General features: G+C 46.3%; 58 protein-coding genes, 1 pseudogene and 1 riboswitch (2 of these 60 running past the window's edge). Of the genes and pseudogenes, 43 read left to right on the top strand and 16 right to left on the bottom strand.

Annotated features, from left to right (window positions below):
* The 9 genes from DFR28_RS15800 to DFR28_RS15840 form a co-directional block, all read left to right on the top strand.
* A protein-coding gene (locus tag DFR28_RS15800) for an inverse autotransporter beta domain-containing protein (protein ID WP_113955353.1) crosses the window boundary here: on the top strand, positions 1-3,612 show its 3' end. The gene continues 8,004 nt to the left of window position 1, outside the view; the window shows 3,612 of its 11,616 coding nt (coding positions 8,005-11,616); its start codon lies off the left edge, out of view; the stop codon is at positions 3,610-3,612.
* A gap of 109 nt (positions 3,613-3,721) precedes the next feature.
* A complete protein-coding gene (locus DFR28_RS15805) occupies positions 3,722-4,240 on the top strand; it encodes a phage tail protein (RefSeq protein ID WP_113955354.1) in 519 nt (172 codons plus the stop codon).
* 11 nt (positions 4,241-4,251) lie between these two features.
* Positions 4,252-4,773, top strand: coding sequence for a phage tail protein (locus tag DFR28_RS15810; protein ID WP_113955355.1), 522 nt, complete (start codon positions 4,252-4,254; stop codon positions 4,771-4,773).
* Between the two features lie 12 nt (positions 4,774-4,785).
* Positions 4,786-5,307: a phage tail protein gene (locus DFR28_RS15815; protein WP_113955356.1), complete on the top strand. Its 522-nt coding sequence runs from the start codon at positions 4,786-4,788 to the stop codon at positions 5,305-5,307.
* 18 nt (positions 5,308-5,325) lie between these two features.
* Positions 5,326-5,757 (top strand): DUF6916 family protein, encoded by a 432-nt coding sequence (locus DFR28_RS15820; RefSeq protein ID WP_113955357.1) that lies wholly within the window; start codon positions 5,326-5,328, stop codon positions 5,755-5,757.
* Between the two features lie 88 nt (positions 5,758-5,845).
* Positions 5,846-6,694 (top strand): hypothetical protein, encoded by an 849-nt coding sequence (locus DFR28_RS15825; RefSeq protein WP_113955358.1) that lies wholly within the window; start codon positions 5,846-5,848, stop codon positions 6,692-6,694.
* A gap of 239 nt (positions 6,695-6,933) precedes the next feature.
* Positions 6,934-7,845 carry a lipase family protein gene (locus DFR28_RS15830; RefSeq protein ID WP_170132134.1) on the top strand — a complete coding sequence of 304 codons (912 nt, stop codon included), beginning with the start codon at positions 6,934-6,936 and terminating at the stop codon, positions 7,843-7,845.
* Entirely contained in the window at positions 7,842-8,336 is a 495-nt protein-coding gene (locus tag DFR28_RS15835) for a GNAT family N-acetyltransferase (RefSeq protein ID WP_113955360.1), read from the top strand. Before DFR28_RS15830 ends, DFR28_RS15835 begins: the two co-directional genes overlap by 4 nt.
* Positions 8,337-8,492: 156 nt before the next feature.
* A complete protein-coding gene (locus DFR28_RS15840; protein WP_113955361.1) occupies positions 8,493-8,996 on the top strand; it encodes a TIGR00645 family protein in 504 nt (167 codons plus the stop codon).
* Here DFR28_RS15840 and DFR28_RS15845 read toward each other — a convergent pair.
* Positions 8,989-9,897, bottom strand: a complete 909-nt coding sequence (locus DFR28_RS15845; RefSeq protein WP_113955362.1) for a LysR family transcriptional regulator — start codon at positions 9,895-9,897, stop codon at positions 8,989-8,991. The two genes, DFR28_RS15840 and DFR28_RS15845, sit on opposite strands and share 8 nt — an antisense overlap.
* Before the next feature lie 132 nt (positions 9,898-10,029).
* Between DFR28_RS15845 and DFR28_RS15850 the strand changes: the two genes are divergently transcribed.
* Both DFR28_RS15850 and DFR28_RS15855 read left to right on the top strand, forming a co-directional pair.
* Positions 10,030-11,079, top strand: a complete 1,050-nt coding sequence (locus tag DFR28_RS15850; protein ID WP_113955363.1) for a zinc-binding alcohol dehydrogenase family protein — start codon at positions 10,030-10,032, stop codon at positions 11,077-11,079.
* Between the two features lie 76 nt (positions 11,080-11,155).
* Positions 11,156-11,449, top strand: coding sequence for a putative quinol monooxygenase (locus DFR28_RS15855; protein ID WP_113955364.1), 294 nt, complete (start codon positions 11,156-11,158; stop codon positions 11,447-11,449).
* Positions 11,450-11,495: 46 nt separating this feature from the next.
* Here DFR28_RS15855 and DFR28_RS15860 read toward each other — a convergent pair whose 3' ends face one another.
* Positions 11,496-12,185, bottom strand: coding sequence for a VIT1/CCC1 transporter family protein (locus DFR28_RS15860; protein ID WP_113955365.1), 690 nt, complete (start codon positions 12,183-12,185; stop codon positions 11,496-11,498).
* 327 nt (positions 12,186-12,512) lie between these two features.
* Between DFR28_RS15860 and DFR28_RS15865 the strand changes: the two genes are divergently transcribed.
* Positions 12,513-13,355: a TraB/GumN family protein gene (locus DFR28_RS15865; RefSeq protein ID WP_147251032.1), complete on the top strand. Its 843-nt coding sequence runs from the start codon at positions 12,513-12,515 to the stop codon at positions 13,353-13,355.
* A 71-nt stretch (positions 13,356-13,426) separates the two neighbouring features.
* Here DFR28_RS15865 and DFR28_RS15870 read toward each other — a convergent pair whose 3' ends face one another.
* Complete coding sequence (locus DFR28_RS15870) at positions 13,427-13,732, bottom strand: YkgJ family cysteine cluster protein (RefSeq protein WP_113955367.1); 306 nt, start codon at positions 13,730-13,732, stop codon at positions 13,427-13,429.
* A 150-nt stretch (positions 13,733-13,882) separates the two neighbouring features.
* The gene (locus tag DFR28_RS15875; protein ID WP_113955368.1) at positions 13,883-15,169 is read right to left on the bottom strand and encodes an MFS transporter; all 1,287 of its coding nucleotides are present in this window, start codon (positions 15,167-15,169) and stop codon (positions 13,883-13,885) included.
* A gap of 223 nt (positions 15,170-15,392) precedes the next feature.
* Between DFR28_RS15875 and DFR28_RS15880 the strand changes: the two genes are divergently transcribed.
* The 3 genes from DFR28_RS15880 (at position 15,393) to DFR28_RS15890 (ending at position 18,050) form a co-directional block, all read left to right on the top strand.
* Positions 15,393-15,899, top strand: a complete 507-nt coding sequence (locus DFR28_RS15880) for an SRPBCC family protein (RefSeq protein ID WP_113955369.1) — start codon at positions 15,393-15,395, stop codon at positions 15,897-15,899.
* A gap of 122 nt (positions 15,900-16,021) precedes the next feature.
* Positions 16,022-17,080 carry a helix-turn-helix domain-containing protein gene (locus DFR28_RS15885; protein ID WP_113955370.1) on the top strand — a complete coding sequence of 353 codons (1,059 nt, stop codon included), beginning with the start codon at positions 16,022-16,024 and terminating at the stop codon, positions 17,078-17,080.
* Positions 17,081-17,219: 139 nt separating this feature from the next.
* Positions 17,220-18,050: a sterol desaturase family protein gene (locus tag DFR28_RS15890; protein WP_170132135.1), complete on the top strand. Its 831-nt coding sequence runs from the start codon at positions 17,220-17,222 to the stop codon at positions 18,048-18,050.
* 14 nt (positions 18,051-18,064) lie between these two features.
* On the opposite strand, the gene DFR28_RS15895 is transcribed toward DFR28_RS15890, so the two are convergent.
* From DFR28_RS15895 to DFR28_RS15905, 3 genes are all read right to left on the bottom strand, one after another.
* A complete protein-coding gene (locus DFR28_RS15895) occupies positions 18,065-19,123 on the bottom strand; it encodes a 3-deoxy-7-phosphoheptulonate synthase (RefSeq protein ID WP_113955372.1) in 1,059 nt (352 codons plus the stop codon).
* Positions 19,124-19,230: 107 nt separating this feature from the next.
* Complete coding sequence (locus DFR28_RS15900) at positions 19,231-20,886, bottom strand: alpha/beta fold hydrolase (protein ID WP_113955373.1); 1,656 nt, start codon at positions 20,884-20,886, stop codon at positions 19,231-19,233.
* A 271-nt stretch (positions 20,887-21,157) separates the two neighbouring features.
* A complete protein-coding gene (locus DFR28_RS15905) occupies positions 21,158-21,430 on the bottom strand; it encodes an acyl-CoA-binding protein (protein ID WP_113955543.1) in 273 nt (90 codons plus the stop codon).
* Positions 21,431-21,632: 202 nt separating this feature from the next.
* Here DFR28_RS15905 and DFR28_RS15910 point away from each other — a divergent pair, with 202 nt between their 5' ends.
* Entirely contained in the window at positions 21,633-23,879 is a 2,247-nt protein-coding gene (locus tag DFR28_RS15910; protein WP_113955374.1) for a prolyl oligopeptidase family serine peptidase, read from the top strand.
* Between the two features lie 26 nt (positions 23,880-23,905).
* On the opposite strand, the gene DFR28_RS15915 is transcribed toward DFR28_RS15910, so the two are convergent.
* From DFR28_RS15915 to DFR28_RS15935, 5 genes are all read right to left on the bottom strand, one after another.
* Complete coding sequence (locus DFR28_RS15915; RefSeq protein ID WP_113955375.1) at positions 23,906-25,318, bottom strand: SDR family NAD(P)-dependent oxidoreductase; 1,413 nt, start codon at positions 25,316-25,318, stop codon at positions 23,906-23,908.
* Between the two features lie 137 nt (positions 25,319-25,455).
* Entirely contained in the window at positions 25,456-25,824 is a 369-nt protein-coding gene (locus DFR28_RS15920; RefSeq protein WP_113955376.1) for a protein tyrosine phosphatase family protein, read from the bottom strand.
* A gap of 39 nt (positions 25,825-25,863) precedes the next feature.
* The gene (locus DFR28_RS15925) at positions 25,864-26,547 is read right to left on the bottom strand and encodes a hypothetical protein (RefSeq protein WP_147251033.1); all 684 of its coding nucleotides are present in this window, start codon (positions 26,545-26,547) and stop codon (positions 25,864-25,866) included.
* Between the two features lie 97 nt (positions 26,548-26,644).
* On the bottom strand, positions 26,645-27,250 hold the full coding sequence (locus DFR28_RS15930) for a trimeric intracellular cation channel family protein (protein WP_113955378.1): 606 nt from the start codon (positions 27,248-27,250) through the stop codon (positions 26,645-26,647).
* Between the two features lie 17 nt (positions 27,251-27,267).
* A complete protein-coding gene (locus DFR28_RS15935) occupies positions 27,268-28,140 on the bottom strand; it encodes a hypothetical protein (protein ID WP_113955379.1) in 873 nt (290 codons plus the stop codon).
* A gap of 561 nt (positions 28,141-28,701) precedes the next feature.
* Between DFR28_RS15935 and DFR28_RS15940 the strand changes: the two genes are divergently transcribed.
* The 8 genes from DFR28_RS15940 to DFR28_RS15975 all read left to right on the top strand — a co-directional run bounded on the left by DFR28_RS15940 (position 28,702) and on the right by DFR28_RS15975 (position 36,413).
* A complete protein-coding gene (locus DFR28_RS15940; protein ID WP_170132136.1) occupies positions 28,702-29,748 on the top strand; it encodes a helix-turn-helix domain-containing protein in 1,047 nt (348 codons plus the stop codon).
* A 99-nt stretch (positions 29,749-29,847) separates the two neighbouring features.
* Positions 29,848-30,513 carry a c-type cytochrome gene (locus DFR28_RS15945; protein ID WP_147251035.1) on the top strand — a complete coding sequence of 222 codons (666 nt, stop codon included), beginning with the start codon at positions 29,848-29,850 and terminating at the stop codon, positions 30,511-30,513.
* Positions 30,510-31,730, top strand: coding sequence for a cytochrome-c peroxidase (locus tag DFR28_RS15950; RefSeq protein WP_113955382.1), 1,221 nt, complete (start codon positions 30,510-30,512; stop codon positions 31,728-31,730). Before DFR28_RS15945 ends, DFR28_RS15950 begins: the two co-directional genes overlap by 4 nt.
* Positions 31,727-33,244 (top strand): parallel beta-helix domain-containing protein, encoded by a 1,518-nt coding sequence (locus DFR28_RS15955; protein ID WP_113955383.1) that lies wholly within the window; start codon positions 31,727-31,729, stop codon positions 33,242-33,244. The genes DFR28_RS15950 and DFR28_RS15955 overlap by 4 nt, the downstream gene beginning before the upstream one ends.
* A gap of 32 nt (positions 33,245-33,276) precedes the next feature.
* Positions 33,277-33,840, top strand: coding sequence for a DUF924 family protein (locus tag DFR28_RS15960; RefSeq protein WP_113955384.1), 564 nt, complete (start codon positions 33,277-33,279; stop codon positions 33,838-33,840).
* Between the two features lie 95 nt (positions 33,841-33,935).
* Positions 33,936-34,376 (top strand): GNAT family N-acetyltransferase, encoded by a 441-nt coding sequence (locus DFR28_RS15965; RefSeq protein WP_170132137.1) that lies wholly within the window; start codon positions 33,936-33,938, stop codon positions 34,374-34,376.
* 251 nt (positions 34,377-34,627) lie between these two features.
* Entirely contained in the window at positions 34,628-35,011 is a 384-nt protein-coding gene (locus DFR28_RS15970) for a RidA family protein (RefSeq protein WP_113955386.1), read from the top strand.
* A 124-nt stretch (positions 35,012-35,135) separates the two neighbouring features.
* Positions 35,136-36,413, top strand: a complete 1,278-nt coding sequence (locus DFR28_RS15975; protein ID WP_113955387.1) for a hypothetical protein — start codon at positions 35,136-35,138, stop codon at positions 36,411-36,413.
* A 53-nt stretch (positions 36,414-36,466) separates the two neighbouring features.
* Here the strand turns inward: DFR28_RS15975 and DFR28_RS15980 are convergent, their stop codons facing one another.
* Positions 36,467-37,201 (bottom strand): helix-turn-helix transcriptional regulator, encoded by a 735-nt coding sequence (locus DFR28_RS15980; RefSeq protein WP_113955388.1) that lies wholly within the window; start codon positions 37,199-37,201, stop codon positions 36,467-36,469.
* A gap of 136 nt (positions 37,202-37,337) precedes the next feature.
* Here DFR28_RS15980 and DFR28_RS15985 point away from each other — a divergent pair, with 136 nt between their 5' ends.
* From DFR28_RS15985 to DFR28_RS16030, 9 genes and pseudogenes are all read left to right on the top strand, one after another.
* A complete protein-coding gene (locus DFR28_RS15985; RefSeq protein WP_113955389.1) occupies positions 37,338-37,946 on the top strand; it encodes a glutathione S-transferase family protein in 609 nt (202 codons plus the stop codon).
* Positions 37,947-38,043: 97 nt separating this feature from the next.
* Positions 38,044-38,211, top strand: a riboswitch (cobalamin riboswitch).
* Positions 38,212-38,369: 158 nt separating this feature from the next.
* Entirely contained in the window at positions 38,370-41,231 is a 2,862-nt protein-coding gene (locus DFR28_RS15990) for a ribonucleoside-diphosphate reductase subunit alpha (RefSeq protein WP_113955390.1), read from the top strand.
* 45 nt (positions 41,232-41,276) lie between these two features.
* Positions 41,277-42,452 (top strand): ribonucleotide-diphosphate reductase subunit beta, encoded by a 1,176-nt coding sequence (locus DFR28_RS15995; protein ID WP_425455483.1) that lies wholly within the window; start codon positions 41,277-41,279, stop codon positions 42,450-42,452.
* Between the two features lie 391 nt (positions 42,453-42,843).
* A pseudogene (locus DFR28_RS20100) lies at positions 42,844-43,095 on the top strand (CPCC family cysteine-rich protein); the annotation flags it as partial.
* A gap of 742 nt (positions 43,096-43,837) precedes the next feature.
* Positions 43,838-44,515, top strand: a complete 678-nt coding sequence (locus tag DFR28_RS16010) for a hypothetical protein (protein WP_113955394.1) — start codon at positions 43,838-43,840, stop codon at positions 44,513-44,515.
* A gap of 127 nt (positions 44,516-44,642) precedes the next feature.
* Positions 44,643-45,167, top strand: coding sequence for a hypothetical protein (locus tag DFR28_RS16015; RefSeq protein WP_113955395.1), 525 nt, complete (start codon positions 44,643-44,645; stop codon positions 45,165-45,167).
* Positions 45,168-45,264: 97 nt separating this feature from the next.
* A complete protein-coding gene (locus DFR28_RS16020) occupies positions 45,265-46,506 on the top strand; it encodes a S41 family peptidase (RefSeq protein WP_113955396.1) in 1,242 nt (413 codons plus the stop codon).
* 117 nt (positions 46,507-46,623) lie between these two features.
* On the top strand, positions 46,624-47,355 hold the full coding sequence (locus DFR28_RS16025) for an SDR family oxidoreductase (protein ID WP_113955544.1): 732 nt from the start codon (positions 46,624-46,626) through the stop codon (positions 47,353-47,355).
* Positions 47,356-47,574: 219 nt separating this feature from the next.
* The gene (locus DFR28_RS16030; protein ID WP_113955397.1) at positions 47,575-48,402 is read left to right on the top strand and encodes an NmrA family NAD(P)-binding protein; all 828 of its coding nucleotides are present in this window, start codon (positions 47,575-47,577) and stop codon (positions 48,400-48,402) included.
* An 86-nt stretch (positions 48,403-48,488) separates the two neighbouring features.
* On the opposite strand, the gene DFR28_RS16035 is transcribed toward DFR28_RS16030, so the two are convergent.
* The gene (locus tag DFR28_RS16035) at positions 48,489-49,457 is read right to left on the bottom strand and encodes an AraC family transcriptional regulator (RefSeq protein ID WP_113955398.1); all 969 of its coding nucleotides are present in this window, start codon (positions 49,455-49,457) and stop codon (positions 48,489-48,491) included.
* Between the two features lie 152 nt (positions 49,458-49,609).
* Between DFR28_RS16035 and DFR28_RS16040 the strand changes: the two genes are divergently transcribed.
* Both DFR28_RS16040 and DFR28_RS16045 read left to right on the top strand, forming a co-directional pair.
* A complete protein-coding gene (locus DFR28_RS16040) occupies positions 49,610-50,005 on the top strand; it encodes a DUF4345 domain-containing protein (protein WP_113955399.1) in 396 nt (131 codons plus the stop codon).
* Between the two features lie 66 nt (positions 50,006-50,071).
* Positions 50,072-50,608, top strand: coding sequence for a flavodoxin domain-containing protein (locus DFR28_RS16045; RefSeq protein WP_113955400.1), 537 nt, complete (start codon positions 50,072-50,074; stop codon positions 50,606-50,608).
* Positions 50,609-50,682: 74 nt separating this feature from the next.
* Here the strand turns inward: DFR28_RS16045 and DFR28_RS19740 are convergent, their stop codons facing one another.
* Entirely contained in the window at positions 50,683-50,820 is a 138-nt protein-coding gene (locus DFR28_RS19740) for a hypothetical protein (protein ID WP_170132138.1), read from the bottom strand.
* A 368-nt stretch (positions 50,821-51,188) separates the two neighbouring features.
* Here DFR28_RS19740 and DFR28_RS16055 point away from each other — a divergent pair, with 368 nt between their 5' ends.
* The 3 genes from DFR28_RS16055 to DFR28_RS16065 all read left to right on the top strand — a co-directional run bounded on the left by DFR28_RS16055 (position 51,189) and on the right by DFR28_RS16065 (position 53,854).
* The gene (locus DFR28_RS16055) at positions 51,189-51,608 is read left to right on the top strand and encodes a hypothetical protein (RefSeq protein ID WP_113955402.1); all 420 of its coding nucleotides are present in this window, start codon (positions 51,189-51,191) and stop codon (positions 51,606-51,608) included.
* Positions 51,609-51,832: 224 nt separating this feature from the next.
* Entirely contained in the window at positions 51,833-52,729 is an 897-nt protein-coding gene (locus tag DFR28_RS16060) for a PhzF family phenazine biosynthesis protein (protein ID WP_113955403.1), read from the top strand.
* Positions 52,730-52,966: 237 nt separating this feature from the next.
* A complete protein-coding gene (locus DFR28_RS16065; RefSeq protein WP_113955404.1) occupies positions 52,967-53,854 on the top strand; it encodes an AraC family transcriptional regulator in 888 nt (295 codons plus the stop codon).
* Between the two features lie 71 nt (positions 53,855-53,925).
* Here the strand turns inward: DFR28_RS16065 and DFR28_RS16070 are convergent, their stop codons facing one another.
* Positions 53,926-54,315 carry a hypothetical protein gene (locus DFR28_RS16070; protein WP_113955405.1) on the bottom strand — a complete coding sequence of 130 codons (390 nt, stop codon included), beginning with the start codon at positions 54,313-54,315 and terminating at the stop codon, positions 53,926-53,928.
* An 88-nt stretch (positions 54,316-54,403) separates the two neighbouring features.
* Between DFR28_RS16070 and DFR28_RS16075 the strand changes: the two genes are divergently transcribed.
* The 5 genes from DFR28_RS16075 to DFR28_RS16100 form a co-directional block, all read left to right on the top strand.
* Complete coding sequence (locus DFR28_RS16075; RefSeq protein ID WP_211317027.1) at positions 54,404-54,844, top strand: MarR family winged helix-turn-helix transcriptional regulator; 441 nt, start codon at positions 54,404-54,406, stop codon at positions 54,842-54,844.
* Positions 54,845-55,277: 433 nt separating this feature from the next.
* Positions 55,278-55,844: a hypothetical protein gene (locus DFR28_RS16085; RefSeq protein ID WP_113955408.1), complete on the top strand. Its 567-nt coding sequence runs from the start codon at positions 55,278-55,280 to the stop codon at positions 55,842-55,844.
* Positions 55,845-55,906: 62 nt separating this feature from the next.
* Entirely contained in the window at positions 55,907-56,428 is a 522-nt protein-coding gene (locus tag DFR28_RS16090; protein ID WP_113955409.1) for a YcxB family protein, read from the top strand.
* 123 nt (positions 56,429-56,551) lie between these two features.
* Positions 56,552-57,424 (top strand): ankyrin repeat domain-containing protein, encoded by an 873-nt coding sequence (locus DFR28_RS16095; RefSeq protein WP_147251036.1) that lies wholly within the window; start codon positions 56,552-56,554, stop codon positions 57,422-57,424.
* A gap of 224 nt (positions 57,425-57,648) precedes the next feature.
* Positions 57,649-57,671: the 5' end (the start) of a LysE family translocator gene (locus tag DFR28_RS16100; protein WP_113955411.1), read on the top strand. 616 nt of this gene lie beyond the right edge of the window; the window shows 23 of its 639 coding nt (coding positions 1-23); the start codon lies at positions 57,649-57,651; the stop codon falls past the right edge of the window.

Below are 57,671 nucleotides of genomic sequence, written 5' to 3' on the forward strand. Positions count from 1 at the left end.
GATGCCATTGTCTTGATCGACACCACCAACAATAGCTCGGCGGATGTTATCGATCAAATGAGTGTTCCACATATCAGCGCAGGCTTAAGCAACTCACTTGAACTTGCAGATGGTCAAATACTAATCACTCTGATTGGTGGGCAAGTCATTGATCTGGGAATATTTGGCTTGTCGGGAGGTGTTCCATCGAACTTCGAAATTAATGTGAGTGGTTCATCTGTGATTACTGGCTCGGCGACCTTGGATAGTTTGGCGCCGGTTCTAACCACTAGTGTCGGTGACACCGTGGTGTTGAACGGATCTTCAACTTTACAAGACGTGGTTCTAACCAACACTGGCACTGGCACCGCTGTATCGGGTGATTTCAGCAGCAACGAAACCGTCACCATCAACACTAGTACAGTAGATGGAGTTAGTTTCACACCGAGTGGTGGCACAACTACCGTTAATTTGAATAACCTTGCCTCAACGTCAACGGTAAGTCTTAATGGCTCTGGTGGAGGCGCTATCACCTTAAACACCACTGGTACCAATACAATAGAAACGGTCGCTGACCAAATTCTAAACTTGGATACTGTGACACTTGGTGCTGGTGGCGTTAACTTTGCTTCATTAACATCAACAGCGGCTGTTAGCGCTGGTGATGCAGTACGATTAGCCGCGATTTCGGGCGGTAATTTTTCCGGCGGTAATCTAACCGTGGCTGGCACGCTCGCCGGTAATGGTTTGTCGGTAGTTGAGACTAGCGCTAATACCTCGTTCAATTCCATTGATATAGATAATGTCAGTGCAGCTGGGATTTCGATAGATTCTATTGGCGGCGATGGTGGCAATACTGGAGATTTCACTGTGCTCGGTCTAACCGACATTAGTGGTACCGGCGCAGGCCAAGCGGCGATCGCTATCGCCAATCATAGTGGCGCAACCACTTTCGCAGATATCAATATCAATAATCGCGGTGGTGCTGGTATTGCTATTAATGGTGCAAATGATGGTACGCAAGATATCGAACTTGGTAACGTGACGATCAATAATCAAAACAGCAGCGTAACCACCGGCTTGGAGATCGCGGATATCAACGCGGCGGGCAGCACGGTAGACATCACCAGCGTTGCAATTAACAACAATGGTGCCAACAGCTCAGCTATTGCTCTGTCGAACAATGATGGCGCGACCATCAACATCAATGGCGGCAACGTGCAAAATGCCGCTGCCGCGGCGGTCAGTATTTCAAACAGTAGCGGCAGTGCAACCTACGCTGGCACCATCAACAACAGTGCGGGCCGCTCACTTCATGTATTCACTAATGAAGGCGGCGGCGTGGTGAATATCACCGGTGCCATTACGGATACCGGCGCCGGCATTGTTTTGGAAAACAACGATGTGGGCGGGGACGCAACGATCAATATCTCCGGCGGCATGAACTTGAGTACTGGTACTGACAATGCGTTCACTGCTGTCAATGGTGGTGATGTTACTGTCACCGGCAGCAATACGATCTCGACCACCTCTGGTAGCGCGCTGGCAATAGTGAATGCTGATGTGACTGCCGAATTTGATTCAGTGACGGCGAGCGCGTTAAACGGTAACGCCGGAATTCGGATTACCAACTCGGGCAATGGCACTATCAATGTCAATGGCGGCTCGATTACCAATATCGGCGCTGGAAACGCGATTGATATTTCGGGGGGCAGCGGGAGTCTGACTTTTGCTACCGACATCAATTCGTCCGGCGCAACAGGGCATGCCGTCGAAGTTACAACGCATACTGGTGGTAACGTGGTTTTCTCCGGCAATCTGACGGATAACGGGGCAACCGGCGGCAGTCTGCGGCTGCAAAATAACTTGGGTTCGACCATCACGTTCTCGGGTGGTACAAAGCAAATCAACACCGGCACCAGTGATGCGTTCGTTGTGGCGAATAATTCGGCGGTCAATTTTACTAATGGCGGCCTGGATATCGATACCACCACAGGGAATGGTTTTGCGGTCACCGGCAGTGGCACCGTGACAGTCGAAGGAGCAGGTAATACCGTTACCACGACAACTGGTACGGCTGTCAACATTTCTGGTGGCACCTCGATTGGCACAGTGGCCGGCGGTCCACCAGCGTTGAGTACCGGCAGCGGCATATTCAGCGGCGGCTTCGGCGTGACATTCGAAAGCATCAACGTAAATGGCGCAACTCAAGGCATTAATTTGAACAATGCGGGCTCAGGTGGATTCCAAATCACCGGCACCGGTACGACTGCTGGCTCCGGCGGCACTATTCAAAACACTGCTCAGGACGGTATCGACATCACCAATACCGATAACATCTCCTTGGCAAACGTGAATTTGCTGAATAACGCGCAAACCTCATCCGGCACTACTGGCAGCGTATTCGGTGCCGCCGGTGCGACCGATGGCTACTTTGCGGCACTCGATTTGTTGAACGTGGACAACATCGTGCTGCGCAATATGAGTATTAATGGCGGTGAAACTGGCGCAGGCGTGAATAACAATAACGGCGAAGTTGGCATCAGCGGCCGTAATGTGTCTGACTTGTTTGCCACCAACGTGACGGTGGAAAACTTCGGCAACGCCGGGAATGAAGACAATGTGCAGTTCCAACAACTAACCGGCACCGTTGGCCTAAGCAACTTTACCAGCCGTGATACCGGTGGTGGCTTGTTCTCGGTCAACAATACCTCAGGTAATTTGGCGCTCACGGTCGACAATGGCGCCTTCGAGGAGACGGTCAATGGGGTTGGTCGTGGAGGCTTGGAGATAAGCGTTGCTGGTGCCGGAACCACGGTAGTGAATGTTGACAATAGTACCTTCGGTAATGGCAATACCTCGCTTACTGACGGTGGCATTCAAGGTACCGCATTGTCGCTTAATGTAGGTGGCACTCAAGATGCGACCCTGAATGTTAATAGCAGCAGCTTTAATGGTGCTAACGTTGGCATCAGCGGCACACTGGATTTGGGCACCTCGCCCGAGCTAGCCATGAATATTGGTAACACTAGCGGTAATACGATTAATCGCACTCGTTCAAATGCGATTAATATTTTTACCAACGGTAATTTATCGCCGGGTCAGGGCAGCGTCCGTGCCAATATCCAGAGCAACAGAATTGGCACGGCGGGATTAAATATGTCTGGCTCCCTATTTGGCAGTGGTATCAGTGCGCGCAATGAAGGCGGCGGTGAAATGAGCCTGCGGATCAATAACAATACTATTCAGGAAGTTGGTGACTCAGCGGCGGGGCCGGCCGCTGGCTTCGAAGGCATTTTTATTGCTGAAAGTGTAACGGCCGGCACCACCAATGCCACGATTACCAATAATGTAATCCAAAATATACACGACGACCGAGGCATTCTAGTAGCTCTGCTCAATGGCGGCACTAGCTGCACCAATATCTCGGGTAACACTTTTGCTGGCACGATTCGCGAAGATGCACCATTTAGTGGCACGACGTCAGTAATTCGAATACGGCAGGATGCTGGCACACACAATGTGGTGCAGGGCAGTGCCGCCGCCTTGGCTACTGCCAATGGCTTGGTCGCGGGCAATATTACTGAGTCGGGTAGCTTTAATTACTCAACACCAACGTGTGTAGTGCCTTAACCAGCTAAACGTAAAGTTAAAAGCGAATGTTTAAAAGACTCCTGGGTGATCTCAGGAGTCTTAGTCAGAGAATCTACTACTAATTTACTTCAATCAGGAGGATGTACTTATGTCAGAACCATTTCTTGCCGAGGTTCGAATCGTAGGATTCAATTTCGCGCCGCGTGGCTGGGCGTTCTGTGATGGGCAAATTCTGCCGATTAACCAGAATCAGTCGCTGTATTCCCTGTTGGGAACTACCTATGGCGGCGATGGTCGGACCAGCTTCGCGTTGCCTGATTTACGTGGCCGTGCACCAATGCATGTGGGTAGTTCAGACGGTGGTGAGGAACACCCAGAAGGACAAAAGTCCGGTGAAGAGACCCACACGCTATCAGCTGCCGAAATGCCACAGCACACACATGCGCAAAAGGCCTCAGCAACTAATGCCGATACCTCGACACCGACAGGCCACCTACTAGCACGTGAGGTTAGTAACCCATACAGCGCGGCTACCACGTCAAAGGAACCGTTCGCGGCTGGCACCATTGCCAATACCGGCGGTGGCCAAGCACATAATAATATGCAGCCTTATCTTGCATTGAATTTTTGTATCGCACTGCGGGGTTTATTCCCGTCACGCAATTAGGAGAAGGAGTTATGTCAGAACCATTTGTAGGAGAAGTAAGAATGTTTGCCGGCAACTTTGCGCCGCGTGGCTGGGCCTTTTGTGACGGTCAGTTATTAGCCGTTTCGCAAAATGATGCCCTGTTTAGTTTACTGGGCACCATTTATGGTGGCGACGGTCGAACCACTTTCGGCTTACCGGACTTGCGCGGTCGAGTTCCGATTCACGCCGGTCATGGCCCAGGTTTAAGTGCGCGCCGCCTTGGAGCCAAAGCGGGGTCAGAAACCGTAACCCTGACCGTAAACCAACTACCGTCCCACACGCATAATATGGAAGGCGTTGCCGCCAACGCTACTTTACCAAACCCTCAAGACAACCATCTAGGCACCAGTACTGTCATCCAGCCTTTTGCTCCTACCGAGTCACTGGATGAAAATATGGCAACCACAGCCGTTGCAAAGGTTGGTGGCAGTCGCTTGCACGCTAACGAACAGCCGTACTTGTGTGTGCATTTCATTATCGCGTTGTTTGGAATCTATCCATCGCGCCAATAAGGGAGAATTAATATGTCAGAACCATTTATTGCAGAAATTCGAATTTTTGCCGGCAAGTTTGCCCCTCGTGGCTGGGCCTTATGTAATGGACAATTATTACCAGTGTCGCAGAATACAGCACTGTTCTCACTGATCGGCACCACCTACGGTGGCGACGGGCGAACCACCACTGCTCTGCCTGATATGCAAGGCCGATTGCCCATGCATCCAGGCCATGGTCCAGGCCTTAGTGCTAGGCGGCTTGGTCAGCATGGTGGCGTGGAAAAGGTCACGTTGACCGAAGCGGAGATGCCAAATCACTCGCACAGCATGCGTGCATCCGGTGAAAATGGCGAACAGGGTACCTTTACAGCCAATACCAAGTTAGCGCGCTCCCGTAGCGGCGCGCTGTATCAAACCAATACAACTACCAATTTAGTTGATATGGCGCCGCTGCCAAACACCGGTGGCTCACAGGCTCACAATAACTTACAACCTTTCCTAGCAATGAATTTCATTATAGCGCTGGTTGGTTTGTATCCGTCACGCAGCTAAGAAAAGGAGATAAAAAGCATGAATAGTACTCTTAATAGAAGGCGTTCGTTTCTGCAATGTGTCACACTGGGTGGGGTAGCGATTGCGTCACCACTTACTTCAACCGCAGCGCTGAATTCGCTTGCCGACGGTCTGCAACGAACGGAGTTTCCGTTGCCAGACTTTGATAATTTGATTGGCGAGGTAGTGCAAATCAGCTGCGTAGACAGTGGTGTTTGTCATGCGACAGTGAGTGAAGTCGCAAACATTGAGTTTGAGTCAGACACTGTGCAGCGGCCTAAGTATTTGCGTCAAACGGCTAAGGTGGTACGTTTTGATGTCGACGGCACCATGGAATTTAGCAATACGTTGTATCACGTTAGTCATCCTATGCTAGGCAAGCTCGAACTGCTCTTGTCACCGGTACCTGATGCAGATGGTGCAATTGGCTTGGAGGCCGTGTTTAATTAATTACTCGACTTAATCGCCGCTGCGTACCGGTTTGACATATCAATACCAGGTACTAATCTTAAAATTTTTGTAGAAATGAGCTATTTAAATGAAAAAAGTTATCAAACTTGTAATCCAATCGACTGTGGCGCTATTGGCAGTGCCTTCGATGAACGTGTTCGCAGCCGAGCATTATGCGTATGTAATTGATTCCAGTTACACAGTCCAATTGGTGTCGATGAAGGGCGTTGCGGAGGCACAGTCTAAGCCAGACTTTGCGCTCAATGTGAGCTCTGGTGGGGATGGGAGCGTGTGGATTGTATCCACTGACTCGGGTAAAGCTGATCGCGGCGGTAATCTATTGAAAGTACGGCCCAATGGGAGTACTGAGTGGAAAACAGTGAAGATCGAAGGCGGTGTTGAGGTGTCTGATGTCAGTGGCGACTACGCTGGCAATGCCTATGTGGTAGACGGTGCAACTCAAGAAATTCTACATGTGACCGCAGCGGGAAAAATTCTGAGTCAAGGCAACGCTAAAGGGCCGTTTTTTGACGTGAGTGCATCCTTTAGCGAAATTGGGCCTGCTGAGAATTTGATTGCGGCTATTGGCTCCGAACCAGATGCAGGTATTGGTAACCCCGTGTACTTTTTCAAATCCTCCAAAACGGGTTGGAAGCCACGAGGGGTTGGTGCTAAAGATGTAACCGGCTATTGGATAGTGACAGCGAGTGGACAGGTAAAGACCGCGGCCCCTGACAATCCAATAATGGTAAAATCACCCGAAAATACCGCAAGCAGTATAAGTGTCTCTAAGTCTGGGCTAGTGTGGATACTGAGCCAAGAGCCAAACATCAATAAAGGTGGTGCGTACTTAAAAGTATGGGATGGCAAAGGCGCGGATTCCTCGAACTGGATAAAAGTCCCCAAGATTGGAGCGTATGCGGTGTCAGCGCGCTAGATTGCCCAATTTTGTACCGAATTAGTAGCGCATAGCCGTAGGCTTTTTCGAAAAATTGATTGGCTGACAATGCCCTTGCCGGCAACCGAGCTGGTAATAGATATTTTGGCGCCTGCTGCATGCACTAACGGCTTGCATGATGGTATAGTTGTATTGGGGCAGGACAATTAGGGGGCTAAAATGCGCATTGCGCAAGAATCAACCGATCATGTTCGGTTAACATGTCATGGACGACAATCATGATTAAACCACTTTGCCTTACCATGTTGGTGGCCTATTTTTTGACTGCGTGTGCAACTGCTGGGCGTGACTCCGTGCCACTGTCGCAGGCCGAAGAAGTGGGCTTTTCTCAGCAAGAAATTATCGATTTTGGTCAAATGGTGAATCTAACTTATGATCAATTTCACCGGTATTCGAGTGACTTTAGCCCGCCCGCACCTGACACGTTTGTAGCTGGTTATCGAGCCACGCAAAACTTGCATTCTCAAGATAAGCCGAGCGACAGTAAGCGTGAATTTTATGGATATCTTGCGCGATCCAATGCCGACCCTCAGCATCTGATAATTGCAGTCCGTGGTACCAGCGATGCAGCGGAATGGCTAGATGATGTTAAATTCGACAAAGTTCCTTTTTCGCATAACGCAAAGCATGGTCGAGTTGAATTGGGTTTTAAACAGGTGTTCGACAGGTTTGCTATTTCTGATTTTGGCAGTCGCCACGATGTCAGCCTAGATGAATACTTGGCGGCACTTGAGGACGTGTCAATGATTACCGTGGTCGGGCACAGCCTCGGCTCGTCGTTGGCGACGCTGATGGCATTTGATTTCAGCGTTAAAGGCTATGCTGATGAAATCAGAATACTCACGTTCGCCTCACCTCGTACCGGCGATCATCACTTCTCGGCAGCTTTTGTTGCGCAAGTCCCTAACAGCTTGCGTGTGGTGAACGAGCCGGACTTGGTACCAAGAGTCCCACCACGTCTATTTAAATTTCGCCATGTGTGGCACGAATTGAAGATCGACTCTCGGCTTCATTCACGAGTAAAAAGGAGTGTTACATGCTTTCATAGCCTGTCTACCTATTTGTATGTACTGACAAGGAGCCAACATGCCTCACAATTTGAACCAACCGCAGAATGCTTAGCCTTATGAATCCAACATTACTCGATCAATATGATCTCACCTTTCGACCCGCGACCGACAAAGACCGGTCGTTTCTGCGCCGACTGTATGGTTCCACGCGAGAAGTTGAAATGAGTATGGTGCCATGGACCAGTGAGCAAATTAGCGAATTTCTGGATATGCAATTCGAGGCCCAACATAAGTTCTACCACGACCAATTTGCGGAAGCTGAGTTCAGTATCATTATGCAATCTAGCCGTCGCATTGGTCGGCTATATCTTGACGTTCGGAAGGACGAAATACGCATTATCGACATCGCTTTAGTGCCGCAATCTCGAGGTCGCGGTTTCGGGGTCGCGCTGCTCAGCCACATTCTCGATAAGGCACGTCGTTTGACGCTGCCGGTGACCATTCACGTCGAAAAAAATAATCCTGCTATGTCGTTGTATAAACGTCTGGGTTTCGTCTTGGTGGAAGATCAGGGAGTGTACGATTTGATGCGTTGGAATGTTGATAATTAAATGGGGCTAAATCGCGGCCTATAATTAATTTGCGTGCTAAACATGGCTCGTTCAACCGTGCGGTTAACAAATCAATTGCTTAGCGACTCCCGTCTGTAGTCATTTAGCGGTATGATAAGTTCCCCCTGAAATTCGCCTTAAGTAAACCTTATTTCCATGGAACAATTCTTTGAACGAATGATGTACCGCTCACGCTGGGTACTGGCACCGATCTACTTTGGCCTAAGCTTGGCGATCCTCGCTTTGGGTATTAAATTCTTTTTGGAACTATTTCACTTGTTGGTGGATATCGTTGTGTTATCTGAAGCCGACATGATTTTAGTGGTGTTGAGTTTGGTTGACATTGCTATGGTCGGCGGCTTACTGATTATGGTAATGATGAGCGGCTATGAGAATTTTGTCTCGCAAATTGATTTAGGCAAAGACGAAGAGAAGCTCAGTTGGTTAGGCAAAATGGATGCCTCGTCATTGAAAGCCAAAATAGCCGCCAGCATTGTGGCCATTTCATCTATTCACTTACTAAAAAAGTTCATGGCTGCCGAGACCGTCGATAATGACAAGTTGCTATGGTACGTGGTTATGCACATTACGTTTGTTGCATCAGCATTTGCGATGGGCCTGTTAGATGTGTTGTATTCGCGGGTTAATCAGCCTAAATAGCTAGTCGTTGGGCAAATTTGGCGCGTAGCATATCTCGTAACAGCAGTACCGCCGGTGTGATTTGACGGCGTGTTGGGCTTAGTAGATTCAATGAGATTCGACGAGATTGATGATCCGGTAATACGCGTACTAGTCGACCGGATTTAAGGTCTTCAGACACATCGAGTCGTGATTTAAACGCAATCCCGCGTCCAGCCACAGCCCAACGGCGCACGACATCGCCGTCATTCGCACATCGGTCACTTCGTACCTGTATTTTAAGCGCACCAGTATCGTCTTGGTGATTTGATACTAACTCCCAAATTCGATTTGGGCGGCTGTTTAGTTGTAACAACAAACAGTTATGCTTGCTTAAGTCGCTGGGTTTGGTCGGGAGACCATGTTTGGCTAAGTAGGTTGGTGAGGCGCACAGTATTCGATTGATCGTTGCCAGCTCAAATGCCACCATTGACGAGTCTTCCTGATTGCCATAGCGGATTGCTAGGTCAACGCGATCTAAATAAAAGTCAGAGAGTGAGTCACCCAAAAAGAGGTGGATCGACAAATCTGGATGAGCCAACATAATCTCGTCGACCCAGTCGAGCAGCATATTGCGGCCTAAGTCGGAGGGCGCGGAAATTCTAAGCTCGCCAGCTACCTTACCTTTCAATGAGTGAATTGACGCTTGCCCAGCATTGAGGCTAGCAAGTGCCTCCCGGCAGTACACCAAAAAGCGTTCACCTTCGCCAGTGATGCGAAGCTGTCGCGTGGAGCGAATGAATAAGGCCACACCAAGTTGCTTCTCAAGTCGTTTAATCGCCGCACTGGCGGCTGCAGCACTGATATCGAGTTGCTGAGCGGCACGGGTGATGTTGCCACTATCGGCGATACGGACAAATAGCGTTAAATCATTGACGTTCATTATCAAAAATATTTTGAATATGTTTCGCCTATTATGCCGTTTATGTGCTTGCTGTGCTTGTTAATAATAAGACCAAGCAAATAAACCAAGTCTAGCCAATAACCGGCCTAGGCAAATTATTGAGGAGAAGTTATGAAAGCAATTGCCTATCAAACCCAACAGCCCATTGAACATAACGATGCTTTAATGGATATCGAATTGGATAAGCCCGTGGCCACTGGCCGCGATATTTTAGTGAACGTGCGAGCCGTATCGGTCAACCCCGTCGACACCAAAATCCGTGCCTCGGCGTCTGCCGCTGAAGGTGAATACAAGGTCCTCGGTTGGGATGCTGTTGGCGAGGTCGTCGCGATTGGTGAAGCGGTTGAGCTTTTCAGTGTTGGAGACCAGGTGTGGTATGCCGGTGATCTAACACGGTCTGGGTCTAATGCTGAGTTTCAATTGGTCGATGAGCGCATTGTTGGTCTAAAACCAACGACACTCTCCAATGTTGAAGCGGCCGCAATGCCACTTACGGCGATCACCGCGTGGGAATTACTGTTCGACCGTATCGGTTTCGTACCGATGCTCGCAGATGATGCCACTGCCGACATAGCGGTGTCGGGCGCGCCTAAACCGAGTTTGTTGATTATTGGCGCGGCCGGCGGTGTTGGCTCAATTCTCACTCAACTGGCCACGCAGCTAACCGATGCTACTGTAATTGGCACGGCATCGCGCCCCGAGAGCCAAGCGTGGGTTCGCGAACTGGGAGCGCATTTTGTGATTAATCATCATCTGCCATTGGCTGAGCAGCTTAAGGAGCACGGCATTGAACAGGTGTCTCACGTAATTAGCCTTAATCAAACCGATCAGCATTTTGCCCAATTGGTTGAGGTGCTCGCTCCGCAAGGCAAACTCGCACTGATTGATGACCCTAAAGCGCCTATTGATATTATGCAGCTAAAAGCAAAGTCATTGTCATTGCACTGGGAATTGATGTTTACTCGTTCGATGTTCAATACTTGGGACATGGTCAAACAACACCAGCTGCTCAGTCACGTTGCGCAATTGGTTGACCAAGGGCGTTTGAAAACCACGCTTGGCGAGAATTATGGAACCATCAATGCGGCGAATTTGAAGCGTGCACATGCTCATATTGAGAGTAATTCGGCAGTCGGTAAAGTTGTTCTCGAGGGATTTTAGTAGCCTCGTGACGCGTTTCCATCAGTCATATTGAGAAGAACATTAAGTCCTAACTGAGAATTTTTTTGAGTAAACTATGAATAATGAACTAACTATCGTCGCGCGTATTGTCGCAAAACCAGCACAAACTGATTTGGTGAAGTCGGCTCTAGTGCATCTTATTGAGCCAACGCGCAAAGAACAAGGTTGTATTCGATACGATTTGCATCAAGATAACGAAGAGCCCTCGGTGTTTGTATTTTACGAGAGCTGGGAATCGCGAGAGCTATGGCAAGAACATATGAATAATGATCATCTCAAAGCGTATATCGAAGCCACCGATGGTGCGGTAGACAGCTTTACCCTAAATGAGATGTCGAAAATTGCTTGAAGAAAGGCAAAAGCTGTTTTAGCAGAGTTGCCTGACTTCGGTAGTGTTAGGCAACAACGCCGAATAGATTGCCAACCACGGCGGTTAGCGCCATAGCCAATGCTCCCCAAAAAGTGACTCGGGCAGCCCCCTTTAGTACTGAGGCACCACCAACTTTGGCGGCCAGTGCGCCCAGCATTGCCAAAAATAGTAGTGATGAGCTAGCGACTAATGAAATCAAAGTTGAGCCGGGCGTGAGCCATGCAACGATCAATGGTAAGGCGGCACCAAGGGTAAACATACTGGCTGATGACAGTGCCGCTTGCAGAGGCCGCGCGCTTTGGCTATCCGCCAAGCCGATATCATCACGAATGTGAGCGCCCAAGGCATCATGCTCCATAAGCTGCTCGGCAACCTGTCTAGCTAAGTCGGCGTCGAGCCCTCTGTCCTGATAAATGTCAGCCAGTTCAATTTTTTCTGATTCATAGTTGTCCTTTAGCGACCGCTTTTCGATGGCTATATCGGCTTTCTCGGTGTCCGCCTGCGAGCTGACCGAAACATATTCGCCGGCGGCCATCGACATGGCGCCCGCGACCAAACCGGCAATTCCCGCCAGCAAAATGCTCTGTTGAGATGCACTTGCGGCGGCTACACCGATAATCAGGCTTGCAGTGGAAACGATACCGTCGTTGGCGCCTAATACGGCTGCTCGCAGCCAGCCAATGCGATGTGAGCGGTGAATTTCTTGGTGGCTCATAAATTACCTGGTCTGGTGATATGATTAAGGTGCTGAATCAAGCGTTTGTTTGCCATGGTCACGTCTATCAAAAGTTGCAACAGCATTTAGGATAAATCAAAATCAGCATCAAATTTACAGTTTGTGCCCTGCTCTAAATTTCAGTATCAAAATACGGTCAAAGAGTACCGCAAATAGATTAATGCGGTTTGAGATGTCGAGGAGTAACGCGGTCTCGGTTAAATCGCGTAATTGCGGGTTGCTGATGGATATTAAGCTGCGAACCTGTAATAGTGATTTATTTCAACAGTGGTTTTTCAAAAGGAGCTGAAAGTGATGCTATTAAGCATGAGACGCTGGCTACATGTGCCAACTGCGGCGCTATTATTTGGCTGTGTATGTGTGTCTATAAGTTTAAGCTCGACTGCATTTTCACAAAGTTCCATACCACCGGTTGATAAGCAGTTTGCACAATTGGCAGCATCACATCGGATTCTTTTGTTTGGCGAATTACATGGCACGCAAGAGATGCCGGCGTATTTCGCAGCGCTAGTTAGTCAGTTAGCGCGGCGCGATCAAGTTATTAAGGTCGGTATTGAGCATCCGCTTGATCAGGCCGGAGACTTAAATGGATATTTACAATCGGCAGGGAGCTCCAAAGACCAACAATTGCTACTGGGTAATGGGTATTGGAATGCGACACATCAAGACGGTAGAACCAGTTACGCGATGTTCACGCTGGTCGAACAATTAAGAGTATTAAAATCTGAAGGTTATGACGTTGAACTATTTGCATTTGATGACCAGCAAGCTGAGAATCGCGATAAAGCGCTCGCCGCAAATATTTCGCGGGTTTATCAGAACAATCCAGAAGCCTTGCATTTAGTTATTACTGGCAACATCCACAGTCGGTTTAAAAGAGGTGCGCCGTGGAATCCTGACTTTCTACCGATGGGCTTCTTTTTACGCGAATCAGTGGGGGCATCTCTAGTGACGTCGGTGGAGTTTAGTCACGATGGTGGCAATGCATGGTTATGTACCCCTGAGTGTAAGGTAACTGAATTGGCTAAACCTAAAACCCCGACTGAGCGTTTTACATTGCGCAAAAAAGCACCGTCCTATCACCATGATTTTGCGCTGAATGTAGGAACCATTGAGGTGAGTTTACCCACGCTGGAGCGCCGCGATTGATAGAGATTTAAATGACGCTTCTAAATGACCCTTCAAGAGCTAGTTAATCGGTCGCTATGATCTACGAGCCGCTAGCTGATTGGCGTGATGCCGCCGAGAGAACGTTCAGTGTGGCATTCGTGTGAACCCAATTCAAATTCTCGACAAATCCACGGACGATTCTCATAGATCGAACACATTAAGCTTTCGCGGTTTAATGCTGAGCACCAGCCGTCATCTAAGCGCAACATGGTCTCACCGCCCCATTCATCAATCGCAATGTGTTCCTCAGGAACGCCGGTGTCGGTAATAATCATTACTTCTAAGCGGCAGCAGCAAGCCCGACAACTGCTACAGGTGACTGCAGTTTTGGCCATCTCACCAGTATCAATTGTCATGTTCATCGCAAATTAGAATAATTGCGCACTGTAGCGTAAATTGAGATTTATCGATATTCATTTAGCCGTGAGTGTTGTAGCGCTTACTCGTGCTGGCACTCACACAACGGTCAGTCACAATTATGTATTTAATATGTATGTTAGCAAGCACTACTGAGCGCGCGCGAATCGACCGACTGCGCGTTCGCGGATTGGCAGGTGTATGATCGCCGCGAGTACCCCGAGTAAGATATTGATCAACCAAACAAGATCGTAGCGAGCCGCATCTCCGTAAGTTGAGAATCCTAGGTATTGACCACAAAATGAGCTAACGACCTGGAATGCGTCGGACTGTTCGTAGAGAAACCCACCTAAATAAACCCCTGTAAAGCTACCTAGTTGGTGCGATAGAAACACCACGCCATATAGAAGCGCCATATAGCGTGTGCCAAACATGACGGCGACTAAGCCAGAGGTTGGAGGAATGGTGGCGAGCCACAGTAGACCAATGCCGATGCTGAAAAATACAATCGAATAAATCGACGCTGGCAATATAATGAATATTGCTATGACCAAGGCGCGCAACAAGTAGATCCACGCCAGCATAGATTGTTTGGGGACACGGCCAGACCAGACTCCCGACATGTAGGAACCAATCATATTAGCCACGCCAATCAGCGCTAAACTCCATGCCCCAACTTTGGCACTAAAACCTAGGTCGCTGAGATAGGCTGGCATGTGTACGGTGATGAATGCCAAATGAAAACCACAAACATAAAAGCCAATGACCAGTAAGACGTAGTGCTTGTGTTGAAACGCTTCCTTGAGGGCTTCTAAGGTCGACTGGTCAAGTGCCTTGTCGTGCACCTCGTTGGCACCAGAGTAAGGCGCCAATGGAATTGCCATAATGACCATTAAGAGCGTCATGGCTGACAGAATTTGCAATGACGAAAACCAGCCAAAGGCATCAATTAAGGTTTGCGAAAACGGCACGATCAAAAACTGACCCATTGATCCAGCGGCTGTTGCAATGCCGGCTACCCATGGCTTTCGATCATCGGGCACGGCGCGCATCAATGCCGGAATGACGATGCCGAATGAGGTACCGGCAATGCCTGCGCCAACTAGAATGCCGGCCGAGGAATTTAGCAATAACGGTGTGTCGGCATAGGCCATCGAGAACAAACCAACCGCATACACCAAGACAGCACCAAGGATAATTCGTAGATTACCGTAGCGATCAGCTAAACCTCCGGCGAATACCGCGACCACGCCCCAACTTAAATTCTGAATGGCCAGGGCGATCGCGATAGTGTCTCGACCCCAGTTGTGAAATTCCGAAATTGGTTTTACGAATAAGCCAAACGAAGAGCGAAAACCAAACGACATCATCAGTAGCATGCAGCCGCTGAGAATCAGTATTTTGGTGGCGGGGGCAAGTTTGCTGGGCTGTGGCATACGCTGAGGGAAAATTACAGACTAAGTAGACTGACGATAATCGAAATCAATTCTCGCCACCAGACGCTATGGCTAATATTTTTTGTGAATAGTGAACTGAGTGGAACTCGCTAATTTTTGCAGATTAATCTAAAATTTTGCAAAGGCATTTTGAGTCAGCAACTTGTGTGTACGAGGTGCTCGATTGACGTTGCGTCAACAGTAGAGACTGGGAGCTAAGCAAATGAAACAAGTTTTGTTAATTATGGTGTGCGTGTTTTCGGTGTCATTGCATGCAAAAGTCGTGTCCTCAACACCAAGCCACTATGTGTTGCAACATCAGGCTCAGTCTACGCTAAGCCCGGACCAGCTGTGGCTGCGTTTGAGCCAACCGAGTCAATGGTGGCATCCGGATCACACCTACTCCGGCGATGCGTCTAATTTGTCGTTAGACCTTGAGGCTGGCGGATTATGGCGTGAAGACTGGAATGGGCACTCAGTGTTGCATGGCATGGTCGTCAATTTTCAGGCTCCTGAACTGCTACGTCTTGAAGCGCCATTTGGACCATTGCAGGGTATGGCGGTCAAAACAATTTGGACGATCACTATTAAGCCCCACCATAATGGTTCATTGGTAATCTTCGATGAGATTAGCAACGGTAGCGATGCGAGTGGTTTAGACGAACTGGCTAAAGCGGTGGACTATGTCAAAGGCGAAGCTATCTCTCGTTTAGTAGCACCATCTGATTGACAGTTTTATGTGTGGTGTGTCGTTTTACGTGGTGCAGATGATTAACTTACCACGTTAACAATGCGATGATAGTTGGCCATCGTGACCTACACTATGTAGTCTAACCAACGGCAATTTATTACATGCTACTGCTGGAAGCGTTTTTTAAGTTTAGTGCTATGGGCCTGTTATTGGCTTTGGCGGCACTAATTTGTCGTGATGGTTTGCACGTTCGTGTGTTCCGATTTGCGATACCGTTGTTGTTGGCAATTTGCTTTATGTTGCTGGCCACAGGCTCGCCGGAGCTGCAAGTCGGTATGCCATGGAAGATACCGCTTCGCCTGTTCGATATGTTCACCACGCTGTTCATTTGGTGGCTAGGTCGCGCGTTATTTGATGATGATTTTCAGCTGTCGGTGCTGGACGCCGTGGTGGCAAGTATCTATTTGGTTCTTGGCACCTCTAATCGACTTCATGCGCTAGGGTTTGATGTGTTCTGGCTGCCGGAAATTGATTTCGCGCTAGCGATTTTGACAGTCAGTTTGATGAGCCATTTGGTGTATCGGGCGTTGGTTGGCAGGCAGGAGGATTTGCTTGAAGGGCGACGGCAAATACGCGTTTGGTTCGCCTTGACGGTGGCGTTGGTATTGGTGCTGTCGGTGGTAACTGAGCGTGTGGCTAACTTGTTACAACTGGACTCTCGGCAAGCTATTTGGATTACCTACGTGTTTACTTTGCCGATACTGTTATGGGCGGTGCTTTGGTTGACGCGTTTGCATCCGAGTGCGTTGGCGTTTCAGACCCCATCAACGGCACAGCTCGACACGATTCACATTGACCCACGCGATGTCGACGCGCATGCCAAGCTAGTACGTATTATGGAGTCTGAACGAGGCTTTGCAGAGCAGGGTTTGACGATTGGCGGCCTTGCCAAACGAGTTGGCTTGGCGGAGCACCAATTGCGTTCATTGATCAATCGGTCAATGGGGTATCAGAACTTTTCATCATTTGTGAATCACTATCGAATACTGGATGTTCAGCAGGCAATGGCAAACCCAATTTATCATCGTACACCAATTTTAACGCTTGCGATGGATGCCGGATATTCTTCTTTGGCGCCCTTTAATCGTGCTTTCAAGAAGCAGCTTGGTATCACTCCAACCGAGTTCAGAGCCAAATTAATGGACGATTTGTCTAAGTAGTCTGTTCATTTTTGAAAGAACACGCTCATTTTCAGAATCGATCATGCTTTTTCAGAAGCGCGCAGTCAGATACGCCAAATCCATTTATGCTGGTTTCGTTCTAGTCACAGTCATTGATGGTTTTTCAGCAGGAGTAAACATGGAATTTATTGTTGGAGTGTTCGACCACTTTATAGGCAACTTTGGAGATAGTTTTCGTACTGAAGCTACGCGCTATTGGCTCGGTGCGGGAGGCATCTTTTTACTGACGTGGGTTGTGTTCGCCGGTCTATTAAAGAATCGACGCATTCGTAAACCATTGCCGAGCAAGCTGCGCAATAAACAAATGTGGCGTGAAATTCGAACCTCGACGCTGACGGTCATCGTGTTCACATTCTGTTTTAGTATTACTAATCAACTGATGATTTACTTCTTTGGTGGATCGATTTTCCAGATATACAGTGATGTGTCGGACTATGGCTGGGCTTATTTGGTGTTTTCAGTGGTGTTGTGGAGCATTGGTTTGGACACCTATTTCTATTGGACGCATCGGTTTATGCATCATCCGAAGTTCTATAAGTTCTTTCACTTAACGCACCACCGCTCACACAACCCAACGCCGTTTACTGCCTACTCATTCGCGCCGTCTGAAGCGGTGTTGGTATACATCTTTGCGCCGGTGTTCTTCATTTTAGTGCCAATGCATAAAACTGCTTTTATCTGTGCCATGTTGATTCAGATATTTCGCAATGCAATTGCTCATTGTGGCTATGAAATTTTCCCTCGCGGTTGGGCGCGACATCCAATCTTAGGGATTTTTACTACGGTCACGCACCACGACTTACACCATGAGAAGGGGAACGGTAACTATGCGTTTTATTTCACGTTTTGGGATCGTATTATGGGTACTGAGCATCCTGAGTATCTAGCGCGTTTTGATCGCGCGACTGAAGCAAAGGAACCGATGTTGAATCAGGTGCCGGCCAAATAATTTAGTAAATTAGTCTACCTGGCTTGGCATTGACGGCGAGCTTGAACCGCCTTAGCTAAGGTGGCTAGTAAGTCTTCGGTGTCGTCAAATCCTATGCATGCATCGGTAATACTCTGCCCATATACCAACGATGAACGGTCCGCAATTGCTTGTTTGCCTTCCACCAAATGGCTCTCGATCATGCAGCTGACAATATCGTGATTGCCAGCACTAAGCTGCTCAGCAATGCTTTGCCCAACCTTCAATTGATTGCGATGCTGCTTTTCGCTATTGGCATGACTCATATCAATCATGATGCCGGTATCGATTGAGCGCTTGTCTAATATTTTTATTGCATCGGCGACACTTTTTGCATCGTAATTAGGTTGAATACCACCACGTAAAATAATGTGACCGTCTTCATTGCCGGCGGTGGTAAAAAGGGCAGTGGTGCCCTCCTCTGTTGGACTCAAGAATATATGCGGCGCGCGCGCGGCAATAACGGCATCGGCGGCAATATCCACATCGCCTTTTGTGCCGTTTTTAAAACCGATTGGGCAGGATAAGCCGGATGCTAGTTCACGATGTATTTGGCTTTCCGTGGTCCGCGCTCCAATTGCGCCCCAGCTGACTAAGTCTGCATAGTATTGGCCGGTGACTGCATCTAGAAATTCACAACCAGCGGGCACACCGAGTTGATTGATGTCGAGCAACAGTTTACGCGCGACGTCTAAGCCTTTATCAACGTTAAAACTTTGGTTCAGATCGGGGTCGTTTATTAGTCCCTTCCATCCGATAGTAGTGCGCGGTTTTTCGAAATACACACGCATGACGACCTCTAGGTCGGCTGCATGTAATTGGCGGAGTTCGGCCAAACGCTTGGCATATTCAAGTGCTGACTTGGGGTCATGTACTGAACATGGGCCAGCAATCACCAACAGTCGGTCGTCGCGTTTATGCAGAATATTGCTAATTGCATTGCGAGTCGAATTGACCAACGACTCGGCGGTCCCAGACAATGGGTATTTAAGCAGCAGCGCGCTGGGCGGTTGAATTGGATCAATTGCGCGAATGCGCTGGTTGGCGGTGGTCATAATGAAGGCTGCGTGGAGTAAATTGCGTCAAGTTTGAGAGTGAGTGTAGCAAGCTTCAAATAGGAATGCAGTTGATGACTCGCTCGGCTCTCTGCGCAACCGTCTTGCTACTGAATAATTTCCTCAAATAGGGCGTAGTAAAGGTGTTCGCTGTAGCCTTCGCGAATGTGTAATGTGGCGTGCTTGAACTTATCGCAAATTGCTCGGGCACCGGCTTCGGTAATGCGTTTGTCTTCGGTGCCGTACCATATCTCAATGGGTTTTTTAAACTGCTCAGTGTCTAGATGCAATGGGGTCATGCAAAATATCATTTCATTTAAAATGCCGTCGAGGCTTTGTCGAGCGCCTTCTTTAAATACATCGGTCAGCAATTTCACGATACCGTGCCGTTCGAACATTTCGCGTTCGGCAGTTCCAACGCTGGTCTCGAGCATGGCTGGGTAATGCGCATCTAAATTCAGCGTCACGCTTTTTAGCCAGAGCTGATAAATTTCCTTAGCAAACTCAGGCGAGAGCCGTACATAACGTGCGGCCGGAGCGAGGATTTCGGTTAGGTTCTTGGTGTCTTCGTAGTCATTCAAAAATACCGGTGATGCCAGAATTATTTTATTCAGACGTTGATCGGCTTGTGCGGCAAAGCTCATGGTTAACTGGCAAGCGATAACGCTTCCGAGCAGGTCATATTGCTGTAAGCCAAGTAGATCAATAAATTCATTTAGTTGGGCATTCCATTGTGCTGGATGACCTTCAATGAAGCGTGTTTTACCTATTCCAGGTCGATCCGGAATGATCATTCGACGGCCTAATCGCTGACAAATCTCATGTGCATTGGGCGGCGCAGCGAGCCGCGAACCAAAGCCACTATGAAACACTAACAAAGGTCGGCCATCAGCGGGGCCGTATTCGCAATAAGTAATGGCATGACCATCACTAAGGCGTATTTCACGATCGTTTTGATCGTTTAGCTCGGCACTGGCGGTGGTAATGTCGGATTCAAAGTATGAATCCAGAACCTGTGACTCATGCGTCAGAATTAAGCTTATTAGCGTGCCTTGTGAATTTGTATTGGTTTTTCTGAATAGTGATTTCAGGTGTGATTTTATCGTGTTGTCGCTGACAAACACTGCGTCTGCGATCTGTCGAATACTGTTGCCATGTACAAGTCTCAACAACACATCTTGTTCTTTTTCGGTCAAGCCGTAGCTGGCAACTAGGTCTGGATTGAGTCGCTGACTGGCGTGAGATTTATCCAGCACCATCAGAATATGAAATAAGGTGGGGCTGCTATGGTCTTTTACTTGGCTGCGAATCGAGCGCAGATAAATATGGTCACCGTTCGGATCATAATACGGCAGTGCAAGCAGAGCGTTTTGTTTATTGGCCGAATCAGAAATTGGTGTTTGTTGAATTAGCCGTTTGAGGTCGGCCTTGATTGACTCGGGCGCGTTAGGCTCACATAAGTAGTCGAGCAGTGCGCTGGCGTTACGGTTGTGATAGACCAGATTAAACTCGTCATCCAAGATAATCATCTGAAAACGGCTCTTGTCCAGCAGGGTATTAAACGCGTTTAGTGCAACGTTGCCTTGATTGATTTTCGACAATATTTGATCGCCGGCGGCGAGTTCCATTAGGTTGTCGGGATCATCCAACGTATCGGCTTCGTCCAAGTACTGCTGCATGATGTCGACAATGTAGTCGTCATGCCAGCGCTCGGGCTTGCCAATAATTCGGTAGATCAGACTACTGAAGCTGGAGTTGCTCATAGGGTTAAACCGGTTAGATTACGAGTCGAGTTCGTATCAAACAACGCAGGTCCTGTACGTTACATTGCGTGCGTTCTATTTGAGAGCGTGCCGAGTCACCAGCGAACCTGCTTAGTGATCATATTCCTTCGATCCGAGCAACGCAAATGGTGGCATCGTCTAGACTAGCGTTTGATGCTGTCGAGTTTGCCGAGATAACTTACTGTGCTAGTTCACGCGTTGTGGCTATTCAATTGCTAGGCGGCCAAACCAAGGGTTATGCAGTCTTGGCTTAAGTAATATCAGATTTAATTTCGGCAACCTTGTTTATGTACAGTTGCATAGCCTGAGTTGAATCAGTGCCTTTGAGCTTGGCCCATGCTTGGTACTTGGCTTTGCCCACCACATCTAGCATGCCTGGTTTCTTGCCGTGGACATCGCCTTCGGTAGCCTGCTTATAGAGACCATACATTTCGAGCTTAAGTTGATTTGATGGAGTGAAATTTCCGCGCGCAGTCTTGACCAACTCCACGGTGTCTTCAAAGGCTTGTGTTAAATCTTGCATATTATTATCAACATTGGGGTAATTAATTAGCGACCAAAATGCCACGCTTAGCATCTTAGATAAAGTCAGGCATGCAATCAGTATAGCGTAGCAAGTCTCGAGGCTGCGTATTTGGCGGTCGTCGATCTATCTTAATCGATGCTATTTGCTAGTATGGTGCTGATTGCCGCTACCCTCATAAAACATTACTAATAGAAACGCTATGAATAACGTTACTCATCAGACCCGCGCAACGTCTCAGAACTCAGCCGCTGCCGAGACCCCAGCACGGGCTCAGAATCTATCTATTAACATTATCGGTACGTTTCTCGCTGGCGTCTCGTTATGGCTTATTAGCGATAACGCGTTTAGTGGAGTAGTTAACAGCACTGATATCGAAAATTTAACAAACGAAAGCGTAGTCAGCGAGGTCAACCAAGATCCGTACCAATGGCTGGAACAGATAGAAGGTGATAAGTCACTAGCGTGGGTAACAGCGGCTAACGCCAAAACCGAAGCTAGGCTGGGCAATGATCCTTTGTACGCCGATTTGTATAGTGAGGCACTTGATGCTCTTACGCGCAAAGATAAGCTGCCAGAACTTACGCAACGCGGCGACTGGCTTTATTCATTAAAGAAAGATCAGGAGCATCCTCGTGGACGTTATCTGCGCACCAAGGTGAGCACGTTTAATGCGGGTAAGCCAGATTGGCAGACGGTGCTGGATATTGATGCACTGTCTGCAGATGATGGAGTTAAGTGGGTATTCCAAAGTATGAATTGCTTAGCGCCGGCATACACTCGCTGTTTAGTTAGTCTATCCCCTGGCGGCACCGATGCCAGTGAACTACGTGAGTTTGATTTAACCAACATGGCATTTGTGGCCGATGGTTTCAAACTACCGAGCGCTAAGATGCAGGTAGCATGGCGTGACTTAAACCATGTGTTTGTTGCCACCGATTTTGGGAGCGACAGCATGACCGAGTCGGGCTACCCGCGGTCGATAAAAGTGTGGGAGCGTGGTACACCGTTAGTCGAGGCAAAACGATTGTTTGAAACCGACGTGAGTTCGGTGTCGGCGTCGGTCAGTCATTTTGGGCAAGGCGCCGATGCGACGACGTTGCTTGATGAAAACCTGAGCTACTGGACGAGTCGTTACTACATAGTCGAAGGCGATAAAACACATGAATTGGCCTTACCGGACTCATCGGTAGTCGAGGGAATGATCCAAGGTCAACTCGTTGTGTCGTTAAAAGATGACTGGGCTTGGCAAGGTAAAACCTATGCTCAAGGAGCGGTATTGTTGGTGGCGCCGAAAGCCGTTCTGATGGCCAATGACAGCAAAGTGATGCCCACGGTGCTGATTGAACCGCGTTCCGACACCATTGTTGAGGCCATCAACGTATTAGATGAAGTGTTGTTGGTTACCGTACTCGAAGACGTAAATTCGAAGATCATACGGTTTGAAAAAAACCAACAAGGTTGGCAGTCAAGCTGGGTCGATTTGCCAAATTCAGGCACGATTTCGGTGCAGACTACTAATGACAAAACCGGCGCGTTCTATGTTCGCTATGAAGGTTTTATTACCGCGCCGACCCTATTTTATGTTGATTCTGAGCTGAAAGCGAACCAAGTACTGCAGCAGAAGCCTTCATTTGACGGGGCGCTATTTAAGGTCGAGCAGCACTTCACCAAGTCCGCCGACGGCACACGAGTACCTTACTTCGTGGTGATGCATAAAGACACTAAGTTAGATGGCAGCAACCCAACGTTAATGTTTTCATATGGTGGATTTCGTGTGTCGTTAACGCCATCTTATTCCGGCTCGTATGAAGCTTTGAACGGGGTTTATGGAAACGCATGGCTGGCGCGCGGTGGCGTGTTTGTGTTGGCCAATATTCGCGGTGGTGGTGAATACGGTCCAGCATGGCATGCGGCGGCATTGCGCGAAAACAAAGTGAAGTCTTTCGAAGACTTTGAGGCGGTGGCAGAAGATCTAATTGCACGCAAAATCACCTCCCCAAAGCACCTGGGTATTGAAGGTCGGTCGAACGGTGGCCTGTTGGTGGGCGCGACCATGATTCGACGGCCAGATCTATACGGTGCAGTAATTTGTGGTGTGCCTTTGTTGGATATGCAGCGATACCATACCTTATTGGCTGGTGCTAGCTGGATGGCCGAATACGGTGATCCGGATACCGATGATTGGACGTTTATGCAGACCTATAGCCCCTATCAAAACCTAGATAAAGATACGACTTATCCTCCTATCTTCTTTTTCACCTCGACCTTAGATGATCGAGTGCATCCCGGTCATGCGCGCAAGATGGCCGCTCGTATGGCCGCGTTCAAGCAGCAAGTGGATTACTATGAAAACACTGAGGGCGGGCATAAAGGCAGCGTGACCAGTGAGCAACTTGCTAAGCGAGTTGCTCTAGGCTTTACGCATCTATGGCGTCATTTGAAATAGCCACACTAGACAAACTAGAGCTGGATTTAGTCGAAGCGCGCCGCGTATTGCGCCAGCGCCTCGGCTAGGGCGATACGCTGAGCGTCGGTTTCTCGAGTCTTGTTGAGTAAATGGGTACTGTGTGGCAGACGATCTAACCAAAGCCGTCCAGATGTTTTGCCCGCTTCAGTAGCCTGCGCTAGCCACACAATGGTATCGGCGCCTTCGTCGGGCGTTCTCAGAATACGTCGAGTGGCTTTGGTGAATCCCGGTAGACTGCTTTCAACCCCAGGAGTTTGCGCCCAGCCCGGATGCATATGATGTACCGTGATGCCGTCGCCAGCCCACTGCTCAGCCCATTGTTCGCCTTTGATTACGAGTCCTCGTTTGGCGCGGGCATAGGCATCGGTACCACGATATTCACCTTTGGTGCTTTCGAGATTGGACACCGATATTCGAGTCGCGTACATACCTCCTGACACCACGTTGATGATTCGTGCGTCGTCGCTTTTGGCTAACAAGGGCTGTAATTTTTCAGTCAATATGGTCGGCGCCAGCAACAATAATGCAAAGCTTTGTTCTAACCCTTCAGACGTTACTTGACGATCATTAAACAATGCCCCTGCGTTGTTCACCAAAATGTCGATCGCACTCGCCTTGTTTAGCAAGCGCGCTGCTAGTTGTTTGACGTCCGCGATTAAAGCAAGGTCTGCAATCTCGATTTTTATGTTGGCGTTGCCAGTCTGTTCAGTGATGCTTCGAGCAACTGCATTGGCTTTGTCGGCGTCACGTGCAACCAACGTTAAATGGGCACCTAAGTGCGCAAGCGACTTGGCGGTTGCGAGTCCGAGTCCCGATGTGGCGCCAGTTACAATGGCATGTTTGCCTTTAATGCTGGCCGTGACGGGCTTCCAGTTGCCTTTGTGTGCAGCGTAGCCAGCTTTTGAAAATGACAGCACTCCGGGCAGAATCAACTTGTCTGCTAGTTTGCTGAAGGTACCTAAGCTCGGTACTGGAAAATCATCAGCGAGCGCGACTTCTAGGTCACGAATAGTTTGGGCGCCGCCAGATACGATCTTGCTTTCCATGAACGGCACGACTTTGGCGGCGAGCCCCCGAAAGTCAATTTTTGCGTCCCAGTCTAGATGACAACCTGATTCGTTGGCGGTCAATGTAACGGTATCAATTGCGGTAAAGTTATCGCTGACGCCAGTTAGTACAGCGCGGTTTGGGTAGTCCCACTCAGTAATTTCGTAGGCAATGGGAATGCGCCTTGGCCCCATGGCAAATATCACATCAAATTTAGTGCCCAGTTGAATTGGGCCATCAGTAACTTTGCTCGAGTGTTTAATGGTGTGATCCCACTCTTGAATGCGCGAGAAATCAACGACATAGTCGAATACGTCAGAGATATTTCGTTCGCAGTGAAACTGCTCGTGCATGTGGATAGTGTGCGGCATAGTGATTGAGCATTAGAGTCTTTAATGAATGCAGCATATCGCAAGCGATGTGCTGCTAACGTGTGTGCCGCTTGGCCTGTTCACTGCTCGCTAACGCTTTCTGTGTCTCGCTAACGCTTCCTGTGTCTCGCTAACGCTTAGGCTGACTGAGCTTGGTTGTACTCTTCTTCGCCGCCGACTACCGCGTTGGCTCGTTGCCACAACCGTTTGCAGCGCGCACCTGATCGACAATAGGTGTGAATACGCTTGCGAGTTTCGATTAGTTTGATGAATTCGTCGCGGTTGGCTTCGGTAATTTGGTACGACGAAAAAGGTAACAGTATTGGCGTCATACCGAGTCGCTCGGCTTCCGCGGCGATTTCCGAAAATGGCGTCTGGCCTTCATCTTCGCCGTCGGGTCGATTACACACTAGTAGCTCGACGCCCATATCAGCGATCTGTTGAATGTGACTAACGTCGAGCTGGTCTGATGCAGAGACTTGGGTAGTCAAGTGTTCGATATGCATAGTAAATCCTCCATTGGTCAAGGTGTCATCATACCAAGATTATTTAACTTGCGTGGCGAGCGTGTCTTGGTGGCCGACTAAAAACTCTCTTAAATAAAACCCAATGTCGCCACGTGATTTAAAGCCGGCGTCAGTAGCGGCTTTCTCAAAAACCGATTCTGGTAGTTTAGGGTCTGTGGCAAATGCAGTTAGATCGGAATGGAAGCCGAGGGTAAATATATCGACGTCGCTGCCGAACTGGGTTTCAAAGATCAGGTTTGCGTTGCGTTGGGTTGCGGTCAAATAGTCATTTTCCATAATGCGTTGTTTGAGCAGGCCCGCATATTGCCCACGTGCCGCTTGAAACATTTCAATGTGAAATAAGCCGGTGTCTACTGCCAACTCCTGTATTTGATCCCAGCTGGCTTGGCTACGGCTTAGAAAATCATGTTGGAAATCGACTAGTGCTTGATATTCAAGTGTGGTGCTCGGCGCTTTTGGAGCGGGGGCTAATAGCATTAAGTCCCAGTGGTCGCCTTGGCTATGACGCATGATGATCATATTGCCGTCAGACGCGGTTTTGCGAGCTTTTGCGATGTCGATTAACTCGGGCAACTTGCCTGGTGCAGCGCGCAGTAGCGTAACTACATACTGTGATTGCTCAGCTTCAGCGCTTGGCTGCGCTATTGCGAAATTAGCAGTGAGGAGCAGTGTTAATAGGCTAAATATGAGGCTGTGTTTCATAGGGTATCCATCAAATTGTTGTAGCTGTTTCAGGGTGATCAAGAATGCCAGCATCTTGGTCAGATAATGTGTGGCGGGTAGCTAACTATTTAGCCAATTACCTGCCAGTAGGTAATGACCAATGGTAAATAATCGCCAGCGCGCGAACGGTAAACGCGCAAACTCCGCCGATAAATAATGACCACAACTCAGGCAATGCTAGAGCACTCGCAATGCAGTAAACGGTTGAACCGGTAATCGCCGCAATAGCGTAGATTTCGCGCTTTAGAATCAGCGGTATTTCATTGCAAACCACATCACGAAGGATGCCGCCAACCACCGCCGTTACAACACCTAAGGTGACGGCGATGACCGGGTCGGAGGTCATTGCATAGGCTTTGGATGCGCCCATGACGCAAAACAATGAGAGTCCGAGCGCATCGGCCCACTTAAGAACATTGTAGCGCTGGCCAACACGTACCGAGAAAAAGAATACCAATACGCCGGCAATGGCTGCGACAACGACATAAATAGATTGGTCTATCCAAAACACTGAGGTGTTTAGAATTAGGTCGCGCACCGTTCCGCCACCGATCGCGGGTAATAATGCCAGCACCACGTAGCCGAAAATATCCATGTCTTTGCGGGCGGCGGCGAGTGCGCCGCTTAATGCAAATACGAATACCCCTAAAAGGTCAAAAATCAGAATGGTCGGGATTGTCATAATCGTAAGTGATTTGGTTACCAGCTACCTAAGTGCTCGCGCTGTGCTTTGAGTTTTTGTCGGCTATGAAACGGAGAGTGCAGTAATGCAACCAATAGAAATAGTGCAATAATGGCCATGATTGCACTCAGTATTCTGAGTAGTGTTTTGCCATCAATCACCTCGGTGGATATCAAATAGGTGTATTTGGCGGTATTTATTCCATCTTCTTCAAACGAATGCCTCACTAAAACAGGCAGTGCCTTAGGTAGTACATAGCCGGTTTTGGTCACAGGGTTTCGATTGACGCGATTAACCGAATCAGAGCGAAACGATTCTACAAACTGAATCGGCGTAGATGGATTGGCGTGCGTCCTAATTGGGATATAGCGACGAAATACCGTGGTGCCTTCAACCAGCTCATCTTGACGCAAGACCACACTGTCGCTAATGCCGTCGCCAGTAATACTAACCTTGGTAAACCACATCGTGCCAAATTGCCAAAGTGAGTCAGTGCCGCCCCAAGTAGCATCTACCGCAACAGCCGGGGCGTCGTCATCGGGAATTTGCGACGACAAATGGTAGCTGGCGCCGGCCAGTGCCGAGAGTAATAAGAACCACACAAATAACGAAGCGCTCCGAATTCTCAGTCGTGTTGCCAATTCTGCGGGACGTAACTCAAACTCGTGTCTGCGCTTGCCAGTGTACAGGCTCGATAGCGGAATAACGGCTAGAACAACCCACATGACAATGCCGGTGGCAATTGGGTAATGCAGTTCAAATAAATTGAACTGTAATCGCACTAGGAGTCCGTAAAGCCCGATCTGAAAAAACCAGCTCCAAGCAGAATACAAAGTCATCAAAATGAAGACTAATATGGTGACAGCCCTAGATGTTGCTGACTTTTGCATAGATGGTTCTCCGTATATCTACGGCTCTTTAGGGTTGGTCATAGCAGACCGTAAGGGAGCATATAAACCCGAGAACTGTAGCAGCCTTTGTTGGCTTTTCCCAGCAGCATGAGAATTGTGATATTTAATTTACCACTAGCAATATCACTAAAAATCTGTAAAGATGTTGCTTATACGGGACACTTTTTCGGGTTTCGTATGATTTTTGTGACCACAAGTAGTCGGGCGAGGACCCTACAATATACTTTGCACGCCAATTTGAGAAACTGCCCCTACCCCTGCCCAAGGTTTCTCAAGCTGATATTTCAGATAAGTGCGCATTGCCAAGCTCGACTACTTTTTTTATCCAGCTCTCTGTAACTTAGCTCCCCGTATTGCCTCGTTTGTCGCTCTGTCGACGCTCAATCTGCGGTTGCTGAGGAAAAGTACAAGGAGCTTGAGTTGAGTCGGTGGGTATACTACCTTTGTCATGAATTTCTTCTGGGTGGTGAATTTTGCAAACACACGCTGTTTTGGTTAATGCTTGGGCATTCTCAGCCTACTTACGATGCTGCACAAAGCATGGATAATCTTCTCGTTGCTGCCTTAAGCTTGGCTATCTCACAAGTTGTATTAAGTGCAACCTTATTGCTTCGCGAACATAAGCAATGGCGACTACCGCAGAGTGTTTTAGGCCTCTTTTTAGTGGCCACTTGCGCTTATTTATTACGACCCTTTTTCACACAGCACTGGCTAGAGGATTGGCTGATTCCCATTGAGACGGCGGTTCCTGGGTTCTTTTGGTTGCTGTGTTACAGTTTATTTGATGACCGGTTCAAACTGCGATTTTGGAATCTTGGTTTAGTCGCCGTTACCGTGATGTTGCCCCAGCTTGGCATTCTGTCGGTATACCTCGGTGGGCCCTCTTGGCATTGGCTTTTTGATATCTTTCCACAGGCTATCGAATTTGTATTGCTAGCATGGGCGCTGTACGTGGTGGTGCGTTTTTGGCGCGACGACTTGATCGAAGCGCGGCGCGATTTACGGCTTATCTTTAGCGCAATCGCCGGACTGTATATTTTTATAATGGTAGTGTTGCGTGAGCTAGTGATCACCGATGAGCAGTGGTTGGAGCAATCGCAGTATTTCCCAGTCGGGATTATTTGCCTGATTATGAATTTGCTTTTTTTGCAGTACAAACCAACCATATTTGGCCGGGTCGATCCGGTAAATCCACCGACGCCGATTTCTTTGGATGACTGCGGGATTTCTTCTTTAGATATCCCTCCCGAAGTACTTTCCCAGCTTGAGCACATGATGCTTGAACAACGTGTATATCGTGAAATGGGTCTAACCATTGGGCAGCTTGCGAAGCGCTTGGAGCTGCCTGAGTACCGCCTCAGAAAAATCATTAACACCGGCTTGGGTTATCGCAATTTCAACGATTATCTGAATGGATTCCGTATTAAAGAAGCCGGTGAGCGATTGGCTGATTCGAGAATGGCTGATCAAGCGGTATTGAATATTGCGCTAGACGTCGGGTTTCGATCTTTGAGCTCATTCAATAAGGCATTTCGAGCCGTATATGGCGTTACGCCGACGGTTTTTCGTCAAACCCACCTGCCATAACCAAGTAAATCGCTGACGTATTTTAAAATCCATAGGCGGTGTTTGAACGTCTGGCTCATGATATGACTCGAATTTACTTTAATCTGGTTGGCCAGTCCTGTGAGACATCTATTTCTGTGCTACTGCAATTCAATAAGAACAGCACGCGTTGGCGGGCTGCTTGTTTTAGCTTTTTCCACGTTATTGCAAACGTCGCTGGCTGCTAGCAGCGAAACCGGTGCGACGCTGTATCAAACATCGTGTCAGTCCTGTCATGGGCCCGACGCGCGCGGCAAAGAAGTGCTCAACAGCCCAGCGTTGGCAGGACAGTCTGCGGCCTATTTAGTTCGACAACTAGAGCATTTCTCAAAAGGTATTCGTGGCGGTGACGGTAGCGATGCGCTGGCGAAACAGATGCGCGCAATTAGTCTGTCGATGACGCAAGACCAAGACCGGCAAGATCTGGCTGAGTATCTTGAGTCGCTACCGGCTGGCGCCGTTACACCGATCGCCGGTGATACTGATTTGGGTTACAAGCTGTATCAAGCTTCCTGTGGTGGATGCCACGGTGGCGATGCACAAGGAAATGAGCTGCTTAACTCGCCCCGGTTAGCGGGTTTGAGTGCGAGTTATCTAACGCGCCAGTATCAACATTTTTTAGATGGCACACGCGGTAGTGATCGATCTGATAAATTTGGTCGCCAAATGAAAATGATAGCCGCCACGTTAAAAGATAGAGCTCAAGTAGAGGCTGTGATCGCCTATATTTCATCTATTCAGCCATGATTCGTCGTCTTCTTACGGCGGGCGTGGTGCTCGTTGCTCTGCTCGTTGATTTGATTGGTATCAAACACCAGGCCGCAGCTGACTCTACAATTTTCGTGCTACAGCAGACCTGCCCTCGCGGTTTTGAGTTAACGTCAGATAATCGCTGCGAGCTGCGAACCTTGTACCAATTTTATGACTCGACCCAGAGTCGTGGGGTTGGCGGTACACACACTGGTTTGCCTGCGGTACGCGATGGCTTTAGTCCACAGCAGATTGATTTAGGTCGCCTGTTGTTTTTTGACCCAGTTCTGTCGGTCGACGGTACGGTTTCTTGTGCCTCTTGTCACCGACCCGACAAAGGTTTTACCGATGGACAAGCGGTTTCGTTAGGTGTGGCGGGTAAGCAAGGCACACGTTCGGCACCATCGCTTTGGAATACCGCGTTTCTAACCAGCTACTTTTGGGATGCGCGTTCAAGCTCGCTCGAACAGCAAGCCGCTGAAGCGTTGTATTCACAAGCCGAAATGGCCAACACACCGACTAATCTGCTGCAGACTTTAAATGCTAATCCGATCTATCAGGGCTTATTCCAACAAGCGTTCAACAGCGGCACATCGATAACGCTGGATAATTTGTACACCGCGTTAGCGGCGTTTCAAACGTCTTTAATCTCTCTCAATAGTCGCTACGATCGCTACGCACATGGTGACCACGCTGCGCTAAATAGTGATGAAGTAGCCGGCCTAAATGTGTTTCGCTCGTTTGTTGCGCGCTGCGCTGAATGTCATACGCCACCGTTATTTACCAATAATCAGATCGCGGTAATCGGAGTTCCTGACGATGACGAGACAATTCGAGACGTTGGTGCAGAAAAAACCTATGGTGAGTCGAAGCTGAAAGGTGGCTTCAAAGTGCCGACGTTAAGAAATATTGAACACACGGCACCGTACATGCACTCGGGAAATTTCACTGAGCTGCGTGATGCGATCGAATTCTATAATCTTGGGCGAGGTCATGCGGTGCCCAAAGATACTAAATTATTACTCCACTGGCATATCACAAGCCCAGACTTGAGCGATCATGAAATTGACTTATTAGTCGGGTTTATGGCGTGCCTGAGCGACCAGAAATTCATGCCGACCATACCTAACACGGTACCGTCTGGTTTAACTCCGATTAATCATCTACCCACCGCTGTGACCAGCGCGACCAACCCACGAGGATCCCTACAATGAAACGACTTCTAGTTTTGCTTATCGGTATGGGCGCTATTGCCGCAGGCATAGGCTATTACTTAGGCGCTAAATCGACGCCTGCTTCGGTGTTAACCAACGTATCGCAAGGGGCAGCCTATCAAGGCGGTTATGATCAGGCTAAGGACGCCGGTGTCGAAGCCGGGCAACGTCAGGGGCCGGCGGGGCAGGCATCGCAAGCATTGATCGTGGTTAACGATGGAGAATCGATTCAAGCGGCGGTTAAACAAGCCTTGCCCGGCACCACCATTCAAATAATGCCCGGTGTTTATCATGAAACGGTGTATATCGATAAAGACAGCATCCAACTCATTGGTGTTATTGAAGCGGGTAAGCGCGCGGTGCTCGATGGTCAAGGTAAATTGAATGACGCGATTCTCTACTCTGGTAACAATGTGGTGGTCGAAAACCTAGAAATCACCGGTTACAAGGGCAATGGAATTATGGGCCAAGCAGGTAATAATTTCGAGATTCGTAACAATCTCATTGTTGACACTGGCATTTATGGAATCTTCCCGCAATTGGGCAAAAACGGAGTGGTTGAATACAATGTTGTGTCGGGCATTGCTGACGCGGCAATCTATATTGGCATGAGCGATAATGTGCACGTAGCGCATAACCAAGTGTTCGATAGTGTTGCCGGCATTGAGATCGAAAACAGTCGACACGCCATTGTTGAGAACAATCATGTTTACAATAACACTGGCGGTATTTTGGCATTCATCACGCCGGGCTTACCAATTAAGACCACCTATGACGTGATCATTCGTAACAATTTCATACTCTCAAATAATCATGAAAATTTTGGAGCGCCGGGTTCTACCGTAGCTGGCATTCCGGCTGGCACGGGTATTCTGGTGATGGCCGCTGATGAAGTCGTTATCGAAAACAACTTAATCGTAGATCATAAGACCGTGGGCGTGTTAATTGTTGATCATGCCAATGCCTCAAATGTGACGGCCGACCCTGATGCTGATCCGAATCCGGATAAGGTGGCGATTCTGAACAACACCATGATGAACAACGGCTACGATACCATTCCCGAAATTAAAGCGTTTATGGCGCTGAGTCTCAAGCAAGTAGAGCCGGATATTGCGCATGTGAGCGCCGGTCAAGACAATTGCATCATTAACCGTCACCGCTACAACACGGTTGGATTGTCTGATTTCACTGAATGTGAGTTTACTCACACCGATGCAATTAAAACCTATTTGCTTGATACACCAGTTCCGCCGCGTGACATAGCGGCTTCTGAACGCGGAAAAATTGCGTATTTGGGCGTGTGTACTGGATGCCACTCTTATAATGGCCGTTTAATCGGTCCGTCTATTCAAACTATTCAAGCACTGTATTTTGAGGACCCCGAAGGCTTGGCGACGTACCTTGCGAATCCAATAAAAAAACGCCCTGACTACCCTGAAATGCCGTCGCAAGCGTACTTAGGTGAAGAAACATTGTTGGCGGTGGCGAAATACGTGTTGAGTCGCGAGAACTAGTGTTCGCGAATTTGCGCTAAACTAGTAGGCCTATGACAATCGATTTTCACAAATATGAGTCTCATCAAGCCGTATTAGATTTCTGGTTTGATGAGATTGAGCCGCAGCAGCGCTGGCGCAAAGATGCTGGTTTTGACGAGTTGATTCGCACACGGTTTGCCGACGTTCATTTCGCAGCATCTCAAAGCGAGCTCTTTACTTGGCGCGAGACTGTTGAAGGGCGAGTGGCTGAAATTATTGTACTGGATCAGTTTTCACGTAATCTGTATCGAGATTCAGCGCGTGCGTTCGCCTGTGATGCTATGGCCTTAGTCTTAGCGCAGGAAGCTGTAGCAATGCGGCTCGACCAAGCTCTGTCGCGCGACTTCGCACAATTCCTATACATGCCATATATGCATTCCGAATCGATTTTAATTCACGATCAAGCACTGGGTTTGTTTGAACAGCTCAGTAATGCCGAGGTGATGGAATTCGAAATTCGGCATCGCGATATCATTCGCCGTTTTGGTCGTTACCCGCATCGTAATGCGATTTTAGGGCGGCCTTCGTCAGTGGCAGAATTGGCATTTCTGGAGCAGCCGGGTTCGTCTTTTTGAGCCCCGTTTACTGAATGGCTAAGCATAGTAGTAATTCTAAATTAACGTTCAGCGTTCCAACGCCTGCTGTAGCTGCCGAGCTTACGGATTTAGCTATGCGGTCCAAGGCGCATTGGGGCTACGATGAAGCGTTTATGCAGGCATGTCGGCCAGAGCTTACTGTCACCGATGAAGATTTAGCCAACGCTGATAGCTACTATTGTATTGCGCAGCTGTACGAGTCGCTGGAACGTAAACTCATCGGTTTTTACAAGCTGCAAGTGCAGACCCAACAGCGAGTAGAACTAGATGCTCTTTTTGTCGACCCTAAGTACATAGGCCAAGGAATTGGCCGAGTTTTGTTTAATCACGCAGAGGGTTTCGCGACGGCTCTAGGCGCGAGCGAAATGCTGGTGCAGAGTGATCCAAACGCGGTTGAGTTCTATCAAACGATGGGCGGAGTCGTTTTTGGGGAGACCGCCTCAGGCAGTATTTCAGGGCGTCAATTGCCGGTATTGAAATTTGCGTTAGGCTCTGAGGGAACGCTTAACCGCTGAACAAAATGGAGGTTATTTGTTATAAATGATGACCTTCAGAAAAGCGTATTAATCGGGCGATTCCTGTTGCTAGTGTTGGCGCTGAAACATTTAAAAAAGAGTTGCGATTTATCCTTCAGGTGAGCAGTATTCCGATTAGAATAAATCGCCACATTTGCTCCCCTTGCACTGCAGTGCGGATATCGAGCGGTGGTATTATTCAGATAGTTGTTGGGTCATTTCTTTTAGGCTTTTATATTTAGGAGAGTAGCGTGAGTCGAAAGCATATTTCCAGTGGTTCAGAGTTTGAGTCGAAAATAGGTTACTCGCGGGCAGTTGTTGATGGTGACTATGTCTTTGTGTCAGGCACCACTGGCTATAATTATCAGACTATGTCGATTGCCGATGACCCCGTGGAGCAAGCTGACCAGTGCTTTAAAAATATTGAAAAAGCGCTTATCGAAGCCGGCAGCAGTTTAGATAATATTGTTCGAGTTCATTATATTTTTCCTGATAAACGAGACTTTGAACCGTGCTGGCCAGTTTTCAAAAAGTACTTAAGCGTAGCCAGGCCGGCTGCCACTATGTTTGTAGCTGGCTTGTTGGACGACGCCATGAAACTCGAAATAGAAGTAACGGCTCGGTTAAGCACCTAAAATATTGACTCAATAGGCGTAGTCAATCAGCAATGTGGTGGCGCGGTGCTCGGTTTTTTACCGATAGATCAACATGCATTAGCCAATTTAAAGTGGCACAGAGCCATATAGGAAGTTATTTACCATGGAAACTTATGTATCAATTAGCGTGTCAGCCAAATCGATTAAGTACGCTGAGGCAATAGCAATATGTTTTAGATCTATTGCCGCGCACCGAGGTGACGCGATTGAGATCGCTGAAACCCAGCTTGGCAATACGCTTCTCGAGCCTTTGATAACAGAGCATGACTTGGCCGCGAGTATTGATGGCGTTGAGCAACAAAAGAGTAAAGTGCTTTTGTCGTTTACTTTCGGTTCGCAGGGAACCGCCTATGCTCAGCGGTTTCTTGAGGTTTTTCAAAACACCGCTAAAGCTGTGAGCATAAAAATAACGTTTGATGATGATGTCGAAGAGCTTGAGTACGAAAAAGTATTTAGCCCAACTAAAGTTAAGAAAGGTTCCTTAAAAAGCTCGGAATTTGCACAGGAATTCCTATTCGTCTGTGCGGTCTATGAACCTAAGGATGCAGTGAACGCCGTTAGTGCTTTGCTCGATCTTTCAGAGCACACGGTAAGGGCAAAAATTCCAAGCCAATTTCTGCGTGAATGCTTAACAGCCGACGAGTTGATAGGCGGTATTGTTTGTCGGAGAGCTGAGATCAGTAAGTGTCGATTTAGAGTGTTTCTGCATATTGCACTATTGGAGACAGATACCATTCGGTTAAACCGGTTGGTGATGTTTTTGAACCTGTTGGGTTTATACGATATCTACGCCGTACCGATTGAAGAACAAGGGCAGCAGACAGTTTATTTGATGTCTAACCCTCAAGAGTTTGTGTCTGCACCATTTTCTCGGTTTAGAAAATCAGACATCACTACCAGCAATTTCTTGAGCGCTTCGAATGCACTGTTTAATAAAATTGAGGCAGATTACGGCGCGTGGGATTATGCTGAGCTGCCAGTAGATAATGGCATTCCTGAGTTAGGGGCGGAAATAGCTAGCTGCTATGGACCTACAATGAATCGTCATACACTACCAGAAGCGGAGCTGGAACCTGTTCGCACGTTGATAGAACGTGCTCAGTCTGTGTCTAACATCGATAAACTTTTGTCTATGCAGACTTTATACCAAAGGCTGTTTGAGCTTTATGCGACAAAGTTTCCACACTGGATGGACAATAAGACCTTGGCTAGATACGACAAAAAAGTGGCGAGTGAAGTAGCAAGGCAGCAACTTGATCCATCGAAGGGAAGCCCAAGGCTCGACAATGAGTTTTGGTCTCTCGCTCACGTGATCGCCGATACTCGAGAATCTGATCGGCTCATTCGCTTATGCAATGTGTTTTTTGATTCTATTATTTAGCGACGCTTCGACTACTTTCTATTCTAGGTAATCTATTGTGCTGATGATGCTGGCTAAATTGTTTGATGAAACGGCGTGTAAATATCAGTGAATACATGTTTCGGCCGAAGTTGGAAGTTGCCATCAACAAGGCGAGCGCGCTTAATTCGGTCTATTCGGAACACGCGCGATGACATCCGAAGATGATCCCAAGCCATGACATACCAAATCGGCCAATTCAGCAGTGTGTACTGTGCTTCGATAACTCGTAGGGTTTGCTCTCCTGACTCAGATTGATATTCAATTTCTAAGTAATTTCGTTGTAAGAATGATTCCGCTAGGTTTTCAGAAATTTGTTGTGCGGGCTTCGTATAAAGCGAGACTACATTTGCGTTGGCGTTGTCGCCAATCATGATCCGTTTGCGAATATTGCTGACGGCGCTGCGTTGCTGTTGCGGAAAGGCTTGGAACAGCTTCTGCTTAATGGCTTTCAAATTACTAGTTAGTAAAGGTGATTGCAGCGACTCCATAATCGCTAACGATAGCACCAATTCGACTACTTCTTGATGGCTTAAATTCAGGCGGTCAACGCCCCATCGGCCGTTTAGGCGAATCCCTCCCCCACGACCACGGTCCGAATCAATTGGGTATCCGGCGCGTCTGAGTTCTGCCAATTCGCGCATTAAGGTGCGTTGGCTAACGCCCAACTGTTCGCGTAACTCAGCGGTCTTCCAGTGGTCCTCCGAGCGGAGTAATCCGATCAGACGGTTGCGCCGCTCGGTGCGTTGCTCAAAGCTAGTATTTATCATTGTTTTAATATGCCATAAAACGGCATATATGACTTTACACTTCAATACATCGAGAGCCTTTCTCGTTAAATGAGAATGGCCGATAAACATCAATTCACTTTTTTAACTTGGCATAGCGCCGCGAGGACCTACAAATATGAAGCACTACTTCAACCCGATGAGCCGAGGAGTCACTACCGATTGGATGCTCAAAGAGCTCGATGCCCCGCACGAACAAGTCATTGTCGACTTAGCCAATGAGGATGATAATTTGTTGGATCTGCGAAAGATAAATCCCATGGGTAAGCTGCCGGTGCTTGAAGATAATGGCACTGTGATAACCGAAGTAGCGGCTATTTGTGCATATCTGGCTGACAAATTTCCGGATAAGCGACTAGCACCGGAACTAGGGTCTGTTGAGCGGGGAACGTATTATCGATATCTATTTTTGGCAGGTAACACTATCGAGCCGGCATTTTCACTCGCCGCTGCTGACATGGAGCATCCTGAACCGAGGTCAGTTGGATGGGGCGACATGCCTCGTGTATTGGCTACGGTAGAGGCCATGGTTCCAGAAACTGGTTGGGCAATTGGTGAGCAATTCACTGCTGCTGACGTGGTCTTTGGTGGCCTGTTGGATTTCTCAATGGTATTTAACTGGCTCAATGCTTCGCCCAAAGTTGCTGTTTATGTTGAGCGTATTCGGCAACGGCCTGCATATCAGCAAACGCATGGAGCTTTCATCGATATGCTTAAACCGGAATAGAGCTGAATTAATTCAACAACAACTTTTTAGTAATAGCCATTCAACAACAGCTATTCATCAACGGCTTAGGGTTGAGTGATGATGTTGGGCGCAGCACTATTTTACTAAATATAGTAGTTTCAATTGCGCGTATATCCATATATAGTGTTTTCGAATGCAGGGGAAGCTGGTGTGAATCCAGCGCTGTCGCGCAACGGTGATAGATGATTTCTTGATTAAAAGGCTCATTTTCAGTCCGATTACCTGCTCAAAAATGTAATGCCTCGCGTTAAGGTGATGTTACTTTCTGAGTCTATAGCTATTTTATCGATCGCCTCGTTCGATAAGTTGTTGTTGAATAAATATCTTTATTCAAACTATTTGCAAGGAATGCCCGTCCTTTTCGTGAGCGTTTAACCGCTAACACTGTTTATAGGACATGCCATGCAGACTTCTGCTCAATTGCAACGCTCATCAACCGCGCAGACGGTTATCAATCAATCATCGGCCTCGACTGATAATTACAACTACCAGCCTCAAGAATCCCGCTATCAGGTAATCCGCCGGAATGGTGACGTGACACCGTTTGATCAAGCAAAGATTGTGATCGCCATGACTAAGGCTTTCTTAGCGGTTGAAGGCGAGGATGCCGCTGGTTCGTCGCGCATTCATGACATCGTCAATGCGTTAGCGACCAACGTGTTTAACGCGCTGGTAAGGCATATGCCTGAGTCAGGCGTTACTCATATTGAAAATATTCAAGACCAGGTTGAACTTGCGTTAATGCGAGCAGGCGAACACAAAGTGTCGCAGGCATACGTGATCTATCGTGCCGAGCAGCAGAAAAAACGCGCTGAAGAAGAGTCCAATAGCGCGAATGTGGTTACGCAAGAAACGCGGCATATTGTCATGCTTGATGGGTCAAGGTGCGTCTTTGATCCAGGCATTGTGGAATCAGAAATTCATGCGGCGGTTGACGGTATTGATGATGTTGATGCCGACAAATTGATCCAGCAAAGCTTTGCCAATGTTTACGACGGCATGAGTTTTGATGAGCTAAATCAAGCAATGGTGCTCAGTGCCCGAGGTCTGATTGACCGTGAGCCTAACTACAGCCAAGTGGCGGCACGCTTATTGTTGAACAATCTTAGATCCGAAGCCTTGAGCTGTGTGTATCAGAGAGCAATGACACTCGATTCACAGTCGATGGCTGAGTCATATGGTGACTATTTTCAAAAGTATTTACACGTTGCGGCTAAGCTGGAATTGGTCGATGAGGAATTATTAAATTTTGACTTGGCGGTGTTAGCGCAAGCGATTCGGCCGGAATGCGATTTAGCTTTTGGTTATTTAGGTTTACAAACACTCTATGACCGTTACTTTATTCACACTGATGGAACTCGCATCGAATTACCTCAAGCGTTCTTTATGCGCGTGGCGATGGGGCTGGCGATTAACGAAGTCGACCGAGAAAGCCGCGCGATAGAGTTTTATAAGCTCTTGTCGAGTTTCGATTTTATGAGTTCGACACCAACTCTATTTAACTCGGGAACACTGCGGCCACAATTATCATCGTGTTATCTCACCACCGTGCCGGATGACCTAAAAGGTATTTATGCCGCCCTTGGCGACAATGCAATGTTGTCTAAATTTGCTGGTGGCTTAGGCAATGATTGGACGCCGGTGCGTGGCATGGGCGCCTACATACGAGGCACTAACGGAAAGTCGCAAGGTGTGGTGCCGTTTTTGAAAGTAGCCAACGACACGGCCGTTGCGGTTAACCAAGGTGGCAAGCGCAAAGGCGCAGTTTGTGCGTATCTAGAAACATGGCATATCGATATTGAAGATTTTCTGGATCTGCGTAAGAACACCGGCGACGAGCGCCGTCGTACGCATGACATGAATACCGCTAACTGGATACCTGACTTGTTTATGCAACGAGTGGTCGAAGAAGCAGAGTGGACGCTATTCTCACCAGAAGACGCACCGGATCTGCATGAGTTAAGTGGCAAGAAATTTAAACAAGCGTATGAACGCTATGAGTCACTGGCTGACAGCGGCGAGATCAAGTTGTTCAAGCGTCTCAAGGCGGTTGACTTGTGGCGCAAGATGATTGGTATGCTGTTTGAAACAGGTCATCCGTGGATGACGTTTAAAGACCCGTGCAACATCCGTTATACCAACCAACATCTAGGTGTGGTGCACAGTTCCAACTTGTGTACTGAAATCACGTTGCATACGAATAGCGACGAAATCGCCGTGTGTAATTTGGGTTCAGTCAACTTAGCGCAGCACATGCGTGGTGACCAGTTAGATCACGACAAACTAGAGCGAACTATCACCACGGCAATGCGCATGCTCGACAATGTTATTGACTACAATTATTACAGTGTGCCGCAAGCGAGACGTTCAAATCTGCAACATCGTCCTGTGGGTTTAGGGTTGATGGGTTTTCAGGACGCGCTCTATCAAAAAGGGTTATCGTATGCCAGCGAAGCCGCCGTGCAGTTTGCCGATGATTCTATGGAGTTGATTAGCTACTATGCGATTCAAGCTTCCTGTCAGTTGGCTAGAGAGCGAGGGAGCTACCCGAGCTACCAAGGGTCTTTGTGGAGCAAGGGAATTCTACCGATCGATTCAGCCAAACTGTTGGCCGAACAACGCGGTAACTATATTGATCAAAACCTCGACAGCTTGCTTGATTGGAGTAGTTTGCGTGCCGATATTCAGCAACACGGAATGCGTAACAGTAATTGCCTAGCGATTGCTCCTACCGCGACTATTTCAAATATTTGCGGGGTAAGCCAATCAATCGAGCCGACGTATCAAAACCTCTATGTTAAGTCGAACCTGTCAGGAGAGTTTGCGGTGTCTAATTGGTACTTAGTGCGAGAGCTTAAAGAGCTTGGTTTGTGGGATGAAGTAATGGTCAACGACCTAAAATATTACGACGGTTCAATTCAAAAAATAGACCGCATTCCCGACGACGTTAAAGCAATCTATAGCAACGCTTTTGAAATGGATTCTCGATGGTTAGTAGAGGCTGGGTCACGTCGTCAAAAATGGCTCGACCAAGCGCAGAGTTTAAATTTATACATGAGTGAAGCTTCGGGTAAAAAACTCGATCAGTTATACAAGCTTGCCTGGGTTCGAGGTTTGAAGACTACCTATTACTTACGGTCACTCGGAGCAACGCAAGTTGAAAAAAGTAACGGTGGTGCGACCGGTATCGCCAACACGGTCACTCAAGCAACTGAGCCACAAGTGTGTTCTATTTTAGACCCTGATTGTGAAGCTTGTCAGTAGTTAGTTTAAAGCGCACCACTTACCACAAACAAGTTTGGAGAATCGATCATGTTAGATTGGAACGACCCTATTGCTGCATTTACCGAAACCGATAATGCAACTAAAAGTAAGCAAACAAGCGCACTTCAACATGCGCTCAACTCAAGTAACAGTAGCCAAAAAGCAGCAGCGCCGTCAGCGGGTCAGCCGAAGCAATCAAAGCTGTTAGCTGAGTCATTAAAGCCTGTTAGGGCAGAAGATAAACGTATCATCAATGGTGAAGGCGATATTAATCAACTGGCGCCGTTTAAGTACCCTTGGGCATGGAATTATTTTTTGAACGCCAATAAGAATCATTGGACGCCGCTGGACATTAATATGACCAAAGATATCCAAGATTATAATCAACGTCTTACCGCAGAAGAGAAACACGTTTATGAAAACGTGCTGGCGTATTTAACGACCTCTGACATTTTAGCCATGCGGAATATCGGCTTGGCAGTGATGGAGAAAATGACCGCGCCAGAGCTGCAAATTTACCAAGCTCGCCAGGTGTTCGAAGAAGCCATGCATACTTGGACTTACCAGCACTGTATTGAAACAATTGGTCTTGATCAAAGTGAAATTTATAATCGCTATCGAGTTGTGCCAGAAATCTATCAAAAGATAAAGATGGCTAATGACAAACTAAGCACTGTGCTCCGGCCCGATATAGATTTGAAGCAACCAGACGAGCTCGATAACTTCGTGCATTCCTATTTGTTCTTTGCCGGCGTGTTTGAAGGATGTTGGTTTTACAACGGCTTTAGCCCCATCTTTTCGTTACAACGTAGAGGTTTGATGACCGGCACAGCCGAGCAATTACAATACATTATGCGCGACGAAGTCATGCACAGCGGGTTCGGCATGCGCGTGGTTAAAGAGATAGTCAAAGAAGAAAACCTCACCTTAGATGATCAACGCCTGCGCGACATGTGGGACGAAAGCGAGGCCGCCGAAATCACCTATGCAAATTATCTATTGAAAGAACCAATCTTAGGCTACAACGCAGAAGACCATATTGAGCACTTTCGTTTCATCGCGAACCGACGTGCCAGACAGATGAATATTTTCGAACCGTTTCCGGGAGCCGAAAACCGCCTTGCGTGGCTCGACGAACAAGCCAATATGCGCAAGGAAAAAAACTTCTTCGAAACCAGAGTAACTGAATACCAAACCGGTGCAGCATTGAGCTGGGATTAGCAGGCCAATTGGCCAATCACCTATATATCAAATCCGTATTATAAGAGGCTCATTAATCAAACAGCGAATAGCAGCAAAAGACAAGACTGCTATTCGCAATTTAGGTCGACATTATTCATTCCTTGAATTGTTGCGCGGTTAGAGATAGCTTAGCTTATGAAAAATAACCATGCAGACGGGATATTTTTTATTTAAATCTATATTTTTCAACTGCTTATAAAAACATTCGCCAAAAAAATATCACGTCATAATGATTGGTTATTTTTATCGAAATAACCTAAGCTATTGATTATTAAAGGTTAGTTTATGGCAGCAGAAAAATATCCAAGCAAAAAATATCCAGTCATTATGACGGATAATAAAACTGTTATGCATCAAATGAGATCGAGTAATGGAAACATGTGCTTGCTGTGGGTTTAATACCATCGGCGAAAAGGGATGTTATGAAATATGTGATATATGTTATTGGGAGGACGATAACGTACAAGAAGCTGATCCTTGGTTTCCTGGCGGCGCAAACTCACCATCACTTTATCAAGCACAGTTAAATTTTCAGAAGTTTGGTGCTATGGAAGAAAGGTTTACTTCAAATGTAAGAGAGCCCAATGCAGAGGACAAAAGAAATCCCAAATGGCGGTCACTTTCAGTCGAAGACAAGTCTTATTGCACCACTCCTTCAGAAATCGAGAAAGTATGGGGCACTAGTCACTCAACTTCGTACAATTACTGGGAGCGAAATGCATAACAATACGCGCCAGCTGACATTTTGGTCGGCGCTTCGTTTTGTGTATGGCTGCGCCATTTTACACAAAACTACACACCAACCAAAATGCAGCTGCGCTCTGCGTTATACATGTTTATGACTCAATACGAACCGCCTCTAAAAATACCAGCTATACTTAAGTTCGCTATAGTTCTTGCTGGCGTTATTCTTGCGGTATCACCACTATTTTTAAGCAATGAGCAGGGTGTTCTAGTTATTCACGGATTGAATTTCAATCAAGAACATTTGGGCTGGTTACGGTATCTTGCAATAAGCTCGTTTTTTCTAATCGGTATTAGCCTTCTATTAATTTATGAGAACATTCGATTTAGCATATCCTTGTTCGCAATATCGATATTCATTCCAACGCTTGTCTCTACGTTACATTCTGATTTTCACTTTGCCACTAACTGGCCGAGCGTTTTAATAGGTTTATCGATTTCATTAGTGATCATCATCTACGAATTTCGTAGGCTCAAAAAAAATGTATAACAAGTTTCCAAAGTTCACTCCGCCAGCAAGCTGGCTCCGCGGGACACCGCATACGACGCGGTGCCCCTTGGCAAGGCGTTATGTTGCGATTTGGTATAGCGGGTCGTTTATATTTTAGAGGTAGGAAAAAATGGATATTACGCAAATTTTTACTATTGTTTTTATTATCGCTTTAATTCTATTTGCGATATTTATAAGGGCTCCATTTGGGAAAAAGGAAAAAAAGCGCACGGAGGAATTTGTTCAAATAGCCAGTGACTTACAGATGTCGTTCTCCAACAAAGTTGACAGGTCATTTCGAAATCGACTTAAGCCCTTTAAGCGATTTAGAATAAGTCAGCATCGAGGATATAAAAACATATTGCATGAAAACACAAATGATGTGCAAATGGTATTTTTCGAATGCTACAACCAAAATAGAACAGGAGGTTCTCATGTTTCAGGTCGAAACGTAATGGAGGGTATTTTTTATTTTAGCTCCTCTTCTCTAAAGATACCTAGCTTCACCCTTCATGAGGCGGAAGAATTGCAACAAGTATTTTTGGGTGCTTTTGGGGTCAAGGATATAAATTTTGAAAACCATCCTGTTTTCTCAAAAAAATATTTACTGACCAGTGACAATGAAACAGCCGTAAGAAGACTATTTAGTGATGAATTAGTCAGTTTCTTGGAGAAGCTGAATGGTATTAATATTGAAGGTTGCGACAATCAGCTGATTGTTTACCGCCCGACTATTCGAATAGAAACAAGTAAATTCAAGCAGCTCAAGCAAGAAGCCGTTCAGATATTCGAGCAATTTTGCGAGTAAATATTGCGAAGGCATATCTACAGTTTAGAAAGCCCCACTCGACGGCCGTTAATGCATAACAAAACCATCAATTTGACCACCTACGCTACGCTTCAGGCGGAAAATTATTGAGAGGCGTTAGGCACATATGAAGTATTTCAAAATTTTTCTGAATATCATTATCGGAATGATTGTTATGGCATCTGGTATCGTTGCGTTGTTTTCGACGCTAGCGATATTTGAGAACGTGACAACAAGCATTAGAGAATCTTTAGTGAGTTCCGCAGTGTTAGCCGTCTCACTAAGTTTGGCTTATTGTTTAAACAAGCCAAAGCAAGGCCAAGTCCTAAAAGCGTTTTACAACACTAAATGGTGGGTAGGCCTATCTTGCTTTCTTGTAGTTTTGGTGGGGCTTGCATCTTTGATGTATGTATCAAATCAGGAAATTTTAAGCTTGCCCGTTCTTCCCTCGAAAGGTAGTGGTCATATTACTCTTGGCGAGCTTATTGTCATTGTCCTGTTACTCATCAGCTTGGGGTTTGTTGGCAGAACGTTATGGCGGTGCCCTAAATGCGGTAAGAAACTGCCTTTTTTAACAGATGGCAAAACTTCAAAAGTTGGCTTTGGCATCAAAGAGTGTCCTAGCTGTAAAGTCAGAGTCACGTGTGCTTAACAAGCTTAAAGACTTACATTCACTTCGTTCATTCGGACGCGCAAAAAACGCGCGCTCGTTTTAAGGGCGTAACATTCCAAACCATGAAAGGGAAACTATGAAGATTTCTTTAATACCTGCTTTATTATTGCTGGTTGTTTTATCCAGTTATTCAAATGATGATGCTTTTGATTCTAAGCTGGCCTGGAATGAGATGGTATCAACTCTTCAATCTGATTATGCCTACTTAGATAAAGTTGAGCATGATTTTAAAAATTTGACTGATCTTTTTTATGTTAAAGCGTTAGCCACAAAGTCACCAAAAGAGTTTGTCGATGTAAGCCAGTCGTTTTTACGAAACTTTCAAGATCCTCACTTGAATATTAGTCCGCTAGATCCTGACGATTATATTGTTTATCCAACAGGCTCAGATATCTATGCTGAGATTAAAGGCGAAGAAATATACATTATTGATGTTAAAGCTAACTCTTCAGCATATGAACAAGGTATTCGTTCAGGGATGATTGTTAAAAGCATCGATGGTTTAGCATTTCAAACGACTATTGAAGCAGTAACAGGATTGTCAGCAGATAATTTGTCAAAAGAGCAACAAGCTTATGCTATTAACATTGCTCTTGGCGGTAAACGATACCAAAGTCGTACTTTGACTGTTTCAACGGATAATGGGGTGAAAACTTATAATTTAGATCCAAGTTACGATAGGATTAATAAATTTAAGAATGGGCCAAAAGTTACGCATAGGGAGATCAACGGCATTGGTTATATTCGTTTTAATAACGCACTTGGTGACGATGATAGTGTAACGGAATTTAGAAGTGCTATCAAAACACTGGAACAAACCAAAGGACTAATTATTGATTTGCGAAATACGCCTAGTGGAGGGAATACGGGCGTAGCAGAACCGATCCTTGGCCACTTTACTAAAACAGAAAGGCCATACCAACTTTATAAAACTCAACAGTCAGGTCAGCATTATTCTGATGCTTCATTTCAAAAAGCGATAGCATTTCCTCAGGCGCCATTTATAGATAAACCTTTTGTTGTATTAGCAGGTCGCTGGACAGGCAGTATGGGCGAAGGCATGACAATTGGACTTGATGCTCTTGGGGCTAAAGCTATTTTAGGTGCGCCTATGGCTGATTTATTAGGTGGTATAAAACAAATTCAACTTATAGAAAGTAACGCTACTTTATCGCTAGGCTTTGAGCGTTTGTATCATATAGATGGTCGCTTTAGAGAAGACTTTGAGCCAACTATTTTTATCAAAAGTGCCGATACTGACGAAAAAGGTGGTGATATAACGTTGTTGAAGGCTTTGGAAGTTTTGATTGATAATTGAATGTAACAAGCCATTCAAGTAGGACTTTTAACAGTTGGTTAGGTTCCGCTGCGCTTCACATTTTAACCAACAATTAGAAGCCTCTTAATGGGGCGTTATACGGCAAATGGAGTCTCGATGAATCCGATAGTATTAGTGACAGGTGGCAGTCGAGGGATAGGTGCTGCAACCTCTAAATATTTAGCGAAGCAAAATTATGCTGTTTGCGTTAATTATATTTCTAATAAAATTGAGGCCACTAAGGTTGTTTCGGACATTGAAAAAAATGGTGGCAGAGCAATCGCTGTACAAGCGGATGTTTCAAAAGAAGACGATGTAATTCGTTTATTTAATACTATTGATAATTCTTTAGGTCAGATTACCCACTTAGTCAATAACGCAGGCATATTGTTGCCGCAAATACGAGTGTCAGAAATGACAGCAGAAAGAATTAATAAAGTGCTAACGACCAATGTCACAAGTTATTTTTTGTGTTCTCGCGAAGCAATAAATAGAATGAAAAGTGGTGGTTCAATTGTTAATGTATCTTCGGCTGCATCAAGGTTGGGCTCTGCAGGCGAATATGTTGATTATGCCTCATCAAAAGGTGCTATCGATACATTAACAATCGGGTTGTCACTTGAGGTTGCTAGTCAAAATATACGTGTAAACTGTGTACGCCCAGGCTTTATTTATACTGAAATGCATGGCGATGGAGGAGAACCCGATAGAGTTGAGCGGGTTAAACCGTTGATCCCTTTACAGCGAGGTGGTACACCTGATGAAGTTGCTTCTTCTATTGCATTTCTTCTATCAAATGAAGCCTCATTTATTACAGGTACATTTGTTGATATAGCTGGTGGTAAATAGCCAATGTGGCGGGGAACAAATCAAGCTTTCTTCCTGATCCATATAATTGGAAAACATATGGCGACATGAAACTAAACTGAACCCATAATTCGTCGCCTTTCTCCAATTTTGAACTTTATGTAAACAAATACGAATTTGATGTCATTCCGCTAAAGGCTCTCTGAGGACATGATTAGCACCACGTAAACAATACGTTAAAATCCCACTAGGAGAGCCATTATGAATAATCAATCAAGCCCCATTGTCATCATCGGTAAAAATGCAAAAACTGGTGTTCGTGTCAACAAACGACTAATAGAGCTTGGCTTCGAAACTCGCCCAGTCTCCCGCAGCACCTCGACCTGCTTTGATTGGGAAAATCGAACAACCTGGCCTGCTGCGTTACAAGGAGCAAAGTCAGCATACGTGACTTATCAACCCGATCTTGCTGTACCCAATGCAGAGAGTGATATCCGCGCTTTTGTCGAAGTGGCGAAAGCCGAAGGAGTTGAGCATATTGTCTTGCTTTCAGGGCGTGGTGAAGACGGAGCACAAAGAGCAGAGCAAGTTCTTATCAACAGTGGCCTTGAATGGAATGTGGTTCGCGCCTCCTGGTTTGCACAAAACTTTAGCGAAAGCTTCATGGCAGAAGGTATTTTGAACGGCCACTTAATATTACCTGCTGGAAACACACCGGAGCCCTTCATCGACACTGATGAAATTGCAGAAGTAGCCGTGGCCACTCTGGTTGATCCAAGCAAGCGCAACCGCTTGTATGAAGTGACAGGCCCTGAGTTGCTGACCTTTCAAGATTGTGTTGATGAGATTTCCAAGCAGCTCAACAAAGAGATTAAGTTTACGTCGGTCAGTATTGATGACTACTTAAACATCCTCAAAGAGCAAAACGTACCAGAAGATTACCAGTGGCTCCTTAATGAACTTTTCACTGTTGTCTTTGACGGACGTAACTCAAGCCTTGCATATGGTGTCGAGGAGGCCACTGGCGCCAAACCCACAAGATTCTCAGACTATGTCACCAAAACCATCAAAGGTGGTTACTGGGGATAGGGCATTCATGCAGGTTGATTCAACCATCAAAACTGTGCAGCCCGACACTACATCGGGTTGCCACTCATCCCCTCAAGAAAACAATGTTACCCGGATTTCTTAGTATAAGATGGCGATACTCCGTACTTACTCTTGTATGCACGACTGAACGCAGCTTCAGACTGATATCCAACATCGAGTGCAATATTGAGGACATGCTCATTGCCATGCAACAACCGCTCTCGCGCTAACGATAAGCGCCAATGTGTAATGTACTTCTTAGGCGTCTGGCCCACTATTTTCTTAAAATAGTCAATAAAGCTCGTTCGAGACATACCAGATAACTCAGCTAAAGACTCAATATCTATATGCGCAGATGGGTCTCCATGTATTTTTTTCATCGCACGAGAGAGGCGCTTATCTGTATGTGCCAATAGCCAACTCTGCTGCTCATCAGATATCTCATTAATCCAAGTACGGATACACTGAAGGATTAATACATCCGCTAACTTCGAGACGATAAGTCCTGCGCCATAATCCTCATTTTCGGTTTCTCTGTGTATAGATTGCACCACACTTTCGATGGTTTGGTGTGCAAGGGATTGTGACGGAACAAAGATATAATCCGGCATTGATTGAATGATGGACGTCGTGACCTCGTTATCAAACAATACCGTGCCACACAAAGTCGTCGTCAACTCACCTTCACCAGTCGTAGTTAAACGCTCATAGTGTTCGGTTATTTTTTCGATCTCATTGTCAAACAGGTCACTGGCTGGTGTGTTATTCACGTCAACGATGTCATGACCAGTACCTCGTGGTAGCAAAATAAAGTCACCTGGCCCCAGCTTTACGCGTGCCTCATACACTGAGACGAACGCTTCTCCTTCGAGAACTAAGTGAAACATAGTGCTAGATGGGATAGAAGGGATCTTCACACCCCAAGGTTGCTTCATCGTCGAGTAAGTATAAAAAACGCTACTCATTTTAAGCTGACTGAGCGGAGAGCTGACTTCCTCATGCTGACGCCTGTTTTGTTCAAACTTCGCCATTGCTTGTGTTCTTTTATCGTCCATAAATATGTACTTCCTGCAAACGTTCAGCGACTTTCTGTCAATTAAATCATCGTTTAATTAGGTCTAATAAACAACGTTCGCTGCCTGCCGCAGTTTGTGGCTCTATGTCAGTTAATCCAATTATGTCATGAAATCTAGAAGGAAATAGCACAATGATTGAATCTATGTTTGAGCGTATTATTTTAGGGGCGGCTGGGGTTACGGCCTTTACTATCGGCGGGTTTATTGCGCTAGAGCCACATACTTTTTACTTAAGCTATGACATTCTGCTCGCTGATGACCCTAGCCTACTCAGTGAGCTACGAGGACCGGGGGCAAACCTCGCTGTATTAGGAGCATTAATGCTAGCAGGCCTCTTCTATAATCCCTTATCTAAGGCATCTATCATTGTCGCAAAAATCGTTTTTTTCGCCTTTCCTGCAGGTAGAGTGATAGGGATATTTGTGGATGGTGTGCCATCTGGGGCTATCTTGGCAGCGCTAGCTATAGAAATTGCTATCGCGGTTTTACTCGTCGTGGCCTTTAGAAAGACGAAAGCGTTCACATAACGTGTTTAGCTAATTCGATATCAGCCAATATCAAATAGTCAGTTACTCATCTACAGGGCTAATGTAATGAAATTTAAGAAAGTACTCATAGTGTACGACTCAGGATTTGGCTCAACAGAAGACATCACACGCGTACTGGCAACAGAGCTCTCTCGCTTAGGTGTGGAGGTAGAGTTCCAGAGTGCAGAAAGTGCGCGCGCGCCGCTAGATGGCGAAGCGGTGATTGTGGGGAGTCCCATCCGTTATGACAGATGGTTACCTACCGCCAGACAATACGTGACTCGCCATCAAAAGATACTATCAAAGATACCTGTCGCTTATTTCTATACTTGTCTTTCTCTTGTGCAAGGAACATCAAATCCAATAGATGATAAACAAGTCTACGATGACGCTCTTCTTAGCATGAACACCCAAGTTAAACCGATTATGGTTGCAAGTTTTCCTGGCACATTAAAACTAGAGGTAATGCCTTGGTACTATCGCTTCCCCCTCAAGTGGATTGCGAAAAGTAAAGGCGTGAGTGAAGGAGATTATAGAGATTGGGCAATGATTAAAAGCTGGGCTCACCACTTTTTCGACTACCCCATCGGCTCAGTGAAATGACATGCTCTAGGCGTATTCCATCTCTTTGTAAGTATATGTTATTAACAAAAATGCGAATAAAGACGATGAGCGACTTAGGAGAATCGGTACAGCACCATTACTCCCTTTCGCTCATTATTGTCGACGCTAAAAAATTTACCGCTGGGAAGAACCCCGATGTCGAGTTGGGATTGAGAAGTATCGATACCGATATTGATTTCAGGTTGGTTCATGGCTTAAGCTACCTCATGCTAGTTATACGGGCTTGGGTGCTGCGCACCGCAACCCACCAGGGTCACATCCCTTAAGACTATTCGAAGTTTTGCGAAAGAGAACTGCAGCGCTCTTACTTGTGTTACCGGTATCAGTAATGGAACCGAATCAAAAACGAGCGACCACAGTTGGCCTTCGGTTGTTGCCGAAGGTGGGTCTCAATTTACCCGTTTGGAGAAACGTTTAACAGGATGAAAAACGATCAAATTCAATCATACAAGTTTAAAAACTATCACTCACTGCGTTCATTCGGACGCGCGGAAGCCCCGCGCCCGTTTTAAGGGCGTTATATTTCGGCCGACTAACGTGCAACAAAAAGTGAATTGGAATGATTGAAGTAATTCTTGCAGCAAATGCAATATGGTTTGGGTTGGGCTTTCACCTGTTTGCCTTCCGCCGAACAATCTTTGCGAAAATTATGGTGCCAAAGGAGCATCGAGAAACTCCAGTTTTCGAAACCTTGGCCGCGACGGGACCGTTTTTAGGCGGATTTAATTTTGCTTTCTGCGTTCTAAGCCTAATTTTATTGTTCAATTTATCTTTGTTTCCGGAAGAAGAACAAAGAATTATGCTCTTTGCTGTTATCGCTATAGTGCATGGATCGCAATTTGTGGCAAACGTTCCGATAGCATTAGAAAATAGAAAAGGCAAAGGAGTGTGGCAGATAAAAGGGCTAATGCGATTTATCTTCATTACGGATTTCACGCTGATGGTTGCAAATTCGGTAGTTGCGGTGATCTATGCATAGTGAAAAATATAACAAGCAAAAAGGCAGGCGGATGCTACGCACCGTTGTTTTGGCATCAGTATCAAATTAGGCCAGATAAAAAAGGTAATATAATTGCGCACCACACTGCTGAATTAGTTTGCACATGAAAAACATTAAAAGCTCAAAAACTTACATTCACTACGTTCATTCGGGCGCGCAGAAAACGCGCGCCCGTTTTAACGGCGTTAGGCCAAAAGGAAATCATGCGTAAGTTAAGATTTAAAAAGATAGATGCTTTTGCCTCTCAATATTCAGCAGGGAATCCAGCCGCTGCTGTATACCTTAACTCAGCAGACGATCTTTCTAGTGCAGAAATGCTTCAGGTTGCAAAAGAACTGAAAGGGTTTGTCAGTGAGGTTGGTTATGTCAGTCCTGGGACGGATACCGACTACTCACTTAGGTTCTTCTCTTCCGAACGTGAAGTAGCCTTCTGTGGTCATGCAACAATAGCTATCCTAAACGATATCGTCGCCAATAGTGCAGCAATGCAAGACAAGGCAATATTGTCTATTGCGACAAACTCTGATCGATTGGTGGTTGAGAATCGCTACAAAAGTGAGAAGTGCGTTTATATATCGGCACCGTCTGCCCGGTTTTCCGCAAAAAAAATTGGTGTAACTGATATTGTCACGGCCCTTAATTGTCATGCTAATGATATTGACCAATTGCAACCAATCGAAATTGTAAATGGAGGGCTTGAGACTCTTGTTGTTCCTATGGCAGGGCTTGAGTCTATACTTTCCGTGGCGCCGGACCTTCGAACTCTTAATGAATTTTGTATTCAAATTGGGGTTGATATTATTATCTTGTATTCGCCAGAGTCAGCTACTCAAGACAGCAAATATCGAACTAGAGTCTTCGCCCCAACCTTTGGTTATTTAGAAGACCCGGCAACAGGTTCAGGAAATGCCGCTTTTGGCTATTATCTCTTAAAGCACGGTAAGTGGGATGGTGAGATGATGAAAGTTGAGCAAAATAGTTTCCGCGACTTGCCTAATTACGTCCAGCTTTTCTCGAAAGGCGTTGATATAGGTAATTGTCAGGTATGGTTTGGAGGAGGCGCTATTCTAAAGGTAGACGGGGAATATCTTTTGCGTTGATAGAAACGACACAAAATGGCCTACCAAGCGTTTCCAGTCTGACGCCAAAACACCGCGTTTTTGTGTTACTCGCTGCGCTCAAACATTTACACAAAAGCACTCCGGCTTGGGCGCAGCTGAAGCGGGCGTTAGGCAGCCAAGCCATATCGTAGTTAAATTTCAAGACATATGGCAAAAAAAGGTGAGACAGGAATCTTGGGGACTAATTATCATGCAGGCTCAATTTGAGGCTAGAGCATGAATTGGGTAGAGCGAATCAGCTTAGTTATTGAGTATGTAGAACAAAATCTTGATGGTGAAATTTCTATTGATAAGGCAGCAATAATAGCTTGCTGTTCGAAATTTCACCTTCATCGAATATTTTTTTCTTATTTTGATATTACTTTCTCTGAGTATGTAAGAAGGCGAAGGTTTACTTTGGCAGCGGCAGATGTGATAAGCACTCAAGCAACCATAGTGGATATCGCCATGAAGTATGGGTATACCTCACCAAATGCATTTACGCGATCATTTCGCAAAATGCATGGTGTAAATCCAAGTGAAGTCCGCTCTGCTAATGCTAAGATTGCGACATACAGCAAGGCCTCTTTTCCGTTAGAACCTATAGAGGCAGAGAGAATGGAATATAAAATAGTTGAGAAGCCGTCATTCAATATAGTCGGAAAAAGTAAACGATTTGAGTTTGATGATTTCACAAAAAACGGCAAAAAATTTTGGAAGGAGTATGTCGGATCTGATGACTACAAATCTCTTTGCGAGTTGACTAACGGTAAGCCGGGGTTGGTAACCGGCTCTCCATTGCTAAGTGCATATTTCCCCGACGAGAAAAACGAGCAAGATAGATTTTTAGACGTACTCGGTGTGGAATATGGATTTGGTGAAAAGGTAAAAGAATTTAAGGCTCATAATGTTCCAGCAGCAACTTACGCCGAGTTTGACTGTTCGTATCGTGGTGCTATGAAAACAAACCGATACATTTATGGGAAATGGTTTTCTGCAACTGGTTATGAGCGAGACGGAGGTAAACCTGACATCGTGTCCTATTTTCCCATGCCTTGGAGACATTTTAGTGAAATGAGGTTGCGTTGGTGGGTGCCAGTTATCAAGACTAGCGAAAATGCCTAACAAAGGTAGCCATCTGACACAAATTGCAATGTGCTACACGCGTTATGTGTTCCATCTTGCTCAATTATGCACTAGCAGTGCCCCATCGCTTTTCTGGTCGTCATTTGAAGAATCCCGAAAAGACCAACCATGAGTGCAACAGCGCTCGCTACCAACATCCCACCGGCGGTCGTAATCCATACTCCTGAGATCATTAACCCTACTGATCCGATAACCCAAATATAATCGCCTGTTGAAAAATACAATATCAGTTCTTTTTGTGCCAGAGGAACCCTTGACGCCCAAAGCAGATGAAGGCCATTCAGTATCAATAGAATGCCAAGAATCAGAATGTATGATTCTGGGGCTGGTGACGCGCCACCTAAGAAATTTGCCACCAGGCTCGGTTGTAGAGCAAATAACGCCCCGAAAGCTAAACAGCTAGTAGCGTTTGCACGCATCACATTTTTTAGACTTAACATAATCGACCCTCCTATGTATACTTGGTTGACATAGAATATAATTGCTGAGGGTTGAATGTCAACTAGGTTTACAAAGAAAGGGATTCCAATGTTGGAATCTCAGTCGTTGCAGCTCATTCAAAGCGCTCAAAGGCTAAACGATTTGATTACACAATATCTCTCTCAGCGCCTAGTAGAAAAGGGTTATGAGTCGTTAACGCCATCCCTTCTTGCCTTTCTGAGTATTCTCGAGTGTGGGGTGAACTATGGATCAGAAATAGCAAGAAATTTAGGCGTGACAAGACAGATGGTCTCGAAAACAGTGAAACAGCTCTGCCAGTTAGGATATCTTGAGCAAATAGATGGCGTTGGGAAGCAGAAGGAGATTCACTTTACAGAGACTGGTGAATACCTAATGTCAGATGCCAGACAGTTGCTAGCAGAATTGGATGAAATCTTATTTAAGAATACAAATACTAGAACGCCACGCGCAATTATAGCCGAGCTTAATATAATGATTTGTGCAGTTAACGATCGCCAGCACGCATAACAAGTTACTGCACTCGGAAAAAAGTCACTCGTTGCGCTCCCAGTTTTCCGGTGAGCAAGACGTTATTCGCATATGTAGTATTTCAAATACTTTTCTGCATATTATTGGAATGATTGTTATGGTATCGGGAGTCGTTGCGTTGTTTTCGACGCTAGCGATATTTGAGAAATTGGCAACAAGCATTAACGAATTTTTATTGAGTTCCTCAGTGTTAGCCGGCTCGCTAAGTTTGGCTTATTTTTTAAACAAGCCAAGACCGAGTTTTGAAGGCGCTCTCCAACAAGTGCCCGAGTTGTAATGTCAAAGTCGCAGATGCCTAACACGGCACACAACTTTATGCCTTCGGCTCGGACACGGTATCCGTACCTGTTTTTGTCGGGAACACCGGTAATCAGGGAAGCCGCCGCATATATGTTTCCCCTTGGAGTGATTTATGAATAGTCGAAGTGATCAACTAATATTTATTGCCGGTTTGTGTATTTTTTCAATTGGTCAATTTTGGATATATTATTTCGGATCAACCACAAAAGAGTTTTCAACTATTGATGTAAGTCATTGGGTTATGTTGTTGGGCGTGGTGTTATACCTTCCTTACGTGATGGGGCTTCCGAGAAAAGGAATCGCTTTAATCGCGAGCATTTTGATGACGATTGGGATTATTTGCATGATTGGAATGTGTGTAATCGATTTGATCTTTTGGGCAATTCCTGATGACGGAATGCGTAAAGCCGTCGCTAGAGAGCTATCAAGTACACCGATGATTTGGCAGCCGTTTATGCTGTGGGGCAACGAAGAGGTTCTGATGACTGGGTTTATACTTGCTAGTATGCGTTACATAAAGCAATCTAAGATTGGTCCCTTGCTTGTTACCGTTGGCTCCATTGTTGCCATTGCTGGTGCATCTTGGTACAACTTTATTGCATACATTTTAATCAGTATTGGCTTTATTCTTAGTTTCGATATTTTGTCTGAGAACATGCGGCAGAACAGCAAGGACTAAACCGAGCTATAACATTCGCATGAAAGATATAGTGATAATAAGCGTTACATTTAAGAGGAAATATGGAGAAAACTTTTAAATACGAAAAAGAAGATTGGCAGAAGTTTCAATCGTATCTGGAAACGGATCTCTGCAGATCGAAGAAAATGTGGCATGAAAGTGTTTGGTTTAACTTAATTTCTTGGTTCGTGATCGCCATTGTCTTTTTCACTTTCTTTCAAAGCAAAAGTGAATTTAGCTGGGCAACTGCAGGGATTGTTTCATTTTTCTTTGTGTCTATATATGCACAGCTTGTTCTCACTGGTATCAAGTTCAAAAAGTTGTGTGCCCCTTCTGAAAAAGGGAGCTTTATAGGGGAGCATCGTTTTAGATTTAACGAAAGTTCGATCCAGAGTGAAGGTTTAGGATATACCGCTACACATGATTGGAGTGTTGTGAAACGTGTCGCTAAAACCAACGATGCAATATATCTATTTTTAGATAACGCAGTTGCGTATATATTTCCGTTATCTCAAATTGAAGATTCCGGGCAATTCTATGAGTATATTAATACAAAAATAAATGTAGCAGCTTCGTCCAATTGAGGTTTTGGTCTACGATTCGTTTTGGGGGCTGACAAAAAACAAACAACTACGTACCGGCCGGTAATTGCGGCATTAACCTCTTGCTCCATTACTTATGAAGCGTTTTACAAAAAGGAGAATTATGTGAATTCAAAATCTGATATCGAGCTATTTGATGTCGCGATTGAACCTTGGATTCCCGGAGCAATTCAGAAAATCAAAAAATATTGTACTGAAGGTGCAAACCCGAACTTAGTTTGCATGAATGCTAGTACGACCCGTGGGCCCGTAACAAAAGGCCTAACACTTTTAACGCATTCTGTACATGAAGGAGCATTTCGGGTGGACCTGGTTGGCCACCAAATACGGAATAAACAGTTGAGCATGCTCACGTATTTGTTCGAAAACGGCATGCCCTATGATGTAAGCAAGCTATCGAGTGCGGTTCGTCAACAATATATACCTGCAGTTGAATTATTATTGGCTCAAGGTATTGATCCAGACCGCCCTGATGATGACGAAACCATGCTTATGTTGGCCGCAAGCCTAGGCAATATGGATATAGTAAAGATGCTGGTTAAAGCTGGCGCGGATGTCCATCGCTATGCATTTGATAATATCGAATGGACAGCGTCTTTTGTGGCCAACAAAGCTAAGCATAAGGACGTTGCTAAATGGCTAAAGTCACAGATGAGCAAGGAGTTTTTTGCTAAACAAAAAGAGGTTGTGGCATCTCGTAACCCAAAATTTCGCAACCTTTATAAAAATGCAACATCAGCAGAAGATTTATCGACCGACGATATTGTTAATAAGCTAGAGCAATGGGATAAGCGATTTGGTATTAAAGTAAAGAAATCTGATGGATGCAGTTTATCTATTTTGTTTGAAGCGCTGCCAGAAAACATAGAGGAGTTTTGGGATGAGGTCATTGATCTTTGTCCAGACATAGATGACAACAATAAAGCTGTATTGCATCAGTTAGAAACGAAGAAAAGTATTGGTCTATGGTGGGATTAGGTCGATAATTATTTGGCTTTGAAGCATGCCGCGATCCAATTTTTAAAGGGCGTGTCGCTAGCGTGATTTACCGCTTGTCTCTCAGTAATGGCATACTCCGGTGTACGGTAAGTATTATTTCACATTTGGGTATATGATCAACAAGTCAAGGCATGGAACATAAGTGCCCTAGCTTGAGGCGTTAGCCCTGAGCTAAACCCTGATCTTTATCGAAGAGGAGTTAGGTGGATATAAATAACATCACAAC

Source organism: Arenicella xantha (assembly GCF_003315245.1).
GTDB lineage: Bacteria > Pseudomonadota > Gammaproteobacteria > Arenicellales > Arenicellaceae > Arenicella > Arenicella xantha.

Bases quoted from the DNA above. Each gene is read 5' to 3' on its own strand.
- DFR28_RS15865 (WP_147251032.1), top strand. From the start codon at position 12,513: ATGAGACGCTGGCTACATGTGCCAACTGCGGCGCTATTATTTGGCTGT.
- DFR28_RS15845 (WP_113955362.1), bottom strand. From the start codon at position 9,897: ATGAACGTCAATGATTTAACGCTATTTGTCCGTATCGCCGATAGTGGC.
- DFR28_RS15925 (WP_147251033.1), bottom strand. From the start codon at position 26,547: ATGAAACACAGCCTCATATTTAGCCTATTAACACTGCTCCTCACTGCT.
- DFR28_RS16010 (WP_113955394.1), top strand. From the start codon at position 43,838: ATGGATATTACGCAAATTTTTACTATTGTTTTTATTATCGCTTTAATT.
- DFR28_RS15890 (WP_170132135.1), top strand. From the start codon at position 17,220: ATGGAATTTATTGTTGGAGTGTTCGACCACTTTATAGGCAACTTTGGA.
- DFR28_RS16055 (WP_113955402.1), top strand. From the start codon at position 51,189: ATGATTGAAGTAATTCTTGCAGCAAATGCAATATGGTTTGGGTTGGGC.
- DFR28_RS15895 (WP_113955372.1), bottom strand. From the start codon at position 19,123: ATGACCACCGCCAACCAGCGCATTCGCGCAATTGATCCAATTCAACCG.
- DFR28_RS15920 (WP_113955376.1), bottom strand. From the start codon at position 25,824: ATGCATATCGAACACTTGACTACCCAAGTCTCTGCATCAGACCAGCTC.
- DFR28_RS16060 (WP_113955403.1), top strand. From the start codon at position 51,833: ATGCGTAAGTTAAGATTTAAAAAGATAGATGCTTTTGCCTCTCAATAT.
- DFR28_RS15905 (WP_113955543.1), bottom strand. From the start codon at position 21,430: ATGCAAGATTTAACACAAGCCTTTGAAGACACCGTGGAGTTGGTCAAG.
- DFR28_RS15805 (WP_113955354.1), top strand. From the start codon at position 3,722: ATGTCAGAACCATTTCTTGCCGAGGTTCGAATCGTAGGATTCAATTTC.
- DFR28_RS15840 (WP_113955361.1), top strand. From the start codon at position 8,493: ATGGAACAATTCTTTGAACGAATGATGTACCGCTCACGCTGGGTACTG.
- DFR28_RS15950 (WP_113955382.1), top strand. From the start codon at position 30,510: ATGATTCGTCGTCTTCTTACGGCGGGCGTGGTGCTCGTTGCTCTGCTC.
- DFR28_RS15835 (WP_113955360.1), top strand. From the start codon at position 7,842: ATGAATCCAACATTACTCGATCAATATGATCTCACCTTTCGACCCGCG.
- DFR28_RS16065 (WP_113955404.1), top strand. From the start codon at position 52,967: ATGAATTGGGTAGAGCGAATCAGCTTAGTTATTGAGTATGTAGAACAA.
- DFR28_RS15930 (WP_113955378.1), bottom strand. From the start codon at position 27,250: ATGACAATCCCGACCATTCTGATTTTTGACCTTTTAGGGGTATTCGTA.
- DFR28_RS15815 (WP_113955356.1), top strand. From the start codon at position 4,786: ATGTCAGAACCATTTATTGCAGAAATTCGAATTTTTGCCGGCAAGTTT.
- DFR28_RS16020 (WP_113955396.1), top strand. From the start codon at position 45,265: ATGAAGATTTCTTTAATACCTGCTTTATTATTGCTGGTTGTTTTATCC.
- DFR28_RS15880 (WP_113955369.1), top strand. From the start codon at position 15,393: ATGAAACAAGTTTTGTTAATTATGGTGTGCGTGTTTTCGGTGTCATTG.
- DFR28_RS15915 (WP_113955375.1), bottom strand. From the start codon at position 25,318: ATGCCGCACACTATCCACATGCACGAGCAGTTTCACTGCGAACGAAAT.
- DFR28_RS15885 (WP_113955370.1), top strand. From the start codon at position 16,022: ATGCTACTGCTGGAAGCGTTTTTTAAGTTTAGTGCTATGGGCCTGTTA.
- DFR28_RS15875 (WP_113955368.1), bottom strand. From the start codon at position 15,169: ATGCCACAGCCCAGCAAACTTGCCCCCGCCACCAAAATACTGATTCTC.
- DFR28_RS16085 (WP_113955408.1), top strand. From the start codon at position 55,278: ATGAATAGTCGAAGTGATCAACTAATATTTATTGCCGGTTTGTGTATT.
- DFR28_RS15820 (WP_113955357.1), top strand. From the start codon at position 5,326: ATGAATAGTACTCTTAATAGAAGGCGTTCGTTTCTGCAATGTGTCACA.
- DFR28_RS15850 (WP_113955363.1), top strand. From the start codon at position 10,030: ATGAAAGCAATTGCCTATCAAACCCAACAGCCCATTGAACATAACGAT.
- DFR28_RS16015 (WP_113955395.1), top strand. From the start codon at position 44,643: ATGAAGTATTTCAAAATTTTTCTGAATATCATTATCGGAATGATTGTT.
- DFR28_RS15975 (WP_113955387.1), top strand. From the start codon at position 35,136: ATGGAAACTTATGTATCAATTAGCGTGTCAGCCAAATCGATTAAGTAC.
- DFR28_RS16035 (WP_113955398.1), bottom strand. From the start codon at position 49,457: ATGGACGATAAAAGAACACAAGCAATGGCGAAGTTTGAACAAAACAGG.
- DFR28_RS15855 (WP_113955364.1), top strand. From the start codon at position 11,156: ATGAATAATGAACTAACTATCGTCGCGCGTATTGTCGCAAAACCAGCA.
- DFR28_RS15940 (WP_170132136.1), top strand. From the start codon at position 28,702: ATGGATAATCTTCTCGTTGCTGCCTTAAGCTTGGCTATCTCACAAGTT.
- DFR28_RS16075 (WP_211317027.1), top strand. From the start codon at position 54,404: ATGTTGGAATCTCAGTCGTTGCAGCTCATTCAAAGCGCTCAAAGGCTA.
- DFR28_RS16070 (WP_113955405.1), bottom strand. From the start codon at position 54,315: ATGTTAAGTCTAAAAAATGTGATGCGTGCAAACGCTACTAGCTGTTTA.
- DFR28_RS15860 (WP_113955365.1), bottom strand. From the start codon at position 12,185: ATGAGCCACCAAGAAATTCACCGCTCACATCGCATTGGCTGGCTGCGA.
- DFR28_RS15955 (WP_113955383.1), top strand. From the start codon at position 31,727: ATGAAACGACTTCTAGTTTTGCTTATCGGTATGGGCGCTATTGCCGCA.
- DFR28_RS19740 (WP_170132138.1), bottom strand. From the start codon at position 50,820: ATGAACCAACCTGAAATCAATATCGGTATCGATACTTCTCAATCCCAA.
- DFR28_RS16045 (WP_113955400.1), top strand. From the start codon at position 50,072: ATGAAATTTAAGAAAGTACTCATAGTGTACGACTCAGGATTTGGCTCA.
- DFR28_RS15980 (WP_113955388.1), bottom strand. From the start codon at position 37,201: ATGATAAATACTAGCTTTGAGCAACGCACCGAGCGGCGCAACCGTCTG.
- DFR28_RS15870 (WP_113955367.1), bottom strand. From the start codon at position 13,732: ATGACAATTGATACTGGTGAGATGGCCAAAACTGCAGTCACCTGTAGC.
- DFR28_RS16030 (WP_113955397.1), top strand. From the start codon at position 47,575: ATGAATAATCAATCAAGCCCCATTGTCATCATCGGTAAAAATGCAAAA.
- DFR28_RS15990 (WP_113955390.1), top strand. From the start codon at position 38,370: ATGCAGACTTCTGCTCAATTGCAACGCTCATCAACCGCGCAGACGGTT.
- DFR28_RS15965 (WP_170132137.1), top strand. From the start codon at position 33,936: ATGCGGTCCAAGGCGCATTGGGGCTACGATGAAGCGTTTATGCAGGCA.
- DFR28_RS15810 (WP_113955355.1), top strand. From the start codon at position 4,252: ATGTCAGAACCATTTGTAGGAGAAGTAAGAATGTTTGCCGGCAACTTT.
- DFR28_RS16025 (WP_113955544.1), top strand. From the start codon at position 46,624: ATGAATCCGATAGTATTAGTGACAGGTGGCAGTCGAGGGATAGGTGCT.
- DFR28_RS15830 (WP_170132134.1), top strand. From the start codon at position 6,934: ATGATTAAACCACTTTGCCTTACCATGTTGGTGGCCTATTTTTTGACT.
- DFR28_RS16090 (WP_113955409.1), top strand. From the start codon at position 55,907: ATGGAGAAAACTTTTAAATACGAAAAAGAAGATTGGCAGAAGTTTCAA.
- DFR28_RS15825 (WP_113955358.1), top strand. From the start codon at position 5,846: ATGAAAAAAGTTATCAAACTTGTAATCCAATCGACTGTGGCGCTATTG.
- DFR28_RS15985 (WP_113955389.1), top strand. From the start codon at position 37,338: ATGAAGCACTACTTCAACCCGATGAGCCGAGGAGTCACTACCGATTGG.
- DFR28_RS16040 (WP_113955399.1), top strand. From the start codon at position 49,610: ATGATTGAATCTATGTTTGAGCGTATTATTTTAGGGGCGGCTGGGGTT.
- DFR28_RS15900 (WP_113955373.1), bottom strand. From the start codon at position 20,886: ATGAGCAACTCCAGCTTCAGTAGTCTGATCTACCGAATTATTGGCAAG.
- DFR28_RS15960 (WP_113955384.1), top strand. From the start codon at position 33,277: ATGACAATCGATTTTCACAAATATGAGTCTCATCAAGCCGTATTAGAT.
- DFR28_RS15910 (WP_113955374.1), top strand. From the start codon at position 21,633: ATGAATAACGTTACTCATCAGACCCGCGCAACGTCTCAGAACTCAGCC.
- DFR28_RS15935 (WP_113955379.1), bottom strand. From the start codon at position 28,140: ATGCAAAAGTCAGCAACATCTAGGGCTGTCACCATATTAGTCTTCATT.